General features: G+C 44.3%; 50 protein-coding genes, 1 riboswitch and 1 other annotated feature (1 of these 52 running past the window's edge). Of the genes, 33 read left to right on the plus strand and 17 right to left on the minus strand.

Features of this window, described 5'->3' with window-relative positions; all coding sequences use genetic code 11:
• From R7E29_RS21180 to R7E29_RS21200, 5 genes are all read left to right on the plus strand, one after another.
• Window positions 1-1,091: the end of a DNA translocase FtsK 4TM domain-containing protein gene (locus tag R7E29_RS21180; protein ID WP_054576392.1), read on the plus strand. The gene continues 1,957 nt to the left of window position 1, outside the view; the window shows 1,091 of its 3,048 coding nt (coding positions 1,958-3,048); its start codon lies beyond the left edge, outside the window; the stop codon is at window positions 1,089-1,091.
• A gap of 61 nt (window positions 1,092-1,152) precedes the next feature.
• Window positions 1,153-1,779: an outer membrane lipoprotein chaperone LolA gene (gene lolA, locus R7E29_RS21185; protein WP_005388103.1), complete on the plus strand. Its 627-nt coding sequence runs from the start codon at window positions 1,153-1,155 to the stop codon at window positions 1,777-1,779.
• Window positions 1,780-3,135: a replication-associated recombination protein A gene (locus tag R7E29_RS21190; RefSeq protein ID WP_038889531.1), complete on the plus strand. Its 1,356-nt coding sequence runs from the start codon at window positions 1,780-1,782 to the stop codon at window positions 3,133-3,135.
• Window positions 3,136-3,226: 91 nt separating this feature from the next.
• Window positions 3,227-4,534, plus strand: a complete 1,308-nt coding sequence (gene serS, locus R7E29_RS21195) for a serine--tRNA ligase (RefSeq protein ID WP_054576393.1) — start codon at window positions 3,227-3,229, stop codon at window positions 4,532-4,534.
• A gap of 196 nt (window positions 4,535-4,730) precedes the next feature.
• A complete protein-coding gene (locus R7E29_RS21200) occupies window positions 4,731-4,997 on the plus strand; it encodes a DksA/TraR family C4-type zinc finger protein (protein WP_017634396.1) in 267 nt (88 codons plus the stop codon).
• A 69-nt stretch (window positions 4,998-5,066) separates the two neighbouring features.
• On the opposite strand, the gene bioA is transcribed toward R7E29_RS21200, so the two are convergent.
• Window positions 5,067-6,347 (minus strand): adenosylmethionine--8-amino-7-oxononanoate transaminase, encoded by a 1,281-nt coding sequence (gene bioA / locus R7E29_RS21205; RefSeq protein ID WP_054576394.1) that lies wholly within the window; start codon window positions 6,345-6,347, stop codon window positions 5,067-5,069.
• Between the two features lie 130 nt (window positions 6,348-6,477).
• Between bioA and bioB the strand changes: the two genes are divergently transcribed.
• Genes bioB through bioD form a run of 4 tightly spaced genes read left to right on the plus strand, consistent with a single transcriptional unit; the run spans window position 6,478 to window position 10,172 of the window.
• Window positions 6,478-7,530 (plus strand): biotin synthase BioB, encoded by a 1,053-nt coding sequence (gene bioB / locus R7E29_RS21210; RefSeq protein WP_005378222.1) that lies wholly within the window; start codon window positions 6,478-6,480, stop codon window positions 7,528-7,530.
• On the plus strand, window positions 7,517-8,668 hold the full coding sequence (gene bioF / locus R7E29_RS21215) for an 8-amino-7-oxononanoate synthase (protein WP_054576395.1): 1,152 nt from the start codon (window positions 7,517-7,519) through the stop codon (window positions 8,666-8,668). The genes bioB and bioF overlap by 14 nt, the downstream gene beginning before the upstream one ends.
• Entirely contained in the window at window positions 8,668-9,489 is an 822-nt protein-coding gene (gene bioC, locus R7E29_RS21220) for a malonyl-ACP O-methyltransferase BioC (RefSeq protein ID WP_005388087.1), read from the plus strand. The genes bioF and bioC overlap by 1 nt, the downstream gene beginning before the upstream one ends.
• Complete coding sequence (bioD, locus tag R7E29_RS21225; RefSeq protein WP_005378217.1) at window positions 9,486-10,172, plus strand: dethiobiotin synthase; 687 nt, start codon at window positions 9,486-9,488, stop codon at window positions 10,170-10,172. The genes bioC and bioD overlap by 4 nt, the downstream gene beginning before the upstream one ends.
• A gap of 81 nt (window positions 10,173-10,253) precedes the next feature.
• Here the strand turns inward: bioD and R7E29_RS21230 are convergent, their stop codons facing one another.
• Window positions 10,254-10,421: a hypothetical protein gene (locus tag R7E29_RS21230; RefSeq protein WP_005378215.1), complete on the minus strand. Its 168-nt coding sequence runs from the start codon at window positions 10,419-10,421 to the stop codon at window positions 10,254-10,256.
• 509 nt (window positions 10,422-10,930) lie between these two features.
• Here R7E29_RS21230 and htpX point away from each other — a divergent pair.
• The 9 genes from htpX to R7E29_RS21275 all read left to right on the plus strand — a co-directional run bounded on the left by htpX (window position 10,931) and on the right by R7E29_RS21275 (window position 18,148).
• Window positions 10,931-11,800 (plus strand): protease HtpX, encoded by an 870-nt coding sequence (htpX, locus tag R7E29_RS21235; RefSeq protein WP_005388085.1) that lies wholly within the window; start codon window positions 10,931-10,933, stop codon window positions 11,798-11,800.
• A gap of 208 nt (window positions 11,801-12,008) precedes the next feature.
• Window positions 12,009-12,428, plus strand: coding sequence for a nuclear transport factor 2 family protein (locus R7E29_RS21240; RefSeq protein WP_005378211.1), 420 nt, complete (start codon window positions 12,009-12,011; stop codon window positions 12,426-12,428).
• The gene (locus R7E29_RS21245; RefSeq protein WP_017634393.1) at window positions 12,425-13,150 is read left to right on the plus strand and encodes an SDR family oxidoreductase; all 726 of its coding nucleotides are present in this window, start codon (window positions 12,425-12,427) and stop codon (window positions 13,148-13,150) included. Before R7E29_RS21240 ends, R7E29_RS21245 begins: the two co-directional genes overlap by 4 nt.
• A gap of 12 nt (window positions 13,151-13,162) precedes the next feature.
• Window positions 13,163-14,473 carry an NAD(P)/FAD-dependent oxidoreductase gene (locus R7E29_RS21250; RefSeq protein WP_053303217.1) on the plus strand — a complete coding sequence of 437 codons (1,311 nt, stop codon included), beginning with the start codon at window positions 13,163-13,165 and terminating at the stop codon, window positions 14,471-14,473.
• A gap of 1 nt (window position 14,474) precedes the next feature.
• Window positions 14,475-15,293, plus strand: coding sequence for a DUF1365 domain-containing protein (locus R7E29_RS21255; protein ID WP_025766884.1), 819 nt, complete (start codon window positions 14,475-14,477; stop codon window positions 15,291-15,293).
• Window positions 15,287-16,543 carry an SAM-dependent methyltransferase gene (locus tag R7E29_RS21260; RefSeq protein WP_054576396.1) on the plus strand — a complete coding sequence of 419 codons (1,257 nt, stop codon included), beginning with the start codon at window positions 15,287-15,289 and terminating at the stop codon, window positions 16,541-16,543. Before R7E29_RS21255 ends, R7E29_RS21260 begins: the two co-directional genes overlap by 7 nt.
• A gap of 6 nt (window positions 16,544-16,549) precedes the next feature.
• The gene (locus R7E29_RS21265) at window positions 16,550-17,062 is read left to right on the plus strand and encodes a DUF2878 domain-containing protein (protein ID WP_054576397.1); all 513 of its coding nucleotides are present in this window, start codon (window positions 16,550-16,552) and stop codon (window positions 17,060-17,062) included.
• The gene (locus R7E29_RS21270; protein ID WP_017821712.1) at window positions 17,022-17,615 is read left to right on the plus strand and encodes a chalcone isomerase family protein; all 594 of its coding nucleotides are present in this window, start codon (window positions 17,022-17,024) and stop codon (window positions 17,613-17,615) included. Before R7E29_RS21265 ends, R7E29_RS21270 begins: the two co-directional genes overlap by 41 nt.
• Window positions 17,615-18,148 carry a DUF3833 domain-containing protein gene (locus R7E29_RS21275; protein WP_155489421.1) on the plus strand — a complete coding sequence of 178 codons (534 nt, stop codon included), beginning with the start codon at window positions 17,615-17,617 and terminating at the stop codon, window positions 18,146-18,148. The genes R7E29_RS21270 and R7E29_RS21275 overlap by 1 nt, the downstream gene beginning before the upstream one ends.
• Before the next feature lie 133 nt (window positions 18,149-18,281).
• On the opposite strand, the gene purB is transcribed toward R7E29_RS21275, so the two are convergent.
• From purB to mnmA, 3 genes are all read right to left on the minus strand, one after another.
• On the minus strand, window positions 18,282-19,652 hold the full coding sequence (gene purB / locus R7E29_RS21280) for an adenylosuccinate lyase (RefSeq protein ID WP_005378198.1): 1,371 nt from the start codon (window positions 19,650-19,652) through the stop codon (window positions 18,282-18,284).
• 153 nt (window positions 19,653-19,805) lie between these two features.
• Complete coding sequence (hflD, locus tag R7E29_RS21285) at window positions 19,806-20,423, minus strand: high frequency lysogenization protein HflD (protein WP_005437207.1); 618 nt, start codon at window positions 20,421-20,423, stop codon at window positions 19,806-19,808.
• A 10-nt stretch (window positions 20,424-20,433) separates the two neighbouring features.
• Complete coding sequence (mnmA, locus tag R7E29_RS21290) at window positions 20,434-21,558, minus strand: tRNA 2-thiouridine(34) synthase MnmA (protein WP_213906469.1); 1,125 nt, start codon at window positions 21,556-21,558, stop codon at window positions 20,434-20,436.
• A gap of 190 nt (window positions 21,559-21,748) precedes the next feature.
• On the opposite strand from mnmA, the gene R7E29_RS21295 reads away from it, so the two are divergent.
• Entirely contained in the window at window positions 21,749-22,018 is a 270-nt protein-coding gene (locus R7E29_RS21295) for a hypothetical protein (RefSeq protein ID WP_005437209.1), read from the plus strand.
• Between the two features lie 116 nt (window positions 22,019-22,134).
• Entirely contained in the window at window positions 22,135-23,439 is a 1,305-nt protein-coding gene (locus tag R7E29_RS21300) for an inosine/guanosine kinase (RefSeq protein WP_005378187.1), read from the plus strand.
• Window positions 23,440-23,564: 125 nt separating this feature from the next.
• Here R7E29_RS21300 and R7E29_RS21305 read toward each other — a convergent pair whose 3' ends face one another.
• Window positions 23,565-23,972 carry an H-NS family nucleoid-associated regulatory protein gene (locus R7E29_RS21305; protein WP_005378185.1) on the minus strand — a complete coding sequence of 136 codons (408 nt, stop codon included), beginning with the start codon at window positions 23,970-23,972 and terminating at the stop codon, window positions 23,565-23,567.
• 582 nt (window positions 23,973-24,554) lie between these two features.
• A riboswitch (Lysine riboswitch) is annotated at window positions 24,555-24,737 on the plus strand.
• Window positions 24,738-24,846: 109 nt separating this feature from the next.
• Here R7E29_RS21305 and tet(35) point away from each other — a divergent pair.
• Window positions 24,847-26,448: a tetracycline efflux Na+/H+ antiporter family transporter Tet(35) gene (gene tet(35), locus R7E29_RS21310; RefSeq protein ID WP_005378182.1), complete on the plus strand. Its 1,602-nt coding sequence runs from the start codon at window positions 24,847-24,849 to the stop codon at window positions 26,446-26,448.
• 324 nt (window positions 26,449-26,772) lie between these two features.
• Here tet(35) and R7E29_RS21315 read toward each other — a convergent pair whose 3' ends face one another.
• A complete protein-coding gene (locus tag R7E29_RS21315; RefSeq protein ID WP_318083030.1) occupies window positions 26,773-27,726 on the minus strand; it encodes a sigma-54 dependent transcriptional regulator in 954 nt (317 codons plus the stop codon).
• A 369-nt stretch (window positions 27,727-28,095) separates the two neighbouring features.
• Window positions 28,096-28,233, plus strand: a sequence feature (His leader region).
• Window positions 28,234-28,286: 53 nt separating this feature from the next.
• On the opposite strand from R7E29_RS21315, the gene hisG reads away from it, so the two are divergent.
• The 8 genes from hisG (at window position 28,287) to hisIE (ending at window position 35,461) form a co-directional block, all read left to right on the plus strand.
• A complete protein-coding gene (hisG, locus tag R7E29_RS21320) occupies window positions 28,287-29,183 on the plus strand; it encodes an ATP phosphoribosyltransferase (protein WP_005378180.1) in 897 nt (298 codons plus the stop codon).
• A gap of 5 nt (window positions 29,184-29,188) precedes the next feature.
• Window positions 29,189-30,487, plus strand: a complete 1,299-nt coding sequence (gene hisD / locus R7E29_RS21325; RefSeq protein ID WP_054575132.1) for a histidinol dehydrogenase — start codon at window positions 29,189-29,191, stop codon at window positions 30,485-30,487.
• Between the two features lie 12 nt (window positions 30,488-30,499).
• The gene (gene hisC, locus R7E29_RS21330; protein ID WP_213906467.1) at window positions 30,500-31,540 is read left to right on the plus strand and encodes a histidinol-phosphate transaminase; all 1,041 of its coding nucleotides are present in this window, start codon (window positions 30,500-30,502) and stop codon (window positions 31,538-31,540) included.
• A gap of 69 nt (window positions 31,541-31,609) precedes the next feature.
• Entirely contained in the window at window positions 31,610-32,683 is a 1,074-nt protein-coding gene (hisB, locus tag R7E29_RS21335) for a bifunctional histidinol-phosphatase/imidazoleglycerol-phosphate dehydratase HisB (RefSeq protein WP_005389832.1), read from the plus strand.
• A gap of 26 nt (window positions 32,684-32,709) precedes the next feature.
• A complete protein-coding gene (gene hisH, locus R7E29_RS21340) occupies window positions 32,710-33,324 on the plus strand; it encodes an imidazole glycerol phosphate synthase subunit HisH (protein ID WP_005389830.1) in 615 nt (204 codons plus the stop codon).
• Between the two features lie 12 nt (window positions 33,325-33,336).
• A complete protein-coding gene (gene hisA, locus R7E29_RS21345) occupies window positions 33,337-34,074 on the plus strand; it encodes a 1-(5-phosphoribosyl)-5-[(5-phosphoribosylamino)methylideneamino]imidazole-4-carboxamide isomerase (protein ID WP_054576400.1) in 738 nt (245 codons plus the stop codon).
• Window positions 34,056-34,829, plus strand: coding sequence for an imidazole glycerol phosphate synthase subunit HisF (gene hisF, locus R7E29_RS21350; RefSeq protein ID WP_004749837.1), 774 nt, complete (start codon window positions 34,056-34,058; stop codon window positions 34,827-34,829). Before hisA ends, hisF begins: the two co-directional genes overlap by 19 nt.
• The gene (hisIE, locus tag R7E29_RS21355) at window positions 34,826-35,461 is read left to right on the plus strand and encodes a bifunctional phosphoribosyl-AMP cyclohydrolase/phosphoribosyl-ATP diphosphatase HisIE (RefSeq protein WP_005533681.1); all 636 of its coding nucleotides are present in this window, start codon (window positions 34,826-34,828) and stop codon (window positions 35,459-35,461) included. The genes hisF and hisIE overlap by 4 nt, the downstream gene beginning before the upstream one ends.
• Window positions 35,462-35,741: 280 nt before the next feature.
• On the opposite strand, the gene R7E29_RS21360 is transcribed toward hisIE, so the two are convergent.
• From R7E29_RS21360 to R7E29_RS21375, 4 genes are all read right to left on the minus strand, one after another.
• The gene (locus tag R7E29_RS21360; RefSeq protein ID WP_054576401.1) at window positions 35,742-36,257 is read right to left on the minus strand and encodes a YchJ family protein; all 516 of its coding nucleotides are present in this window, start codon (window positions 36,255-36,257) and stop codon (window positions 35,742-35,744) included.
• A gap of 80 nt (window positions 36,258-36,337) precedes the next feature.
• Window positions 36,338-37,552, minus strand: coding sequence for an EAL and HDOD domain-containing protein (locus tag R7E29_RS21365; protein WP_005378158.1), 1,215 nt, complete (start codon window positions 37,550-37,552; stop codon window positions 36,338-36,340).
• A gap of 98 nt (window positions 37,553-37,650) precedes the next feature.
• On the minus strand, window positions 37,651-38,388 hold the full coding sequence (lpxH, locus tag R7E29_RS21370; RefSeq protein ID WP_054576402.1) for a UDP-2,3-diacylglucosamine diphosphatase: 738 nt from the start codon (window positions 38,386-38,388) through the stop codon (window positions 37,651-37,653).
• A gap of 60 nt (window positions 38,389-38,448) precedes the next feature.
• Window positions 38,449-38,943, minus strand: a complete 495-nt coding sequence (locus R7E29_RS21375) for a peptidylprolyl isomerase (protein WP_005378156.1) — start codon at window positions 38,941-38,943, stop codon at window positions 38,449-38,451.
• A 202-nt stretch (window positions 38,944-39,145) separates the two neighbouring features.
• On the opposite strand from R7E29_RS21375, the gene cysS reads away from it, so the two are divergent.
• Both cysS and R7E29_RS21385 read left to right on the plus strand, forming a co-directional pair.
• Window positions 39,146-40,528, plus strand: coding sequence for a cysteine--tRNA ligase (cysS, locus tag R7E29_RS21380; RefSeq protein WP_005378155.1), 1,383 nt, complete (start codon window positions 39,146-39,148; stop codon window positions 40,526-40,528).
• Between the two features lie 87 nt (window positions 40,529-40,615).
• Window positions 40,616-41,194, plus strand: a complete 579-nt coding sequence (locus R7E29_RS21385) for a thymidine kinase (RefSeq protein WP_005378154.1) — start codon at window positions 40,616-40,618, stop codon at window positions 41,192-41,194.
• Window positions 41,195-41,254: 60 nt separating this feature from the next.
• On the opposite strand, the gene R7E29_RS21390 is transcribed toward R7E29_RS21385, so the two are convergent.
• From R7E29_RS21390 to R7E29_RS21400, 3 genes are read right to left on the minus strand one after another with little or no spacing between them, the layout of a single operon-like run.
• Window positions 41,255-41,893: a YdcF family protein gene (locus R7E29_RS21390; RefSeq protein WP_054576404.1), complete on the minus strand. Its 639-nt coding sequence runs from the start codon at window positions 41,891-41,893 to the stop codon at window positions 41,255-41,257.
• Entirely contained in the window at window positions 41,890-42,717 is an 828-nt protein-coding gene (locus R7E29_RS21395) for an NAD-dependent epimerase/dehydratase family protein (RefSeq protein WP_054576405.1), read from the minus strand. Before R7E29_RS21395 ends, R7E29_RS21390 begins: the two co-directional genes overlap by 4 nt.
• Window positions 42,718-42,735: 18 nt before the next feature.
• The gene (locus R7E29_RS21400; protein ID WP_054576406.1) at window positions 42,736-43,614 is read right to left on the minus strand and encodes a LysR family transcriptional regulator; all 879 of its coding nucleotides are present in this window, start codon (window positions 43,612-43,614) and stop codon (window positions 42,736-42,738) included.
• Window positions 43,615-43,703: 89 nt separating this feature from the next.
• Between R7E29_RS21400 and R7E29_RS21405 the strand changes: the two genes are divergently transcribed.
• On the plus strand, window positions 43,704-44,150 hold the full coding sequence (locus R7E29_RS21405; RefSeq protein WP_042522041.1) for a PACE efflux transporter: 447 nt from the start codon (window positions 43,704-43,706) through the stop codon (window positions 44,148-44,150).
• A gap of 42 nt (window positions 44,151-44,192) precedes the next feature.
• Here the strand turns inward: R7E29_RS21405 and R7E29_RS21410 are convergent, their stop codons facing one another.
• Window positions 44,193-44,426, minus strand: a complete 234-nt coding sequence (locus R7E29_RS21410) for a TIGR02647 family protein (RefSeq protein ID WP_005387662.1) — start codon at window positions 44,424-44,426, stop codon at window positions 44,193-44,195.
• Between the two features lie 299 nt (window positions 44,427-44,725).
• On the opposite strand from R7E29_RS21410, the gene focA reads away from it, so the two are divergent.
• A complete protein-coding gene (gene focA / locus R7E29_RS21415) occupies window positions 44,726-45,586 on the plus strand; it encodes a formate transporter FocA (RefSeq protein WP_005378146.1) in 861 nt (286 codons plus the stop codon).
• 85 nt (window positions 45,587-45,671) lie between these two features.
• On the opposite strand, the gene R7E29_RS21420 is transcribed toward focA, so the two are convergent.
• The gene (locus tag R7E29_RS21420; RefSeq protein ID WP_005378145.1) at window positions 45,672-45,809 is read right to left on the minus strand and encodes a hypothetical protein; all 138 of its coding nucleotides are present in this window, start codon (window positions 45,807-45,809) and stop codon (window positions 45,672-45,674) included.
• 354 nt (window positions 45,810-46,163) lie between these two features.
• On the minus strand, window positions 46,164-46,976 hold the full coding sequence (locus R7E29_RS21425) for an ABC transporter permease (RefSeq protein ID WP_017634681.1): 813 nt from the start codon (window positions 46,974-46,976) through the stop codon (window positions 46,164-46,166).
• Window positions 46,977-47,454: the final 478 nt, after the last annotated feature.

Genomic DNA, 47,454 nt, shown 5'->3' on the forward strand with positions numbered 1-47,454 from the left:
ACATTGCGGGTGAAGCCGTGGTGGCCGATCTTGCGAAGATGCCTCACGTGCTAGTAGCAGGTACAACAGGTTCTGGTAAGTCGGTGGGTGTGAACGTGATGATTTTGAGCATGCTGTATAAAGCAGGTCCAGAAGATGTACGCTTCATCATGATTGACCCGAAAATGCTAGAGCTTTCTATTTATGAAGGTATCCCTCATCTTCTTTCTGAAGTTGTGACTGATATGAAAGACGCATCAAATGCTCTACGTTGGTGTGTGGGCGAGATGGAACGTCGTTACAAATTGATGTCGGCATTAGGTGTACGTAATGTGAAGGGCTTCAACGAAAAATTGAAGATGGCAGCAGAAGCGGGCCACCCAATCCATGACCCGTTCTGGCAGGAAGGCGACAGCATGGATACTGAACCGCCATTGCTAGAAAAGCTGCCTTACATCGTCGTTGTTGTTGACGAATTTGCTGACCTAATGATGGTGGTAGGTAAGAAAGTTGAAGAACTGATTGCTCGCTTGGCGCAAAAAGCGCGTGCGGCAGGTATTCACTTAATTCTTGCGACTCAGCGTCCATCGGTTGATGTTATTACCGGTCTAATTAAAGCGAACATTCCAACTCGTGTTGCGTTTACGGTATCGACTAAAACGGACTCTCGTACAATCCTAGATCAAGGCGGCGCAGAATCACTACTTGGTATGGGTGATATGTTGTATCTACCGCCGGGGTCAAGTCATACAACTCGTGTTCACGGTGCATTTGCATCAGATGATGATGTTCATGCTGTTGTAAACAACTGGAAAGCGCGTGGTAAACCGAACTACATTGAAGAGATCATCAGTGGAGATCAAACTCCAGAAAGTCTATTGCCAGGTGAGCAAATGGAAGCGGATGAAGATGTAGACCCGCTCTTCGATCAAGTTGTTGAGCACGTGGTTCAATCACGTCGAGGTTCGGTTTCCGGTGTTCAGCGCCGATTTAAGATAGGTTACAACCGTGCCGCCCGTATTGTAGAGCAGCTTGAAGCGCAGGGCATCGTAAGTGCTCCGGGTCATAACGGTAACCGTGAAGTACTGGCACCTGCGCCACCAAAAGATTAATGAACTTGTGTTACTCACCTCAGTCCAACTGAGGTGAGTGGTTCTAATAATAGGTATCTGAATGAAAAAACTATTTTCAGCGAAACTTTTCTCCGCGCTTGTTTTAAGCTTTTCCCTCTTCTCTACTGCACACGCAGCATCTCCTAAAGATGAATTAAACAAACGCCTTTCTATGAATGATGGCTTTAGTGCAGATTTCTCTCAGCAGGTTATCAGCCCTGAAGGCGAAACGGTTATGGAAGGAGAAGGTACGGTTGAAATTGCCCGCCCAAGCCTGTTCCGTTGGAGCACAACATTCCCTGATGAGAACCTATTGGTCTCTGACGGTAAGACATTGTGGTACTACAGCCCATTCATCGAGCAAGTGAGCATCTACTGGCAAGAGCAAGCAACAGAGCAAACGCCATTTGTTTTGCTAACGCGTAACCGAGCAAGTGATTGGAATAACTACAAAATATCTCAAAAAGGTGACCAGTTCACTCTCATTCCTACCGCAGTAGACTCCACACAAGGTCAATTCCAGATTAATATTGATGCCAAAGGTGTCGTGAAAGGCTTCAACGTGGTTGAGCAAGACGGTCAAAAAGGTTTGTTCACCTTTAACAACGTGAAGCTGGGTAAACCAAAAGCAGACAGATTCACATTCACAATTCCAAAAGGTGTGGAAGTGGATGACCAAAGGAATTAATTGGTAGTGAGTAATTACACATTAGATTTCTCGGGGGACGAAGATTTTCGTCCCCTTGCTGCTCGTATGAGACCGGAAACAATCGAGCAATACATTGGACAGCAGCACATTTTAGGCCCTGGTAAGCCACTGCGCCGTGCGCTAGAGGCGGGTCACATTCACTCTATGATCCTTTGGGGACCACCAGGCACAGGCAAAACGACATTAGCGGAAGTGGCTGCAAACTACGCCAATGCTGAAGTAGAGCGTGTGTCTGCCGTAACGTCTGGTGTGAAAGAAATCCGTGCTGCAATCGAGAAAGCACGTGAGAACAAAATGGCGGGTCGCCGCACCATCTTATTTGTGGATGAGGTGCATCGCTTCAACAAATCTCAACAAGACGCGTTTTTACCGCATATCGAAGATGGCACGGTTACCTTTATTGGTGCGACGACAGAAAACCCATCGTTTGAGTTAAACAACGCATTGCTGTCACGTGCACGTGTCTACAAGCTAACGTCTCTCGATAAAGATGAAATCTCACTGGCGCTGAATCAAGCGATCAGTGACAAAGAGCGTGGCTTGGGCAATACACCCGCACATTTCGCTGATAACGTATTAGACCGCCTAGCAGAACTGGTCAACGGTGATGCTCGCATGTCTCTCAATTATCTTGAGCTGCTCTACGACATGGCAGAAGATAATGCGCAAGGTGAAAAAGAGATCACGCTTAAGTTGCTGGCTGAAGTGGCAGGGGAGAAAGTCTCTCGCTTCGATAACAAAGGTGATATCTGGTATGACTTAATCTCTGCGGTCCACAAATCCATTCGTGGCTCTAACCCAGATGCGGCGCTTTACTGGGCTGCACGTATGATTGCTGCGGGTTGTGATCCTCTTTATATTGCCCGTCGATTACTTGCGATAGCATCGGAAGATGTCGGCAATGCGGACCCTAGAGCCATGCAAGTGGCACTCTCCGCGTGGGACTGTTTTACACGCGTTGGTCCAGCAGAAGGTGAACGTGCGATTGCTCAAGCTATTGTTTATCTCGCGTGCGCTCCAAAGAGTAATGCCGTTTACGTTGCTTGGAAACAAGCGCTAACGGACGCTCATAACTTACCTGAATATGAAGTGCCGCATCACCTTCGAAATGCGCCAACCAGTTTGATGAAAGACATGGGTTATGGGGCTGAGTATCGTTATGCTCACGATGAGCCTGGTGCTTACGCAGCAGGTGAGCAATATTTGCCGCCTGAAATGGGCGATCGTAGGTACTATCAGCCGACAAATCGTGGTCTGGAGACCAAAATCGGCGAAAAGTTAGATTACTTGGCTACTTTAGACGCAAATAGCCCACAAAAGCGCTATGAAAAGTAGGCGTTTTTGGATACATTTGTTTAGTAAATTTTTTTAACGCGTACGCTTGGAAAGTGCGCGTGATTTCACAACAAAAAGCATAGGATTAACAATGCTGGATTCTAAATTACTTCGTACAGAGCTGGATGAAACAGCTGCTAAACTGGCGCGTCGTGGCTTTAAGCTAGACGTAGATACTATTCGTAAACTTGAAGAACAACGTAAGTCCATTCAAGTAGAAGTAGAAAATTTACAATCCACGCGTAACTCCATCTCCAAGCAAATCGGCCAAAAAATGGCGGCTGGCGACAAAGAAGGCGCAGAAGAGATCAAGAAACAAATCGGTACGCTAGGTAGCGATCTTGATGCGAAGAAAGTTGAACTTGAGCAAGTAATTGCTCAACTAGACGAATTCACGCGTTCTGTACCAAACATCCCAGCAGATGAAGTGCCAGATGGCAAAGATGAAAACGACAACGTTGAAATCTCTCGTTGGGGTGAGCCAAAGTCTTACGACTTCGAACTGAAAGATCACGTTGACCTAGGCGAAATGGGCGACGGTCTAGACTTCGCAAGTGCAGTTAAGATCACTGGCGCACGTTTCATCGTGATGAAAGGCCAATTTGCTCGTCTACACCGTGCAATCGCTCAGTTCATGCTGGATCTTCACACTGAAGAGCACGGCTACACAGAAATGTACGTACCTTACCTAGTAAACTCTGACAGCCTATTCGGTACTGGTCAGCTTCCTAAGTTTGGTAAAGATCTTTTCCACACTGAGCCGCTAGTAGAAAAAGTAAACGACGAAGAGCCACGTAAACTGTCTCTAATCCCTACTGCAGAAGTACCTGTAACGAACCTAGTTCGTGACACGATTTCTGACGAAGCGGATCTACCAATTAAGATGACAGCTCACACGCCATGTTTCCGTTCAGAAGCAGGTTCTTACGGTCGTGATACTCGTGGTTTGATTCGTATGCACCAGTTCGACAAAGTTGAGCTAGTACAAATCACTAAGCCAGAAGATTCAATGAACGCACTAGAAGAGCTAACAGGTCACGCTGAGAAAGTTCTACAACTTCTTGAGCTTCCTTACCGTAAAGTGGTTCTATGTACAGGTGACATGGGCTTCGGCGCTCGTAAGACTTACGACCTAGAAGTTTGGGTTCCTGCTCAAGAAACTTACCGTGAAATCTCTTCATGTTCTAACATGTGGGACTTCCAAGCTCGTCGTATGCAAGCGCGTTTCCGTCGTAAAGGCGAGAAGAAACCTGAGCTTGTACACACGCTAAACGGTTCTGGTCTAGCTGTAGGTCGTACAATGGTTGCTATCCTAGAAAACAACCAAGAAGCAGACGGCCGTATTGCAATCCCTACAGTACTTCAGAAGTACATGGCGGGCGCAACGCACATCGGTTAATTCATTAACCACTAGAACACCAAAACCCAGCCTTAGTGCTGGGTTTTTTGTTATCTGCGTCGAGTGAAAATTGATTATTACTAAGCTGCAATAGTGTTTTCGAATTTACCCTAATTATCTTGTTATTTGTAATCGATATAATCATCCACCTTACCACGGTAAGTAGATTTTCTCATTCAAGTAACGAGGAGGGCTTATGGCCGTAGGGTGGGCCAATGACGATAGCGTCAGCCAACAAATTCAAAACACAATAGACGACGAGATTTCCCGTGTTCGTGGCAGTATCGCAAGGGGTGAAAGCGCCCATTATTGCGATGAGTGTGGTGATGAGATCCCAGAAGCACGTCGTTTTGCTATGAAAGGCGTTCGTTTGTGTATCGAATGTCAGTCAACAATCGAATTGGTGTCTCAACGCCAAGCATTGTTCAATAGACGAGCGAGTAAAGACAGTCAACTCCGATAACTTTACTGCTCTAATAAATAACGAGACGGTTTGAGTCTCATACTCAAACCGTTTTCATGTTCAATTGAACTATGAAGCGAAGCAGTCTTTACGTTGTAACGCAGCATCAATCGCATTCACTAACTTTTCAATATCTTCTGGCTTGCTGATGAACGGCGGCATCATATAAATCAGTTTGCCAAATGGACGAATCCACACTCCGTGTTCAACAAACAAGGCTTGGATGGTTTCCATATTCACAGGGCGATACGTCTCCACTACGCCAATGGCACCTAACCAACGGGTGTTTTTTACCAACTCGTGTTCTTCAAGTTTTGGCAGTAACTCAGAAAACAACGCTTCGATTTGTTGGGTTTGCTGTTGCCAGTTACCTTGTTCAATCAATTCCAAACTTGCAGTGGCAACAGCGCAGGCAAGTGGGTTACCCATAAAGGTTGGGCCGTGCATAAAACAGCCTGCATCACCACCACAAACGGTGTCTGCTACGTGTTTGCTCGCCAGGGTCGCAGAGAGGGTCATGTAGCCGCCAGTGAGTGCTTTCCCGACACACAGAATGTCTGGTTGAATGTCTGCATGTTCGCAGGCAAACAACTTACCGGTACGACCAAATCCGGTAGCGATCTCATCTGCAATCAATAACAAGCCGTATTTGTCGCAAAGCCTACGCACGCCTTTGAGAAATTCTGGATGGTAGATGCGCATGCCGCCTGCGCCTTGAACAATAGGTTCTAGGATCACCGCAGCAAGTTCTTGATGGTGCGTATCAATCTTATGCTCGAAGTCAGTAAGAGCTTCTGGATCCCATTCATCCCAATAACCACAAGTTGGTGACTCCGCAAAGATATGCTCAGGCAAAAAGCCTTTGTAGAGAGAGTGCATTGAGTTGTCAGGATCGGTGACCGACATCGCCGCAAACGTATCGCCGTGATAACCGTGTCGCAAAGTAAGAAACTTCGGTCGGCGTTCGCCTTTTGCATGCCAATATTGAAGTGCCATTTTTAAGCTGACTTCTACGGCAACAGAGCCTGAATCGGCAAGGAATACATGTTCAAGATTACTTGGTGCTAGGGATAGCAACTTCTTACACAAACTGATTGCTGGCTGGTGGGTAATCCCGCCAAACATCACGTGAGAGACCTTATCGATTTGCTGGTGAGCGGCTTGATTTAAGTGCGGATGGTTATAGCCGTGGATCGTCGACCACCAAGAAGACATGCCATCGACCAGCTCAGTACCATCTTCCAATTTAATGTGCACACCATTTGCCGATGCCACTGGGTAGCAGGTCAGAGGTGTCAATGTAGAAGTGTAAGGATGCCAGATATGCTGGCGGTCGAAGGCGAGATCCATGTGCGATTCCAATAGTAATTGAGGTTAAAAAATAAACAGGTGTAAACCTTGCTCTTTTGTGTTGTGTTGACAGTTTATCGAGACTCAGTAGACTGTCAACACAACAACAAAAGTGACTAAAGGAATACACGTGGAAGTTCGTCATAACTGGACGCATGCTGAAGTGCGCGATCTCATGGAAAAACCATTCATGGATCTCCTATTCGAAGCGCAGCTTGTACATCGTCAATATCAACAAACCAACCATGTTCAAGTAAGCACGCTTCTGTCGATTAAGACAGGTGCTTGTCCAGAAGATTGTAAGTACTGTCCTCAGAGTGCTCGTTACACCACAGACATCGAAAAAGAGCGTCTGATGGAAGTAGAACGCGTACTCGATGCTGCGCAAAAAGCCAAAAATGCTGGTTCTACTCGATTCTGTATGGGCGCAGCATGGAAAAACCCGAAAGAGCGTGACATGCCACATTTGACCGACATGATCAAAGGCGTGAAGGGCATGGGTTTAGAAACGTGTATGACATTAGGCATGTTGACGCCAGATCAAGCAAAGCAATTGGCAACCGCAGGTCTGGATTACTACAACCACAACCTAGATACCTCACCTGAATTTTACGGCAACATCATTACCACACGTACTTACCAAGACCGTTTAGATACTTTGTCTCACGTTCGTGATGCTGGCATGAAGATTTGTTCCGGTGGCATCATCGGCATGGGTGAAAGTGCTAACGACCGAGCTGGTTTGTTGGTTGAATTGGCTAACTTACCGGTACACCCTGAAAGCGTTCCAATCAACATGCTCGTGAAGGTAAAGGGGACACCACTGGAAGAAGTGGATGATGTTGAGCCTTTCGATTTCATTCGCCTGATTGCGATTGCACGAATCATGATGCCTCAATCAGCCGTTCGTTTATCCGCTGGCCGTGAAAACATGAACGAACAAATGCAAGCGCTGTGTTTTATGGCGGGTGCAAACTCCGTTTTCTATGGCTGCAAGCTTCTGACCACGCCAAACCCTTCTGAAGACAAAGACATGATGCTGTTCAACAAGCTCGGTATTAACAGCCAAGAGGTGTCTCAAAAGCCTGATGAAATCGAAGAAAACGAGTTACTCGATCGCGTCGTAGAGCGCGTTGCTGCCCGTCCGACAAAAGACGACCTTTTCTACGATGCCAGCGTTTAAATCTCGTATCGAGTCCGCCCTTGCTGAGCGTAAAACGCAAGGGTTGAATCGTTCTATGAATGTGGTGTTTGCCGGTAACCAGTCCGTTTTGGAACACGAAGGTAGACGCTACATTAATTTCTCAAGTAATGATTATTTGGGATTGGCTAATGACCAAGCGCTTGTTCGGGCTTGGCAGCAAGGTTTAAGCGTATATGGTAGTGGCAGTGGAGCATCACCGATGGTGACTGGCTTTAGTGCCGCGCACAGCAATTTAGAAGCCGCACTGACCGAATGGTTGGGTTACGACAGAGCAATTCTGTTTGGTTCTGGATTCAGTGCTAATCAAGCCTTGTTGTTCACCTTGTTGGAAAAATCAGACGTATTGATCCAAGACCGTTTGAACCATGCCTCACTGATGGAAGCGGGGGCGTTGTCACCAGCTAAGATGAAGCGCTTCAAACACAATGACATCGAGCACCTAAAGTCGCTGATTAATAGCGAAGACAACCATCTAGTTGTGACTGAAGGGGTATTCAGCATGGACGGCGACTGTGCGCCGCTTAGCGATATAGCTGAAGTCACTCGTAGTCATGATGCTTGGTTTGCTGTCGATGACGCTCATGGTATTGGCGTTCTTGGTCAATCCGGTGGTGGTTCTTGTGAGTTGGCAACGTTTAAACCCGAGATACTGATCGTTACTTTCGGCAAAGCGTTTGGTATGTCTGGCGCGGCTATTTTATGTGACCACGCAACGGGGGACTTTTTAACTCAGTTTGCTCGTCACCATGTGTATTCCACAGCGATGCCTCCGGCACAAGCCTATGCGCTAACGCATGCGGTTTCTATCGTTCAAGAGCAGTCTTGGCGACGTGAAAAGCTTTCAGAGCTTAGTGAAGTGTATCGAGACTGCCTCAGCGATCTGGAGGGCTTTGTTGAGACTCAGACTTCGATTAAGCCGTTTGTGATTGGTGAATCTGAACTGGCTTTGCAGGTTGCGAGCGCTTGTCGCCAAAACGGCATTTGGGTTACCGCTATTCGACCACCGACGGTGCCTAAAGGGACGTCTCGCCTTCGAATCACACTCACTGCCAATCACACCAACGAACAAGTTAAAACGCTTTCAATGGCATTGAAGCAAGCATTAGGAGCGCTGTAATGGATAATGCAACTACCGCATTAGCGCAAACGCTCGCGTTAGAGAGTTTCCATCAAGATAAAGACGCGATTGCCTCTTCGTTTGGTAAAGCAGCAGAAACATACGATAAACATGCGGCTTTTCAACGTGATGTCGGGCATCAGCTGCTTGATAAACTTCCTGAAAACTTGACGGGAAAACGTGTATTGGATTTAGGTTGTGGCACGGGTTATTTCTCCCAACTACTTCAACAACGCGGTGCGGAAGTAGTCTGCGGCGATATCTCTCAAGCCATGTTAGATAAAGCAGAGCAGCGTTGTGGTGCAGTACGAATGCACTACCAAGTTGCTGATGCTGAAAACTTACCATTTGACGATGATAGCTTCGATTATGTGTTTTCAAGTTTAGCGCTGCAATGGTGTACAGATTTAAGTTACCCACTAAAAGAAGTGCGCCGCGTGCTAAAAAATGGTGGGAAAGCGTGGTTCTCTACACTGGTTGATGGATCACTGTATGAGCTGCGTGCATCATGGGAAAAAATTGATGCATATCAACACGTCAATAACTTTCTAACGCTCAATCAGGTAAAAATTGCGTTAGCGCAATCTCGATGTGACAGCCATCAACTAGACTTGACCACCATCACAGTTTGGTACGACTCTGCATTTTCAGTTATGCGTGACCTCAAAGGTATAGGTGCAAATCACGTAAGCGGGCGCTCACACGGTTTAACTAGTCGCGAGACTTTGTTAAAAGTTGAGCATGCGTACCAAGCGTTTAAAAACGATCAAGGTCTTCTACCTGCAAGTTATCAGGTTTGTTTTGGAGTAATACATCTATGATTGATGCTTTTTTTATTGCTGGTACGGATACTGATGTTGGAAAGACGGTAGCGTCTAAAGCCATTTTGCAAGCGATCGCCGCAAAAGGACTAAACACTATTGGTTATAAGCCAGTGGCAGCAGGGAGTGACAAGACTGAAGCCGGATGGCGTAACTCTGATGCTTTACACTTACAAGACGCCGCAACACTCGATGTGGCCTATGATGATGTGAACCCATACGCTTTAGAGTTGCCTGCTTCTCCCCACATTGCAGCGAAGCATGAACATGTCGAAATAAGTTACGATGTTCTGAGTCAAAAACTGGCTCAACATAAGCAGCAAGCCGATGTTGTTCTCGTTGAAGGTGCTGGAGGCTGGCGTGTGCCAGTATCCGATACGGACTGTTTATCTACATGGGTAAAAGAAGAGCAGTTACCTGTTGTACTGGTGGTTGGCATTAAATTAGGCTGTTTGAGCCACGCTTTACTCACAGCAGAGAGTATTAAAGCGGATGGTTTGAATCTTGTTGGCTGGGTGGCAAACCGCGTCAACCCAGGCACAGAGCACTACGCTGACATTATCGAGATGCTAGAAGCACGTATCGATGCACCTAAGCTTGGGGAAATTCCATATATTCCAAGTGCTAAACGTAAAGAGCTAGGCAAGTACATTAATGTAGAGCCGTTGCTAAACACTGACTAATGGTGTTTAGGGTAAAAGACTAAAAAACCAAAGGGCTGCGCAATGCAGCCCTTTCTTGTTGGTGTAAGCTAAAAAGTCAGATTACTTATCTTGGCTGAGCCCCATCAATGCTTGTTGTGTTTCTGCAACACGCTGAGACATATGATGATCGGTTGAAATACCAAGTTGTTGCTTTGCCTCGTCCTCTGAGATGCCTAGGTGACAACGCAGTAAATCAATAGCCATTTGATAGTCGTTAGTTTCTACCATGGTTTTTCCCTCAATACATGGAGTTTTTGAGCTCACCCAATGCACTTTTTGCAATGTACTTAGAGTGGCTCTGTTTTGTTCATCTCATTCGAATTTAGCATGTCCATGTAGCCGCACAATAAGACCAAAGTCTATAGCAGAGCTAACGTACTGTTTTTGGTCTATTAAAAAATTTCTAGCTAAGTTGCTAAGAGGTGATAGATTTAACACCAAGATCATCTATCAATAGATGATGGGTAGCTCAGAGCTTATTTTATCATTTTGATAAATGTATATGAACGGAGGTTCCGGCTCCTACCAAAGCATGTTTTGAAATCGCTTGAATTAAATATTTCAGTCCCGAAAACAAATGTTGCAATTTATTGCTTAACCTTGTTTTTATCGCGGATAGACTATATCTATAACGCACGGAACATGAAAATCAACGGAATTGGCTTTTATAGCGATTACCATTTGTTCCTTATAACAATCCGTTTTAAAAAAACGATAAGCTTCCTCGGAGAAAAGTAATGAAGCGAATTATGTTATTCCTAGCAACTAACCTAGCTGTCGTGCTAGTGCTTAGTGTTGTTCTGAATATTGTTTACGCTGTAACTGGAATGCAACCAGGCAGTCTGTCAGGTTTACTTGTAATGGCTGCTGTATTTGGTTTTGGTGGCGCATTTATTTCGTTGATGATGTCAAAGGGTATGGCGCTACGCTCGGTTGGTGGTATGGTCATTGAAAGCCCGCGCAACGAAACGGAGCATTGGTTAGTCGAAACTGTGGGTCGTCAAGCTCAACAAGTGGGTATTGGTATGCCAACGGTGGCTATTTATGATTCACCAGATATCAATGCATTTGCGACAGGTGCAAAACGAGATGACTCTCTTGTCGCCGTTTCTACTGGTCTTTTACACAATATGACTCGTGATGAGGCAGAGGCAGTACTTGCACACGAAGTGAGCCATATTGCAAATGGTGATATGGTCACGATGACGTTGATGCAAGGTGTCGTGAACACGTTTGTTATCTTCCTATCACGCTTTATTGCCAATATCGTGGCATCGAACGATGATGAAGAAGGCCAAGGTACAAATATGATGGTTTACTTTGGCGTATCCATGGTGCTTGAACTGGTATTTGGTTTCCTAGCTAGCTTCTTGACTATGTGGTACAGCCGTCATCGCGAATTCCACGCGGACGCAGGTGCTGCGCGCCTCGTTGGCAAAGAAAAAATGATTGCGGCTCTAGAGCGTTTGAAGGTGAGTCATGAATCTCAACTGGATGGCACCATGATGGCGTTTGGTATCAATGGCAAGCAGTCGCTGACTGAGCTATTAATGAGCCACCCTCCGCTAGATAAACGTATTGCAGCGTTGCGAGGCCAGCAATACTAATTGTTCCTACTTAAATAATTGTTAATCTGCTGAAAAGGCTTGGTTTTGACCAAGCCTTTTTTTCGCCGATTGATCGCGTGCGAACTTCATCACGTACTACTTACAGAAATAAAGTTATACAAAATTATTTTTGTACAACTTTGGTGGAATGAACTATCTTGTACATATAATAATTTTGTACAACTTAATGGGCGTGTAGGAGTAAAAAATGGACATACAGTCTGTTGGCAATATCTATCAAAAGCTCAACAAAGCGAACTTACATCTGCTTAAGGATATATATCACCAAGATGTAGTATTTGAGGACGCAGCGCATCGTTTAGAAGGATGGCCAGCACTTTCGGATTATTTCACCTCATTATATGCCAACGTCATCAGTTGTGATTTTGTAATCCATGAGCATCAACAAGTCGGAGATACAGGCTTCCTAACTTGGACAATGGACCTTCAGCATCCCAAACTTCAGAAGGGTGCGCCTATTCTCGTCAATGGTGTTTCGCACCTCAAATTTAGCGAAGGTCAGGTCATTTATCACCGAGACTATTTTGATCTCGGAGAGATGCTCTATGAGCATTTACCGTTACTTGGTTCAGTCGTTAAAACCATCAAGCAGAGGTTAGGACAATGAACAACACCATCTTAATCACAGGCGCCACCTCCGGAATAGGAAGGCAGCTTGCCCTAGATTACGCGACCTCAGAATGGAATGTGATTGCTTGTGGTCGGAATCAAGATGTTCTTGCAGAACTGGAGGCAGTTTCTGCCAAAATTCATACATTGCAGTTTGATGTGACAAATTATGAGGAAACTCAGCAGGCGCTCTCTAATTTGCCCTTTACGCCAAACACATGGGTTTTTAACGCAGGCGATTGTGAGTACATGGATGAGGGAGTGGTCGACGCGAAACTCATGGCGCGTGTGATGAACGTAAATGTTGTCGGTGTTGCCAACTGCGTTGAAGGCTGCCAAGTACATTTAGAGAGAGGGCACCGCATTGTTATTGTTGGCTCTATCGCATCAGAAGTGGCACTGCCTCGTGCAGAAGCTTACGGCGCATCCAAAGCGGCAGTCAGTTATTTTGCACGCACGCTCGCCGTCGACTTGAAAAAGAAAGGGATCAAAGTGGTAACGGTGTTTCCTGGTTTTGTTGAAACGCCGTTGACTGACAAAAACGACTTCGAAATGCCAATGATCATTTCTACTCAGCAAGCGTCGGACTCTATCAGGAAGCAGTTAGCCGCCAACAAGACCTATATCTATTTCCCAGCGAGATTTACCAGTATTTTACGTTTTATCTCGTTACTTCCATACAGTTGGCAAGCTCGCCTAACTGCTAAACTCGTATCATAAGAAGGAATAAAAATGAAAACAGCAGGAAGAAAGAAGATAGCGATTGTGGGAACGGGAATCTCTGGCCTTACTTGTGGTTATTACTTGCATAAAGAACATGATGTAACGCTTTTTGAAGCGAACGATTACATCGGTGGCCATACTGCAACCGTTGATGTGAGCCTTGATGGTAGAGAATACGCGATAGACACTGGGTTCATCGTCTATAACGATCGTACGTACCCTAATTTCATTAAAATGATGAGCGAGATTGGCGTTGAAGGTCTGCCGACTCAAATGAGCTTCAGTGTCAGAAACGATGGGAACGGACTAGAGTACAACGGCCACACAGTGTCGACATTGTTTGCTCAAAAACGTAACTGGGCAAACCCTAAATTTTATCGATTTATCTTCGAGATACTTCGTTTCAATAAACTTGCCAAGCGCTTCGCTAGCGAGCAATCTTCGCACTCTCAGACGTTAGGTGAGTTCCTTGACGAACACAAATTCAGTGCTTTTTTTACCGATAACTACATATTACCGATGGGTGCTGCGATTTGGTCGTCGACTTTAGCTGACATGCGCGCATTCCCTCTTATGTTCTTCTTACGTTTCTTCCTCAACCACGGTCTGCTAGATGTGACTAACCGACCACAATGGTATGTGATTAAAGGTGGTTCACGTTCATACATTCCACCATTGACCAAAGGCTTTGCCGAGAATATTCGTCTTAATAGTCCTGTCGAAAAAGTGGTTCGCAACGAAAAAGGGGTTGGCGTTCAAGTTCGCGGAGAAACGCATTGGTTTGATGACGTTATCTTTGCTTGTCACAGTGATCAAGCAATGAGAATGCTAGAGGATATCAGCCCAATTGAGCAGGAAATCTTGGGGGATATGACATACCAAGCAAATGAAGTTGTTCTTCATACCGACTCTGCCGTACTACCAAAACGTAAGGCAGCATGGGCATCATGGAACTACCTATTGGAAGGCAGTGAAGAGCAACAGCAACGCCTCCCTTCGCTCACTTATAACATGAACATTCTTCAGCATATTCAATCAGAACACACGTTTTGTGTAACGTTGAATAGTACTGAGCAAATTAACTCAAATAAAGTCTTGCGTTCGTTCACTTATCATCATCCAGTATTCACCACTGAGTCTATTGCAGCGCAGCAGCGCAAAAATGAGATACAGGGTAAACAAAGTACCTGGTTCTGCGGCGCTTATTGGTACAACGGTTTTCATGAAGATGGCGTGCGTAGCGCGCTTGATGTTGTGAAAGAACTAGAAGAAAAGTACCGCGAACAAAATGTGGTTCCTTTCGAAAAAGGCGCAGCGTGATATGGATAGCCAAATGAACAGCCGATTGTTTATAGGCAACGTTCGTCACCGTCGATTCACGCCGGTGAATCATGAGTTGAACTACTCTTTATTTATGCCCGCCATTGATGTAGACGAGATCGATGCTTTAGAGAAAAAAGTATGGGGTTTTGGTTCGCGTTGGTGGCATTGGGCTCGCTTCAAGCGCAGTGATTACATTGGTGAAGGTAGCGTCAAGTCGGCAGTGCACAGCAAAATTGAAGAACTGACAGGTGTTCGCTGTACCGGCAAGGTAATCGCAGTCTGTCACTTGCGTTATCTAGGACTTTATTTCAGTCCCGTTAATTTCTACTACGTTTATAACGCGGAAGGAGAATGGAAGTATCTCCTCGCAGAGGTGAGTAACACTCCTTGGAATGAACGACATTACTACGTGGTGTCAGCAGATAAAGAAGAAGAAAAGTTTGGTTGGGAACAAGTTAAAGCATTCCATGTTTCACCATTCAACCCGATTGACCAACTCTACCGCTGGAGAATTAAACCTTTGACAGACAAGTTGAATATTCATCTTGAATGCCACAAAGGAGAGAAACACTTTGATGCCACCATGGTTATGAAAGCCAAGCCACTTTCAAGCAAAACCTTATTGAGGTGTTTGATCGTTACACCAATACAAACTGTAAAAGTAATGGTTGGTATTTATTGGCACGCATTAAAACTTTGGGTGAAAGGCGCACCTTTTTATTCTCATCCTAAATATTCAACGCATGAAGAAATAGAAGCCGATACTGAAAAAACAGACAAAAAAAATAAAAAGCACAAGGAGAATTCTGCATGTTAAATACTAGTTCTATGACATTGCCGCGTAAATTGACGACAACGCAAAAAGCGGCTCGCGGAGTTATTTTTCAATGTCTGCAAAAAATGGAAATCGGCTGCTTAACAGTTATTGAAAGTTTTAAGACGGAAACGACAGAGCGAAGCGAGCGTTTTAATGCGCCAAATGGGGAGTACAGTGGTCAACCTGTTGTCGCTACTATAGAGGTAAAACATCCAGGCTTTTATTCACGGATCTTGCAAGGCGGCAGTATTGCTGCTGGTGAGGCTTATATGGATGGGTGGTGGGATAGCCCCGATTTAACCTCATTAATGAAACTGATGGCCCTTAACATGCGTGCTCTAGATAAACTCGAAGAGCAAGGCAGTTGGTTGACTAAAATACTGTACAAGTTCAGTCATTGGTCAAACAGAAACTCTGAAGAGAACTCACGTAAAAATATCCATGCGCATTACGACTTGGGTAACAACCTATACGAAGCGTTCCTTGATACCAATATGCTGTACTCGTCGGCGCTTTACAATCATGCGGATGACTCTCTAGAGCAGGCTCAAATCAACAAAATGGATCGTCTATGTCAGCAACTTGAGCTGAAGCCCACTGATCATGTTGTTGAAATTGGCACAGGGTGGGGCGCTATGGCGATTTACATGGCCGAACAATACGGTTGTCAGGTCACCACAACAACGATATCTGAAGAGCAACACGAGTACGCGGAGCAAAAAATCAAAGAGCGTGGCTTAGAAGACAAAATCACTCTACTCAAAGAAGATTACCGCAACCTAACCGGCACTTATGACAAGCTCGTTTCTATTGAAATGATTGAAGCTGTGGGCAAACAATTCCTGCCTTCGTACATTAAGGTCTGTGAGTCTTTATTAAAGTCCGGTGGCTTGATGGCGATTCAAGCGATTACGATTGCCGATCAGCGTTACGATTACTACAGTAACAACGTCGACTTTATCCAAAAGTACATTTTCCCGGGTGGTTTTTTACCGTCGGTAACCTCACTAACCCAAGCCACAACAAAATACAGTGACTTAGTGACGCGAGACTTGTTCGATATTGGTTTGGACTACGCTAAGACGCTGAACGAATGGCACTTACGTTTTAATCGAGCAGAGGGTGAAGTGCGCTCATTTGGCTACGACGACCGCTTTGTGCGTATGTGGCGCTACTATTTGAGCTACTGTGAAGGTGGCTTTTTGGCTCGCACGATCAGTGCAGTTCACATGACGTTTCAACGCCCGTAGTTCGTTATGAAGGTATTTCTTGCTTCGACATGGTTCCAACTCTGCTGGTTTGCAGCGGTGCTTGGAACCTATCAATGGCAATGGGTCACGTTATTCCTTACTTTGGCAACCCTACTATATTGTTTGAAAACTGACGCATCTTCGCTCAAAAGTATTGGTGTGATCGCCACGATTGGTCTCGTGCTTGATACATTAAATCAGCAATTTTCAATTTTCATGTTTGCCACTCAATGGTTACCCCTTTGGCTTTTGTGCCTTTGGGTTCTGTTCGCCTGGTATGCCTATCAACTCAAGTCAATTTTGTACCGTTTCCCAAAAACCTACGTATCAATAGTAGGCGGACTCGGAGGAACGGCGAGCTACTTTGCTGGCCATAAACTCCAAGCCGTTGAATTTGGATTCAGCACTGGCGCTACACTGGCAATGTTGTTTGTCGAATGGTGCGTCATGATGCTCTTGATACTCAAGGTGTACGGAAATGAAAAGCTTGAAGAGAGACTTAACTCAGAGACTGACTAGGTTGCTTGCGTTGGTAATAGTAACTGGTTCTTTTGCTCTGCAAGCTCAACCTGTTGGAAATAGCGAAGCTGCCAGCAACATTGCGAATTGGAAGGGGTGGAAAACTGTTGGAGAAGCCCAACTTACTTGGTTCATCTTCGATATTTATCACTCAAGATTAAAAGCGCCTGATGGAAAGTTTATCGTAAGCGATGACGTATCGCCACATCCCCTTGCGTTGGAAATTAATTACAAGAGAGACATCAGTAAGCAACAGCTGCTTGATGTGACGGATGAGCAGTGGGCGAAATTGGGTTTTACGGACTCATATCGAAAAGCTTGGATCAGCGAGCTCGATCGTATGTTTCCTGATATTCAAAAAGGTGACGAGCTTACTTATCTAACAGATGGAAAATCTGGTCAGCTTTTTTATAAGCAGGTTGGGGACGTGCAAGTAAAGAACGTTGGCATCATTGAAGACGAACGAATGAACGATGCATTTTTGGCTATATGGTTATCACCCAACACAGAATTTCCGAAACTCCGAAAACAATTGATAGGGCAGGTTAGATAGTGTTTAAACGAATTTTTAAAGCAGCGACTTTAGTGGCAGCTGTTTTTCTTTCGGCATGTTCCGCAGACATTGATAATTACCGCTCTTCTACACCGACTTTTGACGTATTCGGTTATTTCGAAGGCGACATAAAGGCGTGGGGGATGGTGCAAGATTATACCGGACAGCAAACGCGTCGCTTTGAGGTCGATATAGTGGGTACTGTAGCGGGTGATACGCTGACGCTGGTGGAAGACTTCGTGTTTGATGACGGAGAGGTGGACCAGCGAATTTGGGTTATCACTAGATTAGAAGACGGTCGTTATGAAGGTAAGGCAGACGATATTATAGGTGTAGCAACAGGGGAAGAGCAGGGCAATGCGCTACAGTGGCAATATGACTTTGAGCTACAAATGGAGGATTCATCAGTGACGGTTGCTTTTGATGATTGGCTTTATCGTCAGGATGACAGACACGTTTTCAATCTAACGAAAATAAAAAAGTTTGGTGTGGAAGTAGGAACAATAACCTTGTTCTTCCAAAAGCAGGCATAACAAATGGGGCTGATCTTCAATTAATAATCCATTCCATATAACTAAAATTATTTTCTCCCGACCTAACTCTCCTAACTAAAAAAGGTTGACGCTTTCGCGTCAACCTTTTAAGTATCTGGTCGTTACAGGAGTATTACAGCTTATCTGTCAGCTCGATTGCTTGACCGATATAGTTCGCTGGCGTCATCTCTTTCAGACGTGCTTTCTCGTGCTCAGGAAGCTCAAGACCGTCGATGAAGTTACGCATTGCTTCGCCGTCTACACGCTTACCACGAGTTAGCTCTTTCAGCTTCTCGTATGGCTTCTCGATGCCGTAACGACGCATAACGGTTTGTACTGGCTCAGCTAGTACTTCCCAGTTCTTGTCTAGTTCAGCAAGAAGGGCTTCACGGTTTACTTCTAGCTTGCTGATGCCTTTAAGTGTCGAAGTGTAAGCGATGATAGCGTAGCCAACACCAACACCAAGGTTACGTAGAACCGTTGAGTCAGTTAGGTCACGTTGCCAACGAGAGATAGGCAGTTTCTGTGCTAGGTGGCCGAATACAGCGTTCGCAAGACCTAGGTTACCTTCTGAGTTTTCAAAGTCGATTGGGTTAACTTTGTGAGGCATTGTTGAAGAACCGATCTCACCAGCAATAGTTTTTTGCTTGAAGTGGCCTAGTGCAATGTAACCCCAAACGTCACGGTCGAAGTCAATCAGGATAGTGTTGAAACGAGCGATAGCGTCGAACAGCTCAGCGATGTAATCGTGCGGTTCGATTTGAGTTGTGTAAGGGTTCCAAGTTACGCCTAGAGACTCTGTGATGAACTCTTCAGAGAACTTGTGCCAATCTAGCTCTGGGTAAGCAGAAAGGTGTGCGTTGTAGTTACCTACTGCACCGTTGATTTTCGCTAGGATCTCAACGTTTTCGATTTGCTTGAATTGACGCTCCATACGGTACGCCACGTTTGCCATTTCTTTACCCATAGTAGATGGAGAAGCAGGCTGACCGTGTGTACGAGATAGAAGAGGAATGTCGCGGTATTCCACTGCTAGCGCTTTGATAGCGTCGATTAGGTTACGGATTTCTGGAAGAATCACGTTCTCACGCGCTTCTTTAAGCATTAGAGCGTGTGATGTGTTGTTGATGTCTTCAGAAGTACATGCGAAGTGGAAGAACTCGTTTACTGCGTGCAGTTCAGGAACGTCTGCTACTTTCTCTTTTAGGAAGTACTCAACCGCTTTTACGTCGTGGTTAGTTGTACGCTCGATCTCTTTGATACGGCGTGCATCTTCTTCAGAGAAGTTTGCAGCAAGGTCGTCTAGGAATTGGTTTGCTTCTGCGCTAAACGCTGGCACTTCTGCAATTTCAGCAGTAGCAGCAAGCTTTTGTAGCCAGCGGATTTCAACGATAGTACGGTACTTTAGTAGACCGTATTCACTGAAAATTTCGCGTAACGCAATTGTCTTGCTTCCGTAACGGCCGTCTACTGGTGAAACAGCAGTCAATGCTGACAGTTCCATGATGTTCTCCTGAATTGGGTTTCTAAATTTCGTGAGCTTTATACCAATAACTGTGGCAATTGTCACGAATATTGCGCAAACGTTTGCGCGAGATTTGTTTTGGTCGAAAAAAATGAGCTCGCGATAAACGCGAGCTGCTTACTTGATACCTTATTACATTCGAGCAAGAAGGATTTGCGCTTGCTCTACCATCTTCTTGCGTCCGAAGATCAGGTGGCGACGTTTACCGCCAACTTGACGCCAGAGTACTGCGCTACGAATACCCGATAACAACAGCGCACGAACTTTGTGCTGGTTAGAGGTTTGTTGCAGTACCGATGGAGTACCAGTTACTTGAATACGAGGACCAATAGGGCTGACTACATCCAAGTAAATGCTTGCTAGGTTGCTGATCATTTGATCATCTAGCAATTCAAAATGTTCCGTTTGACGCTGAGCCATTTGAATGCGGTCACCAAGTTGTGACATTGCATCGTTACGACCCGATAGCTTGCGCTCTAATGCCATTAGGCTGATGATGTAGCGAGTGACTTCACTTCCCGATGGGGTGCTATCAATCCCTTTCACCAAGCATTCAAGACCCAGCTTAAGGTCGGCTTCGCGGCCGAAAACACCAATGGTGTTCGCTGGGCTAGTATTCAAAATGGCGTTAATTGACGTTTCAAAGGCATCTTGATCACAATGTCCGTTTCTCGCTACCTGTTGAACTAAGGCAACAGCTTGGCAGATACCTGCAAAAGCGATAGTACGGTCATAAAGTGTATTCGCCACGTAACGACTCCTAAGCTTGAGAATATTTAATGCGTTGCTCGATGATGCCGCCACCTAGGCACACGTCATCTTTGTAGAGCACAGCTGATTGACCTGGAGTTACAGCAATTTGTGGCTCGTCAAAGATCACTTTAATGTTTTCATCATCGATAGGGATGATTGTACAAGGAATATCTTCCTGACGGTAACGAGTTTTCACTGTGCACTTCATAACATCGCGAATTGGCTCACGATCTACCCAGTGAAGTTGTGATGCAAGTAGACCTTCTGATTTCAACATTGGATGGTCTTTACCTTGAACGGCAATCAAAACGTTACGCTCTAGATCTTTCTCACCAACGAACCATGGGTCTTCGTTACCACCGCCGCCTTTACGGCCACCGATATGTAGACCTTTACGCTGACCAAGTGTGTGGTACATCAGGCCTTGATGTTGACCAATCACTTCGCCTTCAGGTGTTTCGATGTTGCCTGGTTGAGCTGGAAGGTAGCGCCCTAGGAATTCTGTAAACTTGCGTTCACCGATGAAACAAATACCCGTAGAGTCTTTCTTCTTCGCCGTGATTAGATCTTGCTCTTCCGCAATGCGGCGTACTTCTGGCTTCTCTAGGTCACCAACAGGGAATAGGCTACGTGCGATTTGCTCGTTGCTTAATGTGTACAGGAAGTAGCTTTGATCTTTATTGCCATCGAGACCACGTAGCATTTGTGGTTTTTCACCGTTTTCAGGGAAAGAACGACGCACATAGTGACCCATTGCAATGTAATCCGCATCAAGCACTTCATCAGCGAACTCTAGGAATGCTTTGAACTTGATTTCTTTGTTACAAAGAATGTCTGGGTTTGGTGTACGACCTGCTTTGTATTCTGCAAGGAAGTACTCAAATACGTTATCCCAGTATTCAGCAGCAAAGTTGATGGTGTGTAGGTGAATGCCCAGCTTGTCACATACTGCCTGAGCATCAGCAAGATCTTCTGCTGCTGTACAATACTCTTCGTTGTCATCTTCTTCCCAGTTCTTCATGAACAGGCCTTCTACTTGGTAGCCTTGTTGCTTTAGAAGATACGCAGAAACAGATGAATCAACGCCGCCGGACATACCGACGATGACTTTCTTTTGGCTGTTATCAGACATTACTAAACACCACTAAAATTAACGGGACGCAGATTCTACCAGAATCCACTGACCGGTGACAGATCCGAGATCGAAATCACACTTCGATTTTGGCTTAAATTTATCCAAATGCGCAGGTGAGGGTTAAATTCGATAAGTATAGAAGGGTTATATATGGCATAGTTGGCAAAAATCCAAGAGGAAAAAGCAAATGACTGAAGAAAACCAATTTATGCAAGAAAGTGAGTTGATTGAAATTGTTGAAAATCAGCTAGAAGATGGCAATCCGCTCAAAGTAAAAGAAACCCTGATGCGTTTAATGATGACAGGTACACCACGTGAAGATGCGGTTGCGATGATGGCCTGCGCAATGTCGATTGAGATTTTCGACGTGATGAAAAACGAAGGTGAATTCAATCTGAAACGCTACAGCGAGCACCTTGATCAATTACCAGATTTGGGTTTCATGGAAGGCGAATAGGCCGATTGAAAGAAAAAAGCAGACTGCAAACGTTTGCTATAATTGCCTTTATTGCTGCTTTAATAACGGCGGTATAGAATCCGTTCTCCTTTTCATCCCTTACTCAGACTAACAATATGAAATTTCCTGGACAACGCAAATCCAAGCACTATTTTCCTGTTCATGCTCGTGACCCATTGGTGAGCCAAGCACAAGAAAGCAAGAAGATGACGCGCACTCACATCATTGGTATTGACCAAACCTTGGTTGATATTGAAGCAAAAGTTACAACGGATGTGATTGAAAAGTACGGTCTGAGTAAAGGTCACTCTTTGGTTATCGATGACGAAAGAGCAGAAGAGTTATACCAGCAACTGAAAGAAGAGAACTTGATTACCAATGAGTATGCGGGCGGTACAATTGGTAACACGCTACATAACTACTCCGTGCTAGCGGATGACCGCTCCACACTACTTGGAGTGATGAGCCAGGATATTAAGATTGGCAGCTACGGTTACCGTTATCTTTGTAATACATCAAGCCGCATGGACTTGAACTACCTACAAGGTGTAGATGGTGCAATTGGCCGTTGTTTTGCTCTTATCACAGAAGACGGTGAACGTACTTTTGCTATCAGCGAAGGGCAAATGAACCAACTCCATCCTGATAGCATTCCAGAGAAAATCTTTAAAAATGCATCAGCACTTGTACTGACGTCATATCTAGTACGTTGCAAAGACGGCGACCCAATGCCGGAAGCAACAATGAAAGCGATTGAGTACGCGAAAAAGAATGATGTGCCTGTTGTTCTGACTTTAGGCACAAAGTTTGTTATTCAAGATGACCCTAAATATTGGCAAGAATTCATTCGAGATAACGTTTCAGTCGTTGCGATGAATGAAGATGAAGCAGAAGCTCTGACGGGGGAATCTGATCCACTTGCTGCGTCTGATAAAACATTGGAGTGGGCTGATCTAGTATTGTGCACGGCTGGTCCTGTAGGTCTATTTATGGCTGGGTATACGGAAGATAGCGCGAAGCGCGAAACTTCTTTGCCATTACTTCCAGGGTCAATTGCTGAATTTAATCGTTATGAATTCAGTCGTCCGGCGAAAAAAGACTCATGCGAGACGCCAATAAAAGTGTACTCGCATATCTCGCCATATATGGGTGGCCCAGAAAAAATTAAGAATACAAATGGCGCAGGTGATGCTGCGTTATCTGCTGTTCTTCATGATATGGCAGCAAATAAATACCATAAAGAAAATGTGCCTAATTCAAGCAAGCACAGTAACGAGTATTTAACTTACTCTTCTTTTTCTCAAGTCTGCAAATACGCAAACCGTGCTAGCTACGAAGTTCTCGTGCAACATTCACCACGATTGTCGCGCGGACTTCCTGAGCGAGAAGATAGCCTAGAAGAAGCATACTGGGAACGTTAATACGAAGCGGTTTAATTAACTATTCTGTAACTAAAGTAAAAGGCACATTAAGAAATGTGCCTTTTTTTTGTAATGGTTTAAATAAAAAAAGCTCCCTATGGGAGCCTTTTAAAAATAGCATGGATCTAGATTAGGAACTCATCCAGAGATTTACCTGCATCAAGTTGCTCTTGAATCGCCGAAGGTGTACGACCTTGGCCAGTCCAAGTTTTCTCATTACCGTTTGAATCTGTGTATTTGTATTTAGCAGGGCGAGGTGCGCGCTTCGCTTTGCCTTTCGTCTTAGTTTCGCCAGATAGCGCAGTAATAAGTGCTTCTACGTCAATACCGTCTTGAGCGATTTTCTCAGCAATCTCTGCAAGCTTAGCTTCTTGCTCTGCTTGTGCTGCGCGTTCTGCTTCTTCTGCTTCACGACGCTCATCTACGACAGTAGTGAGTTTATCTAGAGCTTCTTCCAATTGTTCTAGAGTCAGCTCACGAGAAAATGCACGAAGGCTACGGATATTTAGAAGGGTTTTAGTCAGCTCTGACATAACGATTCCTATTAAAAGGTTAATGTGTTGGGCACTTTTTATCGTTACGATTAAATAATGCCAATCTATAAATAAACAAAGAGTCCTTATATTTAACTTTATCTTTTCCTTATGTGCAAATGCTAAATCAAGATTTTGTTTAAATTTGACTATTTTTTAAAGCAATTAATATTATTACACTCGAAATAAATCATTATTAGATGAGAACTAAAATCAACAATCATTATTGTATAGAGAGAGTGACAGCTTGGTTTTTTATAAAAAAATTTGAGTTATTACTTAAAAATATGAAGCATCCATCTTTAATGGTGTGTCATATATCCTTAATTTATTGATATAAGATAAACCATGATATTTCTAAGGTAGTAATAATGTTTCATAAATAACATGATTGATGTGATTTCAGTTGCACAAAACTTATGGAAGTAGGCAAGGTTTATAAATTATCTCAGTCATTATTTATTTGTTTAATTTAGTTTGATGTGTTGCATTGACTCTCATCATAAGTACAATGGCTGCCACCTGATGCAATATTGCAGACAATTTGTTGTTAATTTGTACAGTTAGTGGTTAATTGTTTGTTGTTGCCGTAGAGGCGCGGTCTCGAAGAGTAGCTATTATTGGGGTGATGCCAATGAATAATAGTGGAAGGCGAAGATTGCCGAAGTAAGTAACTCATCAAAGTTACTTGCTGGGGTTGTATCTGAAAGGAACAACACTGCCATAGTATATATTCACATTAAACTATGGAGCGCTACTGTAGGGTTGGGTGGAGTGTTCGCTTCCCTGTCGCTAAGTTCAACATGAGCACGTATCGTATGCTACGTGACTTGTCTGCAGTAGATCTCTAGCCAAACTTTGGTTTTTGAAGATCATGAATTTAATAGATTTTTCTAGTTCTCCTGTTTCATTATTGCCACCTATTGTCGCTTTGACTTTGGCGATTTTGACTCGACGTGTATTAGTTTCCTTGGGTGTAGGTATCGTGCTAGGTGCGGTGCTACTTAATAGCTGGTCTATCAGCGACACCGCAGGTTACGTCAGTTCTCAAGTTTCTTCTGTCTTTATTGAAGATGGCGGAATTAACACTTGGAACATGAGCATTGTTGGTTTCCTAATCTTATTAGGTATGACAACAGCTTTATTAACGCTATCTGGCGGTACTCGTGCTTTTGCTGAATGGGCACAATCTCGAGTGAAGAGTAAACGCGGCTCCAAACTTCTTGCCGCCTTTTTAGGCGTATTCATTTTTGTCGATGATTACTTTAATAGCCTTGCTGTTGGTGCGATCTCTCGCCCAGTAACCGATCGCTTTTATGTGTCTCGCGCTAAGCTTGCGTACATTCTAGACTCAACCGCTGCTCCAATGTGTGTAATTATGCCTGCTTCTAGCTGGGGTGCTTACATTATTACTATTATTGGCGGGATCTTAGTCTCACATGGGATCACAGAGTATTCGGCTCTTGGCGCATATGTTCGTCTTATCCCAATGAACTTCTACGCCGTTTTTGCGCTGCTAATGGTGTTCGCTGTTGCTTGGTTTGGTCTTGATATTGGTAAAATGCGTGAGCATGAGATCTCTGCATCGCAAGGTCGTGGCTTTGATAAAGACAAAGAAAATGACTCGCAAGAAGCGCATGACCTAAACGAAGAGCTAGATATCCGTGAAAGTGAAAAGGGTAAAGTGTCAGATTTGATACTTCCTATCGTGACGCTGATTATCGCGACTATCGCTTCAATGCTTTACACGGGTGGCCAAGCATTGGCTGCTGATGGTAAGGAGTTTGCGCTTCTTGGTGCTTTTGAAAATACAGATGTAGGTACATCACTAATCTACGGTAGCTTGCTTGGCTTAGCAGTTGCACTGTTTACTGTTGTGAAGCAAGGTCTACCAATGGCTGAGATCGCACGTACACTTTGGATTGGTGCTAAGTCTATGTTTGGTGCGATTCTAATCTTAGTATTTGCCTGGACCATTGGTTCTGTTATCGGTGATATGAAGACAGGTACTTACCTTTCGACAATGGCGCAGGGCAATATCAACCCTCATTGGCTCCCAGTTATCCTATTCTTGTTGTCTGGCCTGATGGCGTTCTCAACAGGTACTTCATGGGGTACGTTCGGCATCATGCTTCCAATCGCTGGAGACATGGCTGGCGCAACAGACGTAGCGCTAATGCTACCGATGCTGAGTGCGGTTTTAGCTGGTGCGGTATTCGGTGACCATTGTTCACCAATCTCAGATACGACTATCCTGTCATCGACGGGGGCACGTTGTAACCACATTGACCACGTATCAACACAGTTACCTTATGCATTATCAGTCGCGCTTGTTTCATGCGTCGGCTTTATTGCCCTTGGTATGACTGCTTCAATTGCGTTTTCGTTCATTGCAGCGTCGATAACATTCGTTATCGTTTGCGCTATTTTGTCATGGCTTTCAAAGTCTAAAATAGCGTCTTGCCAGAGTGCGTAAGTTGTTTTGAATAGATTCGTTACAGAGGGAAGCTCCGCTAATTTAGCGGAGCTTTTTTTTAACGCGACTTAGGTGAGGGGGGCAATCGCGTTTTTGGGGATAAAAGTCTCGTGTTAAGAGCGAATTGTTTGTGTACCGAGCTCTCCTTGATGGGCTGTAATGGAAAAGCAATCCATCTTCTTCTTAGTTCTAAGCAAAGACTATGCCCATTTTAAGCTTTTGATTTTTAATACAGCAAAATACGCATGGTTGCGATGCAGAGTTAACTAAATGATATCTAAAGAGTTACCTGTTACACAGTGTTACGTTACACCTATACAGTATTTAAACATTTAAGTTGTATTTCTTTATTAATCGATAAAGCGTTGTTCTTGAAATGTCGAGATGACGTGCAGCCGCACTCATATTGTGTTTATTTTCTTCGATAGCTTGCAGTAGGTAGTCGAGATCAATTTGGTCCACAGAAGGGAGCAATTGCCTCTCATTGTTATCAAGGCCCAAGTCAGCGACGAGAAGCGTGTGATCTTCACACATGACAATTGCTCGTTGGATGACATTACGCAGTTCTCTTACGTTGCCTGGCCAACGATGTTTGAGGAGCTTGGCTTTTACCTTATCAGACATTTTTTGTACCTGACCATGAGACAGATCTGCTAGGAAGTGTTCAGATAAAATAATAATGTCTTTTCCACGCTTTCTCAGTGGAGGGATAGTTAATGGCAATATATTAAGCCGATAGAATAGATCTTCACGAAATCCTCCTTGTACGACCTCATTTTTCAAATCCACGTGGCTTGCTGCAATGACCCTACAGTCCACGTCAATGAATTTATCCGCTCCGACTTTATGGATTTGCTTACTCTCCAAAAAGTGAAGGAGGTGGACTTGTAGGTCTGGTGGCATGTCACCAATTTCATCAAGAAATAGGGTGCCTTTATGTGCCTTTTGAATAAAACCTATACGCTCTGAGATTGCGCCTGTAAATGCTCCTTTTTCATGGCCGAAAAGCTCGGATGCAATAAGACCACTTGGAATGGCTCCACAGTTGACTTCCACAAAAGGTGCTGAGTGTCTGTTCGACAATTGATGAATAAGGCGAGCGCAAAGACCTTTCCCAACACCAGTTTCACCCTGAATGAGGACTTCAGCATCACATTGAGCGTACTTTTGTATTGCAGTACGAAGTTCTTGGATACAGGCACTATTGCCGATCAACGGGTATAGTGCCGTATCGTCGAAATCTACAGCTTGTTTATTACTACCGTTACGCAGTTTCATTGTTAATCACTATTTTTTGCCCCGCTCTAATAATAGTTTTGAATGACTTGTCTCAAACGTGAGTTGCTGTCTCTTTATTGAGAAAAATGTCAATTAATGGGTTGGGTACGGTCTAAATAGTTGTTTTGGTGAATATTCATACTATTCTTCGCTTTCTTCGTCAGAGTAGAGCTGATTGGAGGTGTTCTTTCCACCAGAGTATTCAATATGGAAAAGAATTTAATTTCATTTAAATCAATGTCTTGTGAAAAATATTTAGAAAATATTCAATTGAGTATTGAAAAATATAGAATCCTTAGTTAGTGTGGTTACTAACAAAGCAACTCAAAAAGAGCCTTAAATAAGTATGCGTAATTTTGTAATGAACATTCATCACCATCATCACCCAATTTAGTCTTTCGGGCGATGTACGCATACCCGGGAGGCAGGAAACTCCCGGAGGTAAAATCAAAGTAAAAGCAGATTTTAAACCCTCGGGAGACTTCAATCTCCCGAGGGTTTTTTAGTTTTATTCGTTTGAAAAATACTTAGATATCAAAATCTTGCATAGGGACAAAGCAATGCAAACACAACGTTTAAGAATCGCAATTCAGAAAAAAGGTCGTCTTAGCAAAGAGAGTCAAGCTCTACTAAAACAGTGCGGCGTAAAGTTCAACGTAATGGGCGAGCGTTTAGTTGTCCATTCTGAAAATATGCCAATTGATTTACTCTTGGTTCGTGACGACGACATCCCAGGTTTAATTATGGATGGCGTGGTTGACCTTGGCTTTATTGGCGAAAATGAACTAGAAGAAGTTCGCCTTGACCGCAAAGCATTAGGTGAACCCTGCGAGTTTGTTCAGCTTCGTCGACTTGATTTTGGTGGCTGTCGTTTATCTATCGCAATCGACAAGGACGAAGAGTACAACGGTCCACAAGACTTAGCTGGCAAGCGTATTGCTACAACGTATCCTCAACTTCTAAAAGCGTACATGGATGAAGCCGGCGTTCCATTCTCTACATGTATGCTGACAGGCTCTGTAGAAGTTGCCCCTCGCGCGGGTCTCGCTGATGCTATCGCTGATTTGGTTTCTACAGGTGCAACACTGGAAGCGAACGGCCTTAAAGAAGCTGAAATTATCTTCAAATCAAAAGCGACATTGATTCAACGCACAGGTGAGTTCGACGCAGACAAAGTGGCGCTAATCGAAAAGCTGTTAACTCGCATGCAAGGCGTGCAGCAAGCGAAAGAATCTAAGTACATTATGCTTCACGCCCCAGCAGAGAAGTTAGATCAAATTAAAGCACTACTGCCAGGTGCTGAAGACCCAACTGTTCTTCCTCTTTCTGCAGATAAGCAGAAAATGGCTGTTCACTTAGTGAGTTCTGAAAACCTGTTCTGGGAAACAATGGAACAGCTGAAAGAGTTGGGCGCAAGTTCAATTCTCGTTCTACCAATTGAAAAAATGATGGAGTAAGCATCATGAGAACAGTCGTTTGGCAATCATTAAGTGAGAATCAGCAAGACTCTATTTTGGAGCGCCCTGCTATTGCAGAAGGTGCCAATATCACCACTGCTGTGGCCGAAGTTATTGCTAAAGTTCGAGAAGAAGGTGACTCTGCTCTTATTGAGCTGACCGAAAAGTTTGACCGTGTTAAGCCTGAATCCATTCGTGTTTCTTCTCAGGAAATTAAGGCAGCGTCAGAGCGTTTGTCAGAGTCAATGAAGAGCGCATTAGAGCAAGCTTACGCCAATATTTCTAAGTTCCACAAAGCGCAAAAGCCGCAACCGATCAAGGTGGAAACCCAGCCAGGTGTCCTTTGTGAACAAGTAACACGCCCAATTCAAAAAGTGGGTTTGTACATTCCGGGTGGCAGTGCGCCTTTGCCATCGACTGTTTTGATGCTCGGCGTTCCTGCAAAAATTGCAGGTTGTCGTAAAGTCGTTCTTTGTTCTCCACCGCCAATCGCTGATGAGATCCTTTATGTCGCGAAACTGTGTGGCATTGATGAAGTGTACAACGTCGGTGGTGGCCAAGCAGTTGCTGCAATGGCTTATGGCACCGAGACGGTATCGAAAGTAGATAAGATCTTTGGTCCGGGCAACGCTTACGTGACCGAAGCAAAACGACAGGTTAGCAATGATTTCCGCGGTGCTGCGATTGATATGCCAGCAGGGCCATCAGAAGTGTTAGTGATTGCAGATGAAACCGCAGATGCAGACTTTATCGCTGCGGATCTTTTGAGCCAAGCGGAACACGGTCCTGATTCTCAAGTGGTATTGGTGACTCCTTCTCCTGTGATTGCTGATCAAGTGACGGATGCGGTTCAACGTCAGCTTAAGGAGCTATCTCGTGCAGACATCGCAGAAAAGGCTCTGGCATCAAGCTTGATCATTATTTCCGAGTCGATGACGCAGTCAGTTTCTATTTCCAATTACTACGGTCCTGAGCACTTGATTGTTCAGACTAAGAACCCTCGTGAGCTTCTACCTCTACTTGATAATGCAGGCTCTATCTTCCTTGGGGATTGGTCGCCTGAATCTGCGGGAGATTACGCATCGGGGACTAACCACGTCCTTCCTACTTACGGTTACACACGTACTTATTCAAGCTTAGGTTTGGCGGATTTCTCTAAACGAATGACGGTTCAGGAGCTTTCTGCTGATGGTTTAAAGAACCTTGCACCAACGGTAGTCACGATGGCTGAAGCAGAAGGTCTGGACGCTCACAAACGTGCTGTTACTATCCGCGTAGAAAAATTAGCAAGTAAGAAAGAATAAGAGAGTAATGAGATGGAAAAGCTAGCGCGTAAACAAGTCCAACAGCTTACCCCTTATATGTCGGCTCGCCGAATCGGTGGTACGGGTGACGTATGGCTAAATGCCAACGAATCACCATTTAACAATGAATACAAAACAGACTTTGCTCGTCTTAATCGTTACAGCGAATGCCAACCGAAAGAACTGATTTCCGCTTACGCAGCGTATGCGGCTGTGAAACCAGAACAAACACTGACTTCTCGCGGCGCAGACGAAGGTATTGAGTTATTAATTCGTGCATTCTGTGAGCCGGGTGAAGATGCGATTCTTTACTGCCCACCAACTTACGGTATGTACGCCATCAGTGCAGAAACCATCGGTGTAGAGCGCAAAACCGTGCCGCTAACGTCAGATTGGCAACTAGACCTTGCTGGCATCGAAGCTAATCTGGATAACGTAAAGCTGGTTTTTGTATGTTCGCCAAACAACCCAACGGGTAACTTGGTTAAGCGTGAGGACATTGTGTCTCTGCTTGAGATGACAAAAGACCGTGCAATCGTGGTGATGGATGAAGCGTACATCGATTTTTGTCCAGAAGCGTCAACGGTAGACCTACTGGCGCAATACCCGAATCTTGCAATTCTGCGTACTCTGTCGAAAGCTTTTGCGCTTGCAGGTCTACGTTGTGGATTTACGCTTGCGAACGAAGAGCTGATTAATGTACTTCTTAAAGTTATCGCACCTTACCCAGTCCCAGTTCCAGTGGCAGAAATTGCGACTCAGGCACTTTCGGAAGCTGGTTTAGCGCGAGCGAAGTTTCAAGTTCTCGATTTGAATGCAAACCGTGCTTACTTGCAAGTTGGACTTTCAATGATTCCGGGCTTGGAAGTGTTTGAAGGGTGGGGAAACTACCTATTGGTGAAATTCCCAGGTGGCGATGACCTTTTCAAAGCGGCTTGGGATACGGGCATTATTTTGCGTAACTCGCCAATTGAAAACTGTGTGCGTATCAGTGTGGGTAACCGTGACGAGTGCGAAAAAACGCTTGGATTTATCAGAAACTACTACGCATAAATAGAGACAGAATTTATCGCTCTCGCTCAATAGCGGGAGCGCCAAAAGAATAGCAATAAGGAAGTTCGAGTGAGCAAACAACAAAAAATCCTTTTTATCGACCGTGATGGCACCTTAATTGTTGAGCCGCCGATTGATTTTCAAGTAGACCGTTTAGATAAACTAAAACTGGAACCATTTGTTATCCCAAGCCTGTTGTCGTTGCAGGATGCAGGATACCGCCTAGTGATGGTCACGAACCAAGATGGTTTGGGTACAGACAGCTACCCACAAGCTGATTTTGATGCACCGCACAACATGATGATGGAGATCTTTGAGTCTCAAGGTGTGAAGTTCGATGACGTACTGATTTGTCCTCACTTTGATGAAGACAACTGCTCTTGCCGTAAGCCTAAATTGGGCTTGGTAAAAGAGTACCTTCAAGGTGGCAAAGTGGATTTCCAAAACTCTGTTGTGATTGGCGATCGTCAAACCGATCTTCAACTTGCAGAAAATATGGCAATTCGTGGTATTCAATACAACCCAGAAACCATGGGCTGGAAACAGATCCTAAAAGATCTCACAGTGAAGGCGCGTGTTGCTGAAGTCGTTCGAACCACAAAAGAAACAGACATCAAAGTATTCGTTAATCTTGATGAGCAAGGCGGTAATGACATCTCCACAGGTCTTGGCTTTTTTGACCACATGCTGGATCAAATTGCGACGCACGGTGGATTCCAAATGGTGTGCAAAGTGGAAGGTGACCTGCACATTGATGATCACCACACAGTGGAAGATACCGCTCTTGCGTTAGGTCAAGCGTTGAAAGAAGCACTGGGTGACAAGCGTGGTATTGGTCGCTTTGGCTTTAGCTTGCCAATGGATGAGTGTTTGGCGCAATGCGCACTAGACCTATCAGGTCGTCCTTACCTTAAGTTCGACGCGCAGTTTAGTCGTGAGCAAGTGGGTGATCTTTCAACAGAGATGGTGGTTCACTTCTTCCGCTCTCTGACTGACACATTAGCGTGTACGTTGCACCTTTCTTCTGCGGGCAACAATGATCACCACATCATTGAAAGCCTATTTAAAGCGTTTGGCCGTACTTTGCGCCAAGCAATCAAAGTAGAAGGCACTGAGCTACCAAGTAGTAAAGGCGTGCTTTAAGGCTAACGTTAGCAAGGAGAAAAACAGTGACAGAACAGAAAGTTGTCATTATCGATACTGGCTGTGCCAACGTTTCTTCGGTGAAGTTTGCCATTGAACGCCTAGGCTATGACGTAACGATTTCAAAAGATCCGCAAGTCGTATTATCGGCAGACAAGCTATTCCTACCGGGTGTGGGAACCGCCAGCGAAGCGATGAAGAACCTAGAAGAGCGCGATCTTATCAGCTTGGTAAAACAGGTAGAAAAGCCATTACTAGGTATCTGTCTAGGCATGCAATTGTTGGGCAAAGTGTCTCAAGAGAAAGGCCAGAAAGCCGACGAGTTAGTTGAGTGTCTTGGACTTTGTGATGGCGAAGTGAAGTTGCTACAAACTGGCGATTTGCCACTGCCGCATATGGGGTGGAATACAGTTTCCGCAAAAGCAGGTAATCCACTTTTCAAAGGCATTGAAGAAGGAGAGTATTTCTACTTCGTGCACAGCTTTGCAATGCCTGTTGGGGATTACACGATTGCGGAATGTGAGTACGGTAACCCGTTCACAGCAGCAGTACAAAGCGGTAACTACTACGGCGTGCAATTCCACCCTGAGCGTTCTTCAAAAGCGGGCGCGAAGCTTATTCAAAACTTCTTAGAATTATAAAAGGGATTTAGTGTGATTATTCCAGCTCTTGATTTAATTGAAGGACAGGTGGTTCGCCTTTATCAAGGTGATTACGGCCAAATAACCGAGTACAAAGTCGATCCAGCAGAGCAGTTCAACTTGTACCACCAAGCGGGTGCTAACTGGTTGCACTTGGTGGATTTAACTGGCGCGAAAGACACGACAGCACGTCAACTTGATTTAATTGCAAAGCTACTAGCAAGCACGCCAGCGAACATCCAAATCGGTGGCGGAGTGCGTACAGAGCAAGACGTGATCGATCTGCTAGAAGCTGGTGCTCAGCGTGTTGTTGTTGGTTCTACAGCAGTAAAACAGCCAGAGCTTGTGAAAGGTTGGATGGAAAAATACGGCGCAGAGAAAATCGTTCTCGCGCTAGACATCAACATCGGCCAAGACGGCACGCGTAAAGTAGCGATCTCTGGTTGGCAAGAAGACTCAGGCGTGACCATCGAAGCTCTGATCAACGATTATTTAACGGTAGGTTTACAGCACGTGCTTTGTACTGACATTTCTCGTGACGGTACGCTAGAAGGCTCAAACGTAGAGCTTTACGTCGACCTATGTAAACAGTACCCACAAGTGCAGTTCCAATCTTCAGGCGGCATCGGTTCGCTAGCAGATATCGAAGCGCTAAAAGGCTGCGGTGTGGCAGGCGTGATCGTTGGTCGCGCGTTGTTAGATGGTAAGTTCACAGCAGAGGAGGCGTTTGCATGTTGGCAAAGCGAATAATCCCATGTCTTGATGTACGTGATGGACAAGTGGTCAAGGGCGTCCAGTTCCGTAACCATGAAATCATTGGCGACATCGTTCCTCTGGCACAGCGTTATGCGGAAGAGGGCGCTGACGAGCTCGTGTTCTACGATATTACCGCTTCAAGTGATGGTCGTGTCGTCGATAAAAGTTGGGTCGCTCGCGTTGCAGAAGTTATTGATATTCCTTTCTGTGTGGCTGGTGGTATTAAATCAGCGGAAGACGCAGCGCGCATTCTTGAGTTTGGTGCAGACAAAGTGTCTATCAACTCACCTGCATTGGCGAACCCTCAGTTGATTACTGACCTTGCTGATAAGTTTGGTGTGCAATGTATCGTCGTTGGTATCGATTCATACTACGACAAAGAGACGGGCAAGTATCAGGTTTACCAGTTTACTGGTGATGAAGAACGCACCAAAGCGACCCAATGGGAAACGCGTGATTGGGTGCAAGAAGTACAAAAACGCGGCGCTGGTGAAATCGTACTGAACATGATGAACCAAGACGGTGTGCGTAACGGCTACGATATCGAACAACTGAATATGGTGCGCGAAGTATGTAATGTACCGCTGATTGCATCGGGTGGCGCGGGTGCTATGGAGCACTTTGCGGAAGCATACCAAAAAGCCAATGTGGATGGCGCGCTTGCCGCATCGGTATTCCACAAGCAAGTCATCAACATTGGTGAACTAAAGCAGTATTTGAAACAACAAGGCATTGAGGTACGACTATGAGTGTGAAAGCCGCCGAAGTAAGTTCGCTAGCTGAGCGAATCAACTGGGAAAAGGTGGATGGTCTGGTACCTGCCATCGTACAAGATTTCCAATCAAGCCAAGTGCTGATGATGGGTTACATGAACCAAGATGCGTTGGCAAAAACGGGCGAAACGGGTCAAGTGACGTTTTTCTCTCGTACCAAGCAACGTCTTTGGACGAAAGGTGAGACTTCTGGCAACGTATTGCAACTAGTGAACATGCAGCTCGATTGCGACAACGATACGCTACTGGTGAAAGTGAATCCCATTGGTCCTACGTGTCACTTGGGTAACACAACTTGCTGGGATGTGGACCCTCAAGAGGAGTCACAAATGGTGTGGCTTCATCAACTTGAGCAGCTATTGGCTGCCCGCAAGAGTGCCGACCCAGATTCCTCTTATACTGCCAGTCTTTATGCCCGTGGCACCAAGCGTATTTCGCAAAAAGTGGGCGAAGAAGGCGTTGAAGTCGCGCTTGCGGCGACGTCGGGCGATAAGGCGGAGTTAGTGTGTGAATCTGCGGATTTGATTTACCACTTAATGGTATTGCTTCAAGACCAAGGCTTATCGATGAATGACGTAGTGAACAAACTGAAAGAGCGTCATAAGTAAGCTTGCTATAGATAAGTGAAAGCCCCTATGCTCTCGAGCCTAGGGGCTTTTTTAATTTAGTGTTCTTGATTCGGGGTAAAAACCGGCAACAGTGCTAGTAGCGATTAGATTCTGAATCACACTCGTTCCTCGCTGTTCAGAATGACGGTATATTTTCTAATGGTGCTTGCAGTAGAGTTATTTACTTCAAACAGGTACATATATTCACGTCACTCCAACGAGCCTAGGCGAGATCAGGAATTTCATTAAAGAGAGCTCAATAAGCTAGGAGTGGATGATCTTACCCACAACACTTCTTAAATTTCTTACCGCTTCCACAGATACACGGGTCGTTACGACCTACTTTTAGGCTACTCACTGGTTGGTTTAGGCGAGGATCTTGTTCTGGTTCTTCTTCTAGCTCTTCTTCTGGAAACGTGCCGTCAATGTAGTACCAAAGCCCATTTTCTTTTACAAAGCGAGAACGCTCTGTCATACAGTAGCGCTTGCCGTCTTCATCAAAATAAGCGCTAAATTCGACAAAGCCTTCATTGTCATTACTGCCAGCTTCTGTTTTTACAACTTCAAGTTTGCACCAATCGTTGTCGATAGATTGGGCAATGCCTTCACGTTGCTCTTCTGCATTACAGCTTGGGTGGTACGTGTTCACCACGTAATCGACTAGACCTAACACATGCGCACTGTAACGAGAGCGCATTAACTGCTCTGGAGTGGTGACGTCAGCATGGTTGTTGTGGGCAATTTCACAACACTGTTGGTAGGTGCGGTTAGATCCGCAAGGGCAAGAAGAAGCCATAAAATGAAATCTCGATTAATTAAGCGGTAAAAACAAACAACCTCACAATTGCGAGGCTGGAGGTGAGGCATTATAGCGATTTAGGGCGTTTGAGACAGCAGTTCTTGAGCCCATTCCGTCGATTGATTAAAAGCGTCCGCTAATTGAGGTTCGGTTAATTTAAGAACGGTGCAATATCGCTCGGCTAACTCCCAGTCCGCTTGTTCATAGGCGATCGTCATCGAAAGTAAGTGACCAAGTACGCCTTTTCGACTGGTTAATGCGAGTTTTATATCTTCGTCAACGGGGATATCTTCAATGACATCCGAGAGCGGTTGATCGAGCAAAGATCCGAGTAAAGAAAACATGCCTGTCAAAAAAGCCTGCCCAGGGTCATACCTAGTGTTCATTTGACTAAGTAACAGTTCACACATTCGTGCACGCTGAATCGCTAAAGAGTAAAGAGAGTCAGGTTTATCTTCTTGAACGGACGCAATTGCAACTAAGGAAATAAAGCGTCGTAGTCGCTCTTCACCCAGATAAATAAGCGCCTGTCTGAACGATTTTATCTTAGTCGTTAATGTATATCCTGAATTTACGTAAGTAAGCAACTTATATGACAGCGTCACATCAATTGAAAACAGACGTTCAACCTCATTGAAGTCGATGGGCTTATCTGCAATCTCTTTACAAAGCTGGATGACGGTAAGAAACGCGGGGTTCAACCGTTTTTTCTGGATCATCTCAGGTTTGCTAAAAAAATACCCTTGAAAATAGTTAAAACCGGCTTCTAGAGCTTGCTCAAACTCTTCATAGGTCTCTACCTTTTCCGCTAGAAAGTCGATTTTAAATGGGCTCAACGCCTGAATAAAAATGGCAGCTTTCTTGATCGGCACAAGTCTAATATCAAACTTGATCATGGAAACGTATGGAAGAAAACGCTTCCAAGCTTTCGTCGGAACAAAATCATCCAGAGCAATTTTGTATCCGCACTCATGAAGGTGCTTGATGGCTTCTAACAGTTCTTCTGTCGGTTCGCAGTCTTCAAGGACTTCAATGACGAGAGATTCTTTAGGGAACAAAGTTGGGACCAAGTTCACCAAGCTTTGATGCGGAAAGTTAACAAAGCCAAGTTTGTTTCCTAATGTGTTGTAATGCGTCGATAAAAAATGATCGGATAGCAGTCGACTAGTAGCCAGCTCTGGTTCTACTTCAGGGAAGGTATTTTTAGGGCCGTCTCGAAAGAGGAGTTCGTAACCTATGGTTCGTTTTTCTCTATCCAGAATCGGTTGGCGAGCTACGTAAGAATACTTCAATTAGGTACTTCGTTCTGTTTAACTTAGTATTATGATAATAGCGATTTTTTACAAAATATCTACGACTTGAGCGTGAATCTTCTACACGCTCTACATGCTTAACGCAAATTCTGTATGAACGGTCTCGTTTGTAGGTCAAAACTATCAGAATTTACTTTTAAAACTGAGCCTTGCGTATACCAATCCCCTAAAACAATTCGGGTCTTTTTAACGCCATCGACGTCAAAAAAATGTGTGTTCGGGCGATGTGTGTGACCATGAATCATTAAGTTGACGCAGTTCTGAGACATCACTTTCTCGACCTCATTTTGGTTGACGTCCATGATATCTAATGACTTGCTCATTTTATCATCACGAATATCGGATTGAACTTTTGAGACAATTTTCTTCTTAATGAACCAAGGAATACGGTTAAACAACCATTGTAGCCATGGCTTGTGAACGGTTTTTCTAAACTCTTGGTACTTCACATCGTCAATGCAGAGCGTATCGCCATGTAGGATTACGACTTTTTGACCATAAAGATCAATCGTGCAGACATCGTCGAGTAATGTCATACCGGTTTCTTTGCAAAAGCGTTTGCCGAGTAAAAAATCTCGATTGCCTTGGATGAAAAAAGTTGGCACACCCGCATCCGTCAGTGCTTTAAATTCTGCTCGGATTTGGTCTGCAAAAGGGGTGTTGTCATCGTCACCAATCCAAAATTCAAACAGATCGCCGAGTACATAAAGTGCATCAGCTTTTGTTGCTTCTGTTCGCATGAACGTCACAAAACATTCCGTGATATCAGGACGTGATGGGGTAAGGTGAAGATCGGAAATAAATAATGTCGTCATAGAAATAAGGGGAAGCTATGCCTCCCCATTAACTTATCTTTTAAAAATAATTCCTAAGAATTACTCTTCAATTGTTGTACCAGTGATTACTACGTCTTCTAGAGGTACGTCTTGGTGCATGCCGTAAGAACCAGTGCTAACGCCTTTGATCTTATTTACGATGTCCATGCCTTCGATTACTTCACCGAACACACAGTAACCCCAACCGTCTAGGCTTTCGCTACGGAAGTCTAGGAATGTGTTGTTGTTTACGTTGATGAAGAACTGAGAGCTTGCTGAATGCGGCTCCATAGTACGTGCCATAGCAAGTGTACCCACTTTGTTGCTAAGACCGTTGTTTGCTTCGTTCTTGATAGGTGCACGAGTCGCTTTTTCACGTAGACCAGACTCCATACCACCACCTTGGATCATGAAGCCGTCAATAACACGGTGGAAAAGCGTGTTGTCGTAGAAACCGTCGCGGCAGTACTGAAGGAAGTTTGCGCTTGTCTCTGGCGCTTTCTCTTCGTTTAGTTGAATCTTGATGTCACCAAAATTAGTGTGAAGGGTGATCATGCTACTTTCCTTTACTGTGTTGTGTTGAGCCCGAGATTCTAGCCTAAGTTCTAGTGCTTTAAAAACTCAGGAAGAGGAAATTCTTCGTTTTGTGCTTGAAGTTTAGCCGATTATCGTTTTATCGGTTAATTGCTATTACCTAACTAGGTTGGAGTTGATATACTCATCTTCTTTTATTCATTCACAATCATAGATAGAGATCATGTTAAAGATATATAACACACTCACAAGACAGAAAGAGGAATTCAAACCAATTACAGCTGGCAAAGTCGGTATGTATGTCTGTGGAGTTACCATCTACGATCTCTGTCACATTGGTCACGGTCGTACTTTCGTCTCTTTTGACGTTGTATCACGTTACCTTCGCTACTTGGGCTACGATCTGACGTTTGTACGTAACATCACAGATATCGACGATAAGATCATCAAACGTGCCGCAGAAAATGGTGAGTCTTGCGATTCATTGACTGAGCGTTTAATTGGTGAAATGCACGCTGATTTTGATGCGCTGAACATGAAACGCCCGGACGTTGAACCTCGTGCGACACAGTTTATTGCTGAAATCATCGAATTGGTTGAGAAGCTAATCGAGCGCGGTTTTGCATACGTTGCAGATAACGGTGACGTAATGTTTGAAGTGGGTAAGTTCAACGAATACGGCAAGCTTTCTAAGCAAGACCTTGATCAGCTTCAAGCTGGCGCGCGCGTTGATATCGAAACAGCAAAACGCAGCCCTCTAGACTTTGTACTTTGGAAGATGTCTAAGCCGGGTGAACCAACGTGGGAGTCACCATGGGGTCCTGGTCGTCCAGGTTGGCACATTGAGTGTTCAGCAATGAACTCTTCAATCCTAGGTAACCACTTCGACATTCACGGCGGCGGTTCTGACCTTCAGTTCCCACACCATGAAAATGAAATCGCGCAATCATGCTGTGCACACGATACACAATACGTGAACACATGGATGCACAGCGGCATGGTAATGGTAGACCGTGAGAAGATGTCTAAATCTCTAGGTAACTTCTTTACTATCCGTGACGTTCTTGGTCACTACGATGCTGAAACAGTGCGTTACTTCCTAATGTCTGGTCACTACCGTAGCCAGTTAAACTACAGCGAAGATAACCTAAACCAAGCACGTGCTTCGCTTGAGCGCCTGTACACATCTCTACGTGGTTTAGACCTAAACGCTGCGCCTGCTGGTGGTGAAGAGTATGTATCTCGCTTTACAGCAGCGATGAACGATGACTTCAATACACCAGAAGCGTACTCAGTTCTGTTCGACATGGCGCGCGAAGTTAACCGTCTGAAGACAGAAAACCTAGAGAAAGCGAGCGAGCTAGGTGCGCTAATGCGTGAACTAGCAGATGTGATCGGTATTCTTCACCAAGATCCAGAAGCCTTCCTAAAAGGTGATGCAGGTAACGATGATGAAGTGGCTGAAATCGAAGCTCTGATCAAGCTGCGTAACGACTCTCGTGCTGCGAAAGATTGGGCGAATGCAGATATGGCTCGTGACAAGCTGACCGAAATGGGCATTGTTCTGGAAGATGGTCCAGAAGGCACAACGTGGCGTCGTAAGTAATTGAATTTTCATTTTTAAAGGGCTGATAATTCAGCCCTTTTATTTTCCATTTCCATAAATTAAAACTTTAACTTTAGGTAATGCTCTGTGGCTCAGATGTATTTCTATTACTCAGCAATGAATGCGGGTAAATCAACAACGCTTCTTCAATCCTCTTTCAACTATCAAGAACGCGGCATGACGCCAGTTATTTTTACGGCTGCGCTAGATGATCGTTTTGGTGTCGGTAAAGTGAGCTCTCGTATTGGTCTTCAATCTGACGCACATTTATTTCGTCAGGATACCAATTTGTATCAGGAGATCGCAGCTCTGAATGAGGTTGAAAAACGTCACTGTATTCTTGTTGATGAGTGTCAGTTCTTGTCGAAAGAACAAGTTTATCAACTTACTGAAGTCGTTGATAAGTTGCATATTCCAGTATTGTGTTACGGCCTTCGCACCGATTTTCTAGGCGAACTTTTTGAAGGCAGTAAGTATCTATTATCTTGGGCAGACAAGCTGGTTGAGCTCAAAACAATCTGCCATTGCGGCCGCAAAGCGAATATGGTTATTCGTACCGATGAACACGGCGTGGCAATTAAAGAAGGCGATCAAGTTGCGATCGGCGGTAACGATAAGTATGTCTCCGTATGCCGCCAACATTACAAAGAAGCGCTCGGTAAATAAGCCGTATTGATACAGAAAAGCCACCGAACTTGGTGGCTTTTTGTTGTCGGTTAGAAAAAGTTAGACTAAGTCAAAACCAAACCGCTCGAGTAAAACCTGGTAAGAAGATTCGACTTGCTGAGGGATGTTCTGCTCGGTTTGAAATCCTTTCTCTGGATAGCTTTTTACGCGAGAGAAATCTTCCATTAGTGCTTCTAGCACCATCATTAATGGCATGTCTTCATTAATGTATTCAAAAAATGGAAGAGCCGCAGAGCTTACTTGGAGCTGAGTGTAGGGTGACTGCCACTGTTTTTCAAATGTCGCGATTGCTCTACGCTCCATAAACGGTTTTTGTACCAGAATAAACGAGGAACACTGTTTTCCTTCCTCTTTTAATCGTTGCTCAGTAAAGCGAACATTTTCTCCACTGTTTGTGGATTCAGTTTCGAGCAAAATTGCTTCACTTGGAACGCCCGACAACTTTGCAATCTCGGCAAAGGTTTCTGCCTCGCTTTTTTCAAACAGTCCATCTGTGAAGCGACCTTGACCCCCTGAAAATACAATCAAAGGTGCCAACTTTTGGTGGTAGAGCTTGGCAGCGTGCTCCGCTACACGCACATCATTACTGCACATCACAAACAAACAGTCCGCAGGTTTCAGTTCATGTTTGAGTTGCATGTAATCCCAAAGCGTTTCTATATGTCTATAGAGTCTCATAGCGCATCCAAAGTTGAATTGAAGTGAAATCGATAACCAAGTGAGAGTAGTTTGTCAGCAAGAATACGCTTGTCAGCTTGCTCTGTGACGGGTGGAAGAGGTATATCACTTCCGATTTTGTTTATGGCAGCTTGGTAGAACTCAGCCTTGCTGACAGTATGAGGTGTCGTAACATTAATGACTTGGTTGCTTAAATTGCCTAAGGCAAATTTCGCAGCCGAGACAGCATCATCTTGATGAAGCATATTAGCTGGTGCTTTACGACTAACTTGTTGAAGCCTTGCAGCAAAGCGAGATGGGTGTCTATCTGGCCCGATTAATCCGCTACAACGTAGAATAACAAAGCTAATATTCGAGTCGATAACATGCTGCTCTGCTTGAAGCATAATACGTGCATTGTCAGAGAAATAAGGGCTTTCGGCTGCTAAAGAGAGTGACGCGTCAGCTTCTTCCATATCGGAAGCAAGGTTAGGGTAAACCGTGGTAGAGCTGATCATGAGAAGTTTTTCAACGTTGTTTTGCTTAGCTGCGTTGGCAAGTATTTGCCATTGCTGTGCATATTCTTGACCGCGTCCTTTACGAAATCCTGGAGGAAAAGCACCGATAACGTGCGTAATTTGATGCTGTTTGAGCAGCTCATCTAGCCGTGCTGTGGCGTTCAATTGATTGAAATCGAACAATGCGGAGTGAGTTAATGAGGTGGGTAACTCTTTTAATCGAGTTTGGCTACGACGAGTGACGACAACATAGTGTCCATCTTTCATCAATATTTCTGCTAGCGGAGTTCCGAGCCAGCCTGCACCTACGATCAATGTATTTGCCATTTGGGTCTTCCTACTTACTTATGTCTGCCCGAATAGGGTGAGCAGTTCTGCTTTGGCTTGTTGATGGAGGGGATCTGAATGCCATTTCTGGTGCTGAATAAGGTCAACATTGACTTGCCAAGCCAGTTTTGTGAAATCATCCCCAACTTTTTTTAATGTATTAGGTGAATACGCGACTAAATGCTGTGGTAGAAAGCACCAACCAAACCCTTTATTCGCCAATTCCAACAAAATATAGTAGTTATCAGCGTACCAGATATCTGGGCTAAATGCTTGATTGAGACCACATGGCTCTGCACTTTTGGATCGTATGACCAATTGACGATGTTGTTTTAGTTGATCAATGTGAGTGATTTGCTGCTTTGCTAAAGGATGTGTTGAAGAGACATAGACATCAAATGCAATATTGCCAAGATTGGTGAAATCGATGTGCCTTGGCATTTGTAAATCACTCAAAATAATCCCAGTCGTGGCGCGTTCCGACTTAACCAATTCAATGATATCAGGGCTTGATGCCGTTAAGCATTCAACTTGTAAGTGTGGAAAGCGTTGCTCTAACTTCTTTAGCACATCCGGCAAGCGAGTCAGAGGAATCCCTTCATCAATAGCTAAGACTAATTTGTTCGTTGGCGTGGAAAAGAGCTGCGATGCCCTATTGTTTAGGCGGTCGAGTTGGCTGATTGTTGCTTGTGCATAGGGTACGAGCGCGAGGCCATTCTCAGTTAATTTAGGGTACCTGCCTGATCGATCGAAAAGCTCAACGCCACAGTCGATCTCCATATTCATGATGTGCTGGCTCACTACAGATTGAGCTCGCCCCAGTTTTCTAGCTGCTCCTGAAAATGATCCTGCTTCTGATGTAGCAATGAAAGCTTGCAGTTGTTCGATGGTAAACATATCGCTTAAACCGATGGTATCTAACTTTTGGTTATCTAAATAATAGATAAAATTCTAAGCATTGAGTAGAACTATGTGGACAGAGAAATATGACTCGTAACGAACGAATTTTTCATGCAGTACTTTTTGAGTTAATCGCACTCGCGATTATTGTACCAGCGGCTTCATTGATCACTGGAAAGGGTTCTAGTGATCTCGCGTTGGTTGGGGTCGGGTTGAGCATGTATACCGTGATATGGAACTACATCTACAACTTGTATTTTGATAAGTGGTTTGGTGACAATCGAGCTGAGCGAAGTTTAGCGATGCGGCTTGGACATACTATTGGTTTCGAGGGAGGATTGATCTTTATCTCTCTACCTGTGATTGCCTGGTTCTTAGAAATTACGCTTCTTCAAGCTCTAATGCTGGAAGCCGGCTTCCTCGTTTTCTTCCTATTTTATGCCACTGGTTTTAACTGGTTGTATGACAAGGTTCAACCATTTAGCAAAATGAAAAAGCGATTATTGCCACAGGCATCGACAGGAAAAATATAGGACTAAAAAAGCCACCGAGTTCGGTGGCGTTTTTTGTTCAAATTACACAGACAAAACTCTTAAAATCTTATCTGCATGTTCTGCAACTTCAATGCCTTCGTCTGTTAGATAACCACCGTCAGGCTGTGTACAAAGTTGCTTCTTATATAGACGAGCAACGGCTGCCTGCATTTCTTCTGACGCGTCTGTATGAACTTTAATACCAGTTGCAGCACTACTTAGGTCGAACTGAAGAAGTAGATTCAATTCGGCGATATGTTCAGCTGAATATTTCATAAATGATTCCTTTGCGCTTTTTTTACCAAGCTAGTCTGAAAAGTAGCGTTGGGCAACATTCAACGACAAGAAGTGTTAAGTATGGCGCTATCAGGCTGATATAACGCAGGATCTTTGTTCGAAAGGCCGAATACTTGTTAAGTATCAATGATACTTACTGTAGCGAATGATAGGCGCTATTTATTGCTTGATCTCCCAATAACAACGATTTTAGTAAACACGCCAAATAGCACTTGAAAAAATAGGGAAATAGAGCGATTATCCGCGCCTCTTTAAATGTTTCTAAATGTTACACCAGAATGAACTTTAATCAGTTTGACTCACTATTACCGCCACAAGCTGCGGAACGCGCGGCTGAAGTGGGGGTAGGCAAAGCAACGAAAGCTCCAATCAAATCTTTTCTGCTCGCCATTTCTGCGGGGCTTCATATTGGTATTGCTTTCATCTTCTATACCACAGTAACGACAGGCGCAGGCGAGCTGCCTTGGGGCATTACACGACTCATTGGTGGTCTGGCATTTAGCCTTGGTTTGATTTTGGTGGTGGTTACTGGCGGCGAGCTTTTCACTAGCTCTGTGCTGACACTAGTTGCGCGTGCGAGTGGAAAAATCTCTTGGCAAGCACTCATCAAAAACTGGTTGGTGGTTTATTTTGGCAATATGGTTGGGGCCATTTTGCTCGTGGCCTGTATGCTAGTTACCAAGCAATATATGTTTGATCATGGCCAAGTTGGTCTCAACGCGATGGCGATCTCCCAACACAAATTACATCATGGTTTCTTTGCCGCTGTTGCGCTTGGCATTATGTGTAATGTATTAGTTTGTATTGCAGTTTGGATGACGTTTAGTGGGCGAACATTGACAGATAAAATAGCGGTCATGATTTTGCCTGTGGCTATGTTCGTGTCGGCAGGTTTTGAGCACTGTATTGCGAACATGTTCCAAGTACCTATGGCGATTGGTATTAAGTACTTTGCGCCAGAAGCGTTTTGGCAAATGACAGGGGCAGATATTGCAAACTACGCGGACTTAAACATGATGGGGTTCATCGTAAACAACCTAATTCCTGTTACGATAGGAAACATTATTGGTGGTGGCGTATTTGTTGGCATGTGGTATTGGATGATTTATCTACGCGATGAAGATAACCATTTACGATAAGTTTAGAAGATCACAAGAAAGGCGAACTAGATGGTTCGCCTTTCTTTTTATTTGTCTCTGCAAATGTCAAACAAGTCGAGTCATGCTAAATCAACTCTTCGTTGATGCCAAAATCGGTTGGGAGCCAATGAGAAGTTACTTCCTTTGGTTCTTGAACGAGCCAATCCAGAGGTGCATCGGACAGGAGTTCATCGTAATTTTCTTTGATCATTAAGACATCCATGTACGTCTCTCCAAGTTTGTGGTCACTGCCTTTACTTTAAAATTAGAACATGTCAGTCACGTGATCAATGCATGACGATTCGATTGATCACTTATGTTGCTATGTTTCTGGTTGCGTATGGGTTTTGGGGGCTTATCCACATTTTCTGTGGATAACCTGTATCAAAGGTCGTGCGTATCTAAACTTGCAAAGAAAATTTCATAAAATTAGAGGCTTATATCAAAAAGAATTCTGCCTGACTTTTCATCTGAAAGCGTCTTGATGAGTGCTCGAAGAATAGTTGAGTTATTCAGTTATAAGTACGTTCGACTTGGCAATATAAGTTGTTTAACGGTCTTTACCTACAAGCGCCAGCTAACCATGAGTTTTGGTCGATTCGGGTTGCTCGATTTTTATCTTGATTCGGCCTTCTTTGGTTTGTACCCAGCGCAATGTCATTTCTAACGTTATGGTTACGGAGGCACTCAACATAACGAAAATCGCCAGCATAATTACTAACTGGTATTTAATCGCAACCATCGGGCTCGCGCCACCTAGAATTTGACCGGTCATCATACCCGGTAAGGTAACCAGCCCTGTAGTGGCCATAGAAGCTAAAGTCGGGGCGAGGGACTTTCTAAGAGCCTCCTGAATGAAGGGGAAGGATGCGTAGCGAGGAGATGCTCCAAGTGAGATTGCAGCCTCATATTCTGCTTGTCTCTGCTCAAAAGCCGTAAACAAATTCTGAAGAGCGATGATATTACTACTCAAGCTGTTACCCAATAACATACCGGCAAGTGGGATCATGTACTGCGCATTGTAAATAGGGGATGGTTGCACTAAGCCTGCTGTAATTGCTATCAGAAGTGGTATTAGACCACAGGTAAGGCCCGTTAGTAGCGGAAGCATAAGTGGCTTTTTAGGTAAGTGAGCTTTTCCCGCAATTGAGCTGGCACCAATCAGTAGCATGATGGCAAGCCAAAGTATATTGACAAGTAAGCTGTTTAATTGAAAAAGATATTCTAAATACACGCCAATCAATATGAGCTGAAGTGTCATTCGGATAACACTGATTATGGTGTCTTTTGCTATCCCTAATTTGTAGCGGGCATTGATAAAGAAGGGGACCAATAAAATCAAACCAAACAGTGCCAGTTTGACCCAGCTTATATCCACCACGTTATCCATAATCGCTCCTTGAAAATACGCGAATAATTGTATCTAAGCCTCTCCTTTATATGAACCACTACGTGCACTTTTTGCTGTTCTTAAAGTAAATCTTGAGTGCTATTTTAGACATTAATACGCAGCATTTTGTTTACAAGTGGTTATCTTTTCCGGAGTTTTTAAGTCGATTTATGGCATGGTAATTACGATTTAAATGTGATCGATGTTTCTTAAATGTTGGTTATTTAACAACTCCTTAAAAGACTTATTTTGTCACATCTGTTCATGTTTTTTAATAAATAACATCAATCCATCATATCTCTGGATGAGCTCAAAAAAGTGTTGAATTACAAGGTCTGAGGTCGCTTATTTGATTGAACCCTACTATTAGTATGGTCTAACATTTTCCATTAGAGATTGTAAAAAACTTAAGCTTGGTTACGCGGGCTTTTCAATAACACTAGATACAAAATAGGCAAATGTATGAGTGATGTTAATA

Origin of the sequence: Vibrio sp. Vb1729, assembly GCF_033338655.1 — a bacterium.
Taxonomy (GTDB): Bacteria; Pseudomonadota; Gammaproteobacteria; order Enterobacterales; family Vibrionaceae; genus Vibrio; species Vibrio alginolyticus.

Excerpts from the sequence above, each read along its gene's own strand:
- lolA (WP_005388103.1), top strand. The coding sequence starts at position 1,153 with ATGAAAAAACTATTTTCAGCGAAACTTTTCTCCGCGCTTGTTTTAAGC.
- serS (WP_054576393.1), top strand. The coding sequence starts at position 3,227 with ATGCTGGATTCTAAATTACTTCGTACAGAGCTGGATGAAACAGCTGCT.
- R7E29_RS21200 (WP_017634396.1), top strand. The coding sequence starts at position 4,731 with ATGGCCGTAGGGTGGGCCAATGACGATAGCGTCAGCCAACAAATTCAA.
- bioA (WP_054576394.1), bottom strand. The coding sequence starts at position 6,347 with ATGGATCTCGCCTTCGACCGCCAGCATATCTGGCATCCTTACACTTCT.
- bioF (WP_054576395.1), top strand. The coding sequence starts at position 7,517 with ATGCCAGCGTTTAAATCTCGTATCGAGTCCGCCCTTGCTGAGCGTAAA.
- bioC (WP_005388087.1), top strand. The coding sequence starts at position 8,668 with ATGGATAATGCAACTACCGCATTAGCGCAAACGCTCGCGTTAGAGAGT.
- bioD (WP_005378217.1), top strand. The coding sequence starts at position 9,486 with ATGATTGATGCTTTTTTTATTGCTGGTACGGATACTGATGTTGGAAAG.
- R7E29_RS21230 (WP_005378215.1), bottom strand. The coding sequence starts at position 10,421 with ATGGTAGAAACTAACGACTATCAAATGGCTATTGATTTACTGCGTTGT.
- htpX (WP_005388085.1), top strand. The coding sequence starts at position 10,931 with ATGAAGCGAATTATGTTATTCCTAGCAACTAACCTAGCTGTCGTGCTA.
- R7E29_RS21240 (WP_005378211.1), top strand. The coding sequence starts at position 12,009 with ATGGACATACAGTCTGTTGGCAATATCTATCAAAAGCTCAACAAAGCG.
- R7E29_RS21245 (WP_017634393.1), top strand. The coding sequence starts at position 12,425 with ATGAACAACACCATCTTAATCACAGGCGCCACCTCCGGAATAGGAAGG.
- R7E29_RS21250 (WP_053303217.1), top strand. The coding sequence starts at position 13,163 with ATGAAAACAGCAGGAAGAAAGAAGATAGCGATTGTGGGAACGGGAATC.
- R7E29_RS21255 (WP_025766884.1), top strand. The coding sequence starts at position 14,475 with ATGGATAGCCAAATGAACAGCCGATTGTTTATAGGCAACGTTCGTCAC.
- R7E29_RS21260 (WP_054576396.1), top strand. The coding sequence starts at position 15,287 with ATGTTAAATACTAGTTCTATGACATTGCCGCGTAAATTGACGACAACG.
- R7E29_RS21265 (WP_054576397.1), top strand. The coding sequence starts at position 16,550 with ATGAAGGTATTTCTTGCTTCGACATGGTTCCAACTCTGCTGGTTTGCA.
- R7E29_RS21270 (WP_017821712.1), top strand. The coding sequence starts at position 17,022 with ATGAAAAGCTTGAAGAGAGACTTAACTCAGAGACTGACTAGGTTGCTT.
- purB (WP_005378198.1), bottom strand. The coding sequence starts at position 19,652 with ATGGAACTGTCAGCATTGACTGCTGTTTCACCAGTAGACGGCCGTTAC.
- mnmA (WP_213906469.1), bottom strand. The coding sequence starts at position 21,558 with ATGTCTGATAACAGCCAAAAGAAAGTCATCGTCGGTATGTCCGGCGGC.
- R7E29_RS21295 (WP_005437209.1), top strand. The coding sequence starts at position 21,749 with ATGACTGAAGAAAACCAATTTATGCAAGAAAGTGAGTTGATTGAAATT.
- R7E29_RS21300 (WP_005378187.1), top strand. The coding sequence starts at position 22,135 with ATGAAATTTCCTGGACAACGCAAATCCAAGCACTATTTTCCTGTTCAT.
- R7E29_RS21305 (WP_005378185.1), bottom strand. The coding sequence starts at position 23,972 with ATGTCAGAGCTGACTAAAACCCTTCTAAATATCCGTAGCCTTCGTGCA.
- R7E29_RS21315 (WP_318083030.1), bottom strand. The coding sequence starts at position 27,726 with ATGAAACTGCGTAACGGTAGTAATAAACAAGCTGTAGATTTCGACGAT.
- hisG (WP_005378180.1), top strand. The coding sequence starts at position 28,287 with ATGCAAACACAACGTTTAAGAATCGCAATTCAGAAAAAAGGTCGTCTT.
- hisD (WP_054575132.1), top strand. The coding sequence starts at position 29,189 with ATGAGAACAGTCGTTTGGCAATCATTAAGTGAGAATCAGCAAGACTCT.
- hisC (WP_213906467.1), top strand. The coding sequence starts at position 30,500 with ATGGAAAAGCTAGCGCGTAAACAAGTCCAACAGCTTACCCCTTATATG.
- hisF (WP_004749837.1), top strand. The coding sequence starts at position 34,056 with ATGTTGGCAAAGCGAATAATCCCATGTCTTGATGTACGTGATGGACAA.
- hisIE (WP_005533681.1), top strand. The coding sequence starts at position 34,826 with ATGAGTGTGAAAGCCGCCGAAGTAAGTTCGCTAGCTGAGCGAATCAAC.
- R7E29_RS21360 (WP_054576401.1), bottom strand. The coding sequence starts at position 36,257 with ATGGCTTCTTCTTGCCCTTGCGGATCTAACCGCACCTACCAACAGTGT.
- lpxH (WP_054576402.1), bottom strand. The coding sequence starts at position 38,388 with ATGACGACATTATTTATTTCCGATCTTCACCTTACCCCATCACGTCCT.
- R7E29_RS21375 (WP_005378156.1), bottom strand. The coding sequence starts at position 38,943 with ATGATCACCCTTCACACTAATTTTGGTGACATCAAGATTCAACTAAAC.
- cysS (WP_005378155.1), top strand. The coding sequence starts at position 39,146 with ATGTTAAAGATATATAACACACTCACAAGACAGAAAGAGGAATTCAAA.
- R7E29_RS21390 (WP_054576404.1), bottom strand. The coding sequence starts at position 41,893 with ATGAGACTCTATAGACATATAGAAACGCTTTGGGATTACATGCAACTC.
- R7E29_RS21395 (WP_054576405.1), bottom strand. The coding sequence starts at position 42,717 with ATGGCAAATACATTGATCGTAGGTGCAGGCTGGCTCGGAACTCCGCTA.
- R7E29_RS21400 (WP_054576406.1), bottom strand. The coding sequence starts at position 43,614 with ATGTTTACCATCGAACAACTGCAAGCTTTCATTGCTACATCAGAAGCA.
- R7E29_RS21405 (WP_042522041.1), top strand. The coding sequence starts at position 43,704 with ATGACTCGTAACGAACGAATTTTTCATGCAGTACTTTTTGAGTTAATC.
- R7E29_RS21410 (WP_005387662.1), bottom strand. The coding sequence starts at position 44,426 with ATGAAATATTCAGCTGAACATATCGCCGAATTGAATCTACTTCTTCAG.
- focA (WP_005378146.1), top strand. The coding sequence starts at position 44,726 with ATGAACTTTAATCAGTTTGACTCACTATTACCGCCACAAGCTGCGGAA.
- R7E29_RS21420 (WP_005378145.1), bottom strand. The coding sequence starts at position 45,809 with ATGGATGTCTTAATGATCAAAGAAAATTACGATGAACTCCTGTCCGAT.
- R7E29_RS21425 (WP_017634681.1), bottom strand. The coding sequence starts at position 46,976 with ATGGATAACGTGGTGGATATAAGCTGGGTCAAACTGGCACTGTTTGGT.